Origin of the sequence: Comamonas testosteroni (assembly GCF_030505195.1) — a bacterium.
Taxonomy (GTDB): domain Bacteria; phylum Pseudomonadota; class Gammaproteobacteria; order Burkholderiales; family Burkholderiaceae_C; genus Comamonas; species Comamonas testosteroni_G.
Genome location: NZ_CP129672.1, coordinates 515,109 through 571,191, shown reverse-complemented (window position 1 = coordinate 571,191; position 56,083 = coordinate 515,109). Strand labels below are relative to the sequence as shown.

Below are 56,083 nucleotides of genomic sequence, written 5' to 3'. Positions count from 1 at the left end.
ATAGGGCATGGACTGGGGGGCGACGACGGCCTCTATGCCGTAGACCTCCATTTCGCCCAGTTTGACGCTGTCGAGCTTGATGCGCCAGCCCTGGGCAGTGCCGTTGGCCGTGCGCATCAGGACGGGGACGCCCTGCTCGTAGGGCAGGCCCATGCGATCAGCATCGGCTCGGCCTATGGCAATGGTGCTGGCGCCGGTGTCCACCATGTACTGCATGGTTTTGCCATTGATATAGCCACGATCGACGAAATGGCCGCGCGAGTCGGCGATCAGGACCAGCCGGCCCGAGCGCGCGGCACCACCGATGCCGCCCCGGCTGCCTACGCTGACCGGAGCTGCTCCCAGGTGCACAGTCTGGCGCTGGCCCTTGATATCCACCACGGCGGAGTCGCCGCTGACTTGCAGCAGGCGCACGTTCTTGTGGCTTTCGTTGACGGCCAGCGCCTTGGGGGCGCTGCCATCAATGACCAGCAAGGCCTTGCTGCCCAGCACGCCGGTCAGGGCAACGGACTGTCCAAAGGCGCCGCTGCAGGCCACAGCGACTGAAAGCATGAGCCCCATGCGACGCAGGCCAGAGGCGCCGGGCAAGAGCCTGCACTGGCCGCGTCGCCCTGCGGCAACGGCCTCGTCTCCATCCCGCAAGGCGAGAGAAGGGGAAGCAGCGGAGCTGCGCAGGGGGGGCTTCATTCAATCGCGGAAGTTGTTGAACGACAGAGGGTGGTCGGCCAGATCCTTGCGGATCAATGCCATGGCCGCCTGCAGATCGTCACGCTTGGCTCCGGTGATGCGGACCTTTTCTTCCTGAATGGCGGCCTGCACCTTGAGTTTGCTTTCCTTCATCAGCTTCTGGATCTTCTTGGCCAGCTCGGACTCGATGCCGTTCTTGACCTTGATGAGCTGCTTGACCTTGTCGCCGCCAATCTTCTGTGCCTTCTGGATGTCCAGGAAGCGCACGTCCACATTGCGCTTGGTCAGCTTGTTGCGCAGCAGGTCTTCGACTTGCTGCAGCTGGAACTCGGCATCGCCGTACATGGTGATTTCCTTGTCCTTGAGTTCAACGGCGGCCGATGTGCCCTTGAAGTCGAAACGGGTGCCAATTTCCTTGGTGGCGTTGTCAACGGCGTTCTTCACTTCGACGAAATCGGCTTCGCAAACAGTGTCAAAAGAAGGCATGTGTAATTCCTATCAGTATCAGAGCGGTAAACAGCCACAGTGCGCCGGGCCGTGATGTGCTGCTTGCCAGCAGCAGAGCAGGCGCAGTGCGACAATTGGATGGATGTTAGTCGAGAAAAATGTTCCCCTGCAGCATTGCAACACCTTTGGCATTGCCGCGCGCGCCGAAACGTTGGTGCGCATTCGTAGCCAGGACGATATCCGCCAGTTTCTCGCCGACCCGCTATGGGGACGGCAGCCTGTGTTCGTCCTTGGCGGTGGCAGCAATGTGGTGCTCACGGGCGATGTGGCCCCCGTGGTGCTCAAGATGGAAATCATGGGCATGCGGCTGCTGCGCGAAACCGACAAGCACTGGATTGTCGAGGTAGGGGCGGGCGAGCGCTGGCATGACATGGTGGCATGGACGCTGGCCCAGGGCTATACAGGCCTTGAAAATATGGCCTTGATTCCAGGCACGGTCGGCGCGGCCCCGGTGCAGAACATCGGCGCTTACGGGCTGGAGCTGCAGGATCGCTTCGACTCTCTGGACGCGATCGATCTGGTCGCCGGCGAGCAGTTCAGCCTCAATGCTGCGCAATGCGCCTTCGGTTACCGTGACTCGGTGTTCAAGCATGCACCTGCTCAGCCCAAGTACTGGCCCGTGACGGGCTCGACGGCTGTCCCTCGCGGCCTGGGCCTCAAGGGGCGGGCGGTGATCACCCGGGTGCGACTGGCGCTACCCAAGAGCTGGCAACCGGATCTGGGCTATCTCGATCTGCAGCGCAAGCAGGCGGAGAAAGGCATAGAGCAGCCGAGCGCGCAGCAGATCTTTGAATGGGTCTGCGAGATTCGCCGTGCCAAGCTGCCGGACCCCGAAGTCATTGGCAATGCGGGCAGCTTTTTCAAGAACCCCACGGTGACGACCGAGCAATGCGCGGACATCATCGCGCGCGAGCCCAAGATTGTTCATTACCCCATGGATGACGGCTCCATCAAGCTGGCGGCCGGCTGGCTGATCGATGCCTGCGGCTGGAAAGGCAAGACCATGGGCCGGGCGGGCGTCTACGACAAGCAGGCGCTGGTACTAGTCAATCGAGGAGATCGCCACAGCATCGACGCCAGCGTGACCGGCGGCGAGGTGATGACGCTTGCCGGGGCCATCCAGACCAGCGTCTACGAGCGCTTCGGGATTCGTCTGGAACCCGAGCCGGTGGTGATCTGAGTTTGCGAGAGCCCACAAAAAATGGAGCCGGGAGGCTCCATTTTTTGATGGTGAAAAGCGCTTATTTCCAGAATGCCGGGCGCAGCAAAATGCCAGAAATACGGTAAGGAGCCTTGGGCTCGACCGCCAGTTCCATGGGCACAAAGCCCTTGGTGCAGCTCAGCAGCACGCTGGTGGCCAGAGGTGTGGGGCTCTCCATGCGGCCAACCGTCTGGCAGCTGCCGACGCCGGTGCGCACGGAGTCCAGGGCTTTCTGCACGGTGTCGATGGGGGAGTTCTTGAGGAACTCCTCGTTGAAATTGTTGGCAGCCAGCTTGGACTTGCCGTCCATGGCAGCGACAACTGCCTGCAGGCGCTTGCGCAATGCGGCGTCTGCTGCAGCGGCGTCCACGTTGGCAGGGGCTGCCTGCGCTGCGGGTGCTGCCTGCGGTGCAGCGGCCTTGGCGGCATCGGTCGCAGCCGCATCGGGCTGAGCCTGCGCCGCAGTCATGAAGCCGGCAGCAGCCAGCAGGGCGGTCAGACAAACAGCATTGCGTGTTTTGGTGGTAATCATCCGTTGAGCCTTTCGTCAAACAACGACAGGCACTGTAAACCTTCTGCAAGCTTGATTTCGATACACGGCAAACTGTTTTTTGTGAATAAATGGCAAAGACCTGATGCTGGCTGTGACGGTGGTGCGACTTTGTTGCAGCACGGATAAGCTGGGCTGTCAGGGTTACTGCTTGCCGATGAGGCTTGTGCACTGCCTAAAATCTGTTGCACTGCAATAGCTCAATTGACGACGGGGCCGACCCCAGAACATAAAGGATTTGCGATGCAAGAAAACAAAGAGGGCAAAGAGGGTGATGTCCAGGTGGGGAACCAGAGAATCATCAAGAAGTATCCCAATCGTCGCCTCTACGACACCAATACCTCTTCATACATCACGCTGGCCGAGGTCAAGCAACTGGTCATGGATAGCGAGCCGGTGGTCATCAGGGATGCCAAGACCAATGAAGACCTGACGCGTTCCATCCTGCTGCAGATCATTCTGGAGGAAGAAGCCGGTGGTGCCCCCATGTTCTCCGAGGCCATGCTGGCCAACATCATTCGCTTCTATGGGCATGCCATGCAGGGCTTCATGGGCAGCTACATCGAAAAGAATGTGCAGATGTTCACGGACTTCCAGAGCAAGCTGGCGGGGCAGCCCCAGGGTATGAACCCCGAGGCCTGGAAGCAGTTCATGAGCATGCAGCCTCAAGCCATGCAGGGTTTGATGGGCAGCTATATGGAGCAGTCCCAGAGCATGTTCACCCAGATGCAGGAGCAGATGCAAAAGCAGACAGAACAGATGCTGGGTGTGTTCGGCATCAAGCGCTGAACGAAATCTGCTTTTCCCGAGCGGGCCAATGGCCCGCTTTTTTTTGTCTGTTGCTGGCGTTTGCCTGTGCTAGTCCTAATTGACGATGCTTGCGACTGTCAATGCTCGAACAATGATTACGTTGCTTCGCAATTGCGAGTCGACAAGGAAGAAGAACGAGAAGAGAAATTCAATGACAGGTAGATGCATGGCGGATGCATCCAAGGAGACTAGGCATGAAGTTAGGAGAGGGGCCCCGTTTGCTGGTGGTCTTGGCTGCAGGTGTATTGGTTGTGGGGGCGGCCTGGGCCAAGGCGACGCCCGATGAACTGGCCAGGCTGGGCAAGTCGTTGACCTGCACGGGGGGAGAAAAAGCGGGCACAGCCAGTGGAGTGCCCGAGTTCACAGGGAAATGGCTGGGTACGCCGCCCGGCATTCAATACAACCCGCATGCTGGCCAGCACCCGGTGGACCCCTATGCCAGTGAAAAGCCGCTGCTCACTATCACGGCTGAGAATCTGGCGCAGTATGGCGAGCGCCTGAGCGAGGGGCAGAAGGCCATGTTTGCCAAATACCCCAAGACCTACCGTATCCCGGTCTATCAGGGCCACCGTGACTTCCGCTTCCCGGATGCCGTTTGCGCGGCGGCCAGAAAGAACGCCCAGGATGCCGTAATGAACGCAGACGGTCAGGGCACAACGGGTGCGGTCAAGGGTGCGCTGCCTTTCCCGTTCCCCAGAAACGGACTTGAGCTGGCCTTCAACAATCTGCTGCCCTCGCGTGCTTTCACCGAACACACGCTGCGTGACAACGCTAATGTGTTGGCCGATGGCAGCATCGTCTGGGGTCGGGCCGACAATCGCGCCTTCAGTCAGATCAACGACCCGGCCAATGCAGGTCAGCCACTGAGCAGTCCCATGTCCCAGGGCATGAATGCGGTCAAGTTGCCCGAACGTGAGAAAGGCAGCGTCAGTGTGGTGTCCGAGCCGGTTGAGTTTGGCAAGGAAAAGCGCCTGGGCTGGAGCTATGACCCCGGCACCCGTCGTGTGCGCCAGATTCCCGAGTACGGTTTCGACCAGCCTCTGTCGGGTACCGGTGGCAAGCTGACGATTGACTCCGATCGCCTGTTCAACGGCTCGCCCGAGCGCTACAACTGGAAGTCGCTGGGCAAGAGGGAAATCTATGTGCCGGCCAATGCCTTCAGGATTCACGGCAGCAACGTGAAGTATGCCGACCTGCTCAAACCCGGTCATGAAAACCCCGACTACATGCGCTACGAACTGCGCCGCGTCTGGGTGCTGGAGGCTTCGCTCAAGGACGGCTATCGCCACATGTTCGGCAGGCGCGTGCTGTTCCTCGATGAAGATACCGGCCAGGCGCTGATGAGCGATTACTACGATGCCCGCGGCCAGCTGTGGCTTCAGTCGGTGGTCAATCATTACTACGCCTTCGATGCCCGGATCTGGCATGCGGGCACCAGCTTCTATCACGATCTGAACTCTGGCGGCTATGTGGCCTACAACCTGTTCCAGGAACGCCCTCAGGGCCCTGTCTTGAACAAGGGCGATATGACTGCGGCCATGTTTACGCCCGAAGCGGCGCGTAATGCAGGCAACTAAAAGATGAATCCGGCAAACAGCCTGCGGCGTAACTTGTGCCGCTGTGGGCTTTTGCCATTCAAGCCAGGAGGCGCTTGCGCGTCCTTTTTTATGTGGCAGCAGCAATGCCCTTCCCAGGGCTTTGAAAAAAAGAGGAGACGTAGATGACAAATCGTTTGCAGGGCAAGGTGGCGTTGGTCACTGGTGGCGCCAGCGGTGTGGGTCTGGAGGTAGTGAAGCTGCTTCTTGGTGAAGGCGCCAAGGTCGCATTCAGCGATATCAATGAAGCGGCGGGGCAGCAGCTGGCGGCTGAATTGGGCGAACGCTCCATGTTTTTCCGCCATGACGTGAGCAGCGAGGCGGACTGGACGCATGTGATGGCGGCGGTGCAGCAGCGTCTGGGCACGCTCAATGTGCTTGTCAACAATGCCGGCATCCTGCTGCCTGGTGATATGGAGACGGGGCGTCTGGAGGATTTCAGCCGCCTGCTCAAGGTCAACACCGAGTCAGTCTTCATTGGTTGCCAGCAGGGCATTGCGGCGATGAAGGAGGCGGGAGGCTCGATCATCAATATGGCCTCGGTATCGAGCTGGCTGCCCATAGAGCAATACGCCGGCTATAGCGCCAGCAAGGCCGCCGTGTCGGCACTGACCCGCGCCGCTGCACTGAACTGTCGCAAGCAAGGCTATGCGATCCGCGTCAATTCCATTCATCCCGATGGCATCTATACGCCCATGACGCAGGCTGCGCTGCCAAAGGGCGTGAGCAAGGAAATGATCTTGCATGACCCCAAGCTCAACCGCGCCGGGCGCGCCTATATGCCCGAGCGCATCGCGCAGCTGGTGATGTTCCTGGCCAGCGACGAGTCCAGTGTCATGAGTGGTAGTGAGCTGCATGCCGATAACTCGATTCTGGGCATGGGTCTGTAGATGACGGCCTGATGCCGACAAGCAGCCACCAAGGTCTTGAATCATTTCAAGGCCTTTTTGTTTTGCAAGCTAGGATGACGGCTGCTGAACGACAAACAGGCATGCGTTCAAGGTTCAAATTCGCTCAAGCTTTGAGAAAGTGTTTTCATGAAATTGGGTTACACAATCGTCTACGTCCCGAATGTCCCGGCATCTCTGGAGTTCTTTGACCGGGCATTCGGGCTGCAGCGGCGTTTTCTGCATGAATCCGGAACCTACGGCGAGCTCGAGACAGGGCAGACCACGCTGGCATTTGCCGCCCATGAACTGGGCGCACTGAATTTTCCTGGAGGCCATGTCGAAGCGCACAGCTCGGCCAAGCCATTGGGTTTCGAAATCGCGCTGGTCACGGAGGATGTCGAGCAGGCCCATCGAAATGCACTGAGCGCCGGCGCTGCCGAGATGGCTGCACCGACAGCCAAGCCCTGGGGGCAGGTAGTGTCTTATCTGCGCTGCCCCGATGGCTGCGTGGTGGAGCTTTGTACGCCCATGGCTGGCTGAGCCGCAGAGATGCCTGGCCGCAGAGACGCAAGGTCCAGACCAGGTTTTCCGCACTGTTTGCCGTACCGCGAACATGCCGCGCACATTGCACGCTGGCAGAGCTTGAACGGGAATAGTTTGAGCGGGAATAGTTTGAGCGGGCAGATCTCTTTGCTGCGTGGCCCGAGAGAGCACCGAGCAGCAATGCTGCCCCGAGACGAGAAAAGCTTCACGGGCACATAGCGGCTCTGTGACGACAGTCCAGGGCGAGCCCCATCGGCAGTCCTGTCCGCGCTGAGCCGGGTCAGTATGATTTTGATAGCTGTCTACGCTTTATGGACAGGGTATTGCTTCTTTATACTCACTTTTTTTTGTGTGAACAGGGGAAGCGATGCTTGCGCGATGGTCTGGTGCTTTGGTGTTGTCGGCTTGGCTGTCAGTTTGGGGGTGTGCGCAGGCTCAGCCCAGCGAAATGGTCAATGCCGCGAAGACAGGCGATGTCGCGGCACAGTACGAGTTGGGTAAGGCCTATCTTTACGGCCAGGGCGTGCAAAAGAATGCCGACGATGGCTTGCGCTGGCTGCGTCTGGCCGCTGAGCACCATCATGCGCCGTCCCTGTATCTGCTGGGTCTGATCTATGTACTGGGTGCCGATGGTATGAAAAAGGATCCTGAGGCAGGCCTTGCATACATTCATCAGGCTGCAAACGCTGGAAATCTCGATGCGCAGAACCTGCTTGGAACTATTTATCTAAAAGGCGAAGCGGTTGAAAAGGATGCCGCAACAGGTGTCGCATGGCTGGAGCGCGCCGCGCAACAGGGCTCTGCAGCGGCACAAAATAGCCTGGGCTTCGTCTACCGCAAAGGCGAGCTGCTGGCCCAGGATTTGCAGGCCTCGTTTGGCTGGTATCTGAAGGCGGCCCAACAAGCCGATGTGCTTGCGCAGTTCACGGTGGCCGAGATGTATTACCTTGGTGAAGGCGTGCAAAAGAACCATGCCGAAGCCGCGAAATGGCTGACCCCGCTGGCAGACAAAGGCGTGCAGAAGGCCCAGTTGCTGCTGGGAAAGATTTGCTTCGAAGGCCAGGGTATGGACCCCGACTACGAGCGGGCCGTACTGCTGCTGCACGCTGCTGCCATCCGCGGCTCGGGTGAGGCTTACTATGAATTGGGCCGCCTGTTCGAACAGGGAGAGGGCGAGTATCGCAACGAAAAAGAAGCGATTGCCTATTACACCCAGGCGCTGAAGTACCAGCATGCAGCGGCGGCGCAGCGGCTGGAGCAGCTCTCCGCTTCATCGCCCAAGTCCGCGGAGTTTGCCCAGTCCATGGAATACATGGAGAACCTGAACTCTGCTCTCAAGGGCAATGTTCTGGCCCAGTACAACGTCGGCGTCTTTCAATATCTGGGCAAGGGCTTTGCGCAACCGAACTACACCGAGGCCGCCAAGTGGTTCACCATGGCAGCCAATCAAGGCTATGCCAAGGCCCAGTACAACCTGGGCACCTTGTACGAAAACGGCGAGGGGGTGGGCAAAAGTCTGTCGCAGGCGCTGAAGTGGTACCGTCTGGCCGCCGAGCAGCAGGATGCCCCGGCCCAGTATGCGTTGGGCACCTTGTACCGGGACGGTCAGGGTGTGAAGAAGAACGCCAAGCTGGCGCGTGAATGGTTGCAGCGTGCTGCCGAACAAGGCCATGCACCGGCAAAAAAGGCCCTGGCACAGCTCTGACACAGCTTTGACCTGACAAACGGGGGCCGTTTTCGCGGTCCCCGGCTGGCCCGGGCGAGGGCGAGGGCGGCTAGGCCGGCTCCGAGATCTCGATGAGGTTCAGGTCGGGGTCACGCAAATAGATGGAGCGGATTCGGGATGTGGCTCCCGTGCGCATGACGGGGCCTTCGGCGATGGGAGTCGACAACTGCTGCAGACGGGCGATGACCTCGTCCAGCGGCACGGAGGCCAGAAAGCACAGATCCAGAGCGCCGGGTACCGGCGTATGAGCCTTGGGCTCGAACTCGTTGCCCTTCACATGCAGATTGATTTTCTGCCGGCCGAACACAAAGGCCTTGCGCTCCACGGGCGGGGTGCCGCCGATGAAGGATTCCAGCCGCATGCCGAGGACTTCGGTGTAAAAGCGTATGCATTGCGCTTCATTGGCCGTGGTGAGAACCAGGTGGTCGAGGTGACTGATCATGACAAGGCTACTGTCCGGTTGTGAAAACGAGTGTGAAGGCACGCGCGCTCGGGTTGCAGGGCCGCAGCATGACCAGGGTGCAACTGGAGGCCGGCATCGCCGTTAGGGCTGCAGTCAGGGTCGATTGTGTCAGGCTGTCGCCGTTCCGTCCTGGCGCATGATCCCCTGCAAAAATGCCTGCTCTGCAAGCTGTGCCAGCGGGGCACGAGGGATGCGACCGCGGCGCTCTCCATCGATGAGTGCGATCACGGTTCCCAGCCATAACTCGGTCAGCGTTGCGGCACTGAAATCGATGCGGAACACGCCTTGCTGTTGGCCGCGCAGGAAAAAAGCGTCGACCTTGGGTTCCCAGATCGCATTTTCCTCCATGGGTTTTTCGACTTCGTTCCAGTAGTAGGTCAGGAACAGCGTGAATTCGCGATGTTCAAGATGCTTCGCATTGAGGCGCTTGAGTGCTTCGAGTACCGGGCCTTCCTCGATACGGGCTTCGTCCAGTGCTTCGTCCAGCGTGCGCAGGCTTTGCTCCAGCAGGCGCTTGATCAGCAGATCGCGCGTGGGGCAGAAGCGATAGAGCGTGGCCTTGCTGATGCCTATGGCCTTGGCCAGTTCCTGGAGTGTGGCGCGTGGGTGGTTGACCAGGGCCAGGGCCAAGGGGGGGAGGATTGCTGTGTTGTCGTGGGGGACTGTTGTCATTCGTGGCTCCGGTTGGGGCGGATACGGATGAACCTATTTTGATTCAAGCAGCGAGCCTAAAAGCTTGGGATAGCAACTTTACTTGGTATCAAAATGCCATGAATCAATATAGGTCTTAATGAATCAAATTTGATTCAAAAAATATTTTCATGCATCATGCACTTCTTTCAAGATTTGACAAGACTCAAAAGCCATGAAGAAGAACAGCCAGAATGTGCGTGCCTGGCCGGCCCTGGCCGCATTGGCGGCCGCAATGATGTTGGCCGGCTGCATCCAGTCGGAAGCGGGCAGCCCGCCTCAGGAGTTGCCGCTGGTGGATGTGGTGACCATCAAGCCCAGGGCGCTGAGCCTCAGCGCTGAACTGCCCGGGCGCATCGAGCCTGTGCGTGTGGCGGAGGTGCGTGCGCGGGTGCCGGGTATCGTGCTGAGCCGCAACTTCAAAGAGGGCTCCGATGTGAAGGCCGGCGAGGTGCTGTTCAACATCGATCCGGCACCGCTGCGCGCGGCGCTGTCGCGGGCCCGGGGCGAGCTGGCACGAGCCGAGGCCGCGCTGTCTGAAGCGCAGTCCGTGGTGCGCCGTTACGAGCCGCTGGTGGCGCAGGAAGCCGTCAGCCGCCAGGATTTCGACAGCGCCAAGGCTGCGCTGCACAGTGCCATGGCCACGCGTCAATCGGCTCAGGCCGAAGTAGAGGCGGCACGCCTGAACCTGGACTATGCGACGGTCAGAGCCCCGATTGCGGGCCGCATCGGCCGTGCGCTGGTGACCGAAGGCGCCCTGGTCGGCCAGGGGGAGGCCACACCGATGGCGGTAATACAGCAGCTTGACCCCATTTATGCCGATTTCCGTCAGACCGCAGCGCTGGCCACGCGCTTGCGTTCACAGCAGCAGGGGGCGCAGTCGCAGAGCAGTGCTTCCGTGACGCTGATGGCGGACGGTCTGGACGAGAAGCGCCAGGGTCGCATGCTGTTTTCGGATGTGACGGTGGATCGCGGCACCGGCCAGCTTGCGCTGCGTGGTGAATTTCCCAACAAGGATGGCCTGCTGTTGCCCGGCATGTATGTGCGTGTGACCCTGGGGATGGGTGAGGATCCCGCAGCCATTCTCGTGCCTCAGCGTGCGGTGCAGCGCGGCAGCGATGGAATGGCCCATGTGCTGGTGCTCGACGAGCACAACGTTGTGCAGTCCCAGAAGGTGAGCGCTGGCGCCATGTACGGATCCGAGTGGCATATCACCGAGGGCCTGAAGGAAAACGCCAGGGTGTTGGTCGGAGGCCTGGCTGCAGCCGTGCCCGGCACCAAGGTGCAGATCAGGGCTGCCGCTGCAAATGTCGCCGACGCCGTCAAAGACGCGGAAGCCACTGTAAAAAAATGAGCAATATGCGTCGCTCCTGCAAGCGCTGAATGCCAAAACGACAAGCCTTATTCAAGGATAGATAATGTCCCGGTTTTTTATTGATCGCCCCAAGCTGGCCTGGGTGGTCGCGATCTTCATCCTGCTTGCCGGCCTGCTGGCGATCCCGGTTTTGCCAGTGGCGCAGTTTCCCAACGTGGCTCCGCCGCAGATCTCCATCTCTGCAACCTATCCGGGGGCATCGGCCACCACGGTAATGGAGTCGGTGACCAGCGTCATCGAGGAGGAGCTCAATGGCACCAAGGGTCTGCTGTACTTCGACTCGTCCAGCGGCGCCACGGGTCTGGCCGAAATCACTGCCACCTTCGCGCCTGGTACCGATCCCGCGCTGGCCCAGGTCGAAGTGCAGAACCGCATCAAGAAGGCCGAGGCCAGACTGCCCGCATCGGTGATGCAGATGGGGCTGCAGGTAGAGCAGGCCAGCGCCAATTTCCTGCTGATCTATTCGCTGACCTACAAGGGCGACGACAGCGGCAAGAACGAGGTCCGCCTCTCCGACTATGCGGTGCGCAACATCAATAACGAGATCCGCCGCGTGCCCGGGGTGGGCAAGGTGCAGTACTTCGGCGCTGATGTCGCCATGCGGGTCTGGGTCGATCCGCAGAAGCTGCTGGGCTACGGCCTGTCGGTGGCGGATGTGAATGCGGCCATTGCCGCGCAGAACGCCCAGGTGCCGGCGGGCAGCTTCGGCAGCCAGCCCGGATCGTCCGAGCAGGAGCTCAGTGCCACGATTGCCGTCAAGGGAACGCTGAGTTCGCCCGAGGAGTTCGGCCAGATCGTGTTGCAGGCCAGGGCCGATGGCTCGGCCGTGCATCTGGCCGATGTGGCGCGTCTGGAAGTCGGCCAGCTCGATTACAGCTTCGCCTCGCGTGAGGACGGCCACAAAGGAGTGGCGGCCGCCGTGCAACTGGCTCCGGGTGCCAATGCCATGCAGACAGCCAAGGCGGTCAAGGCGAGGCTAGCCGAGCTGTCGCAGAACTTCCCGGACGATATTCAGTACGCCGTGCCCTACGACACCTCGCGTTTTGTGGAAGTCGCCATCGGCAAGGTGATCCAGACCCTGGTCGAGGCCGTGGTGCTGGTGTTTCTGGTGATGTGGCTGTTTCTGCAGAACCTGCGCTATACGCTGATCCCCACCATCGTGGTTCCGGTGTGTCTGGCCGGCACCCTGGCCGTGATGTATGCGCTGGGCTTCTCGGTCAATATGATGACCATGTTCGGCATGGTGCTGGCCATCGGCATTCTGGTCGACGATGCCATCGTGGTGGTGGAGAACGTGGAGCGTCTCATGGCCGAAGAGGGCCTCTCGCCGCTGGCCGCCACGGTGAAGGCCATGCAGCAGGTCTCGGGGGCCATCGTCGGCATCACGCTGGTGCTGGTGGCCGTGTTCCTGCCTCTGGCCTTCATGAGTGGCTCGGTGGGCGTGATCTACCGTCAGTTCTCGCTGTCGCTGGCGGTCTCCATCCTGTTCTCGGGCCTGCTGGCGCTGACTTTCACGCCGGCGCTGTGCGCCACGCTGCTCAAGCCTGTTGCCAAGGATCACCACGAGGAGAAGAAAGGCCTCTTTGGCTGGTTCAACCGCCACTTTGCCAAGCTGACCGAGCGCTTTTCGCTGCTCAACCAGCGTCTGGTCAGGCGCACGGGCCGCTATATGCTGATCTATGCGGCCATCGTGGGCGGGCTGGGCTTTGCCTATATGCGCATGCCCGAGTCCTTTGTGCCTTATGAAGACATGGGCTACTACATCGTCAGCGTGCAACTGCCGCCTGGTGCGACCGAAGCACGTACCGAGGCTGTGGTGCGCGACATGGAAGCCTATGTGCAAAGCCGCCCCGCCACGGCCCAGGCCGAGTTCCTCATGGGCTACAGCTTCTCGGGCATGGGGCAGAACGCGGCCATGGCCTTCGTCACGCTCAAGGACTGGTCCTTGCGCGGCAAGGGGCAGGCGTCGTGGGACGAGGTCCAGGCCTTCAACGAGCGCTTCGGCAGCTTGTCCGATGGTGCGGCCATGGCGGTGGACCCGCCCCCCATCGATGGCCTGGGCAATTCCGGCGGCTTTGCGCTGCGTCTGCAGGATCGCGCCAATCTGGGCCGGGAGGCCCTGGTTGCCGCGCGTGACGAGCTGCTGAAGAAGGCCAATGCCTCGCCGGTGATCGCTTACGCGATGATGGAAAATCTCGAGGACGCGCCGCAGCTGCGCCTGGACATAGACCGTCGCCAGGCCCAGGCCCAGGGCGTGAGCTTTGCCAGCATCAGCGCCGTGCTGTCCACGGCCTACGGCTCGGCCGTGATCAACGAGTTTCCAAATGCCGGGCGCCTGCAGCGTGTGGTGGTGCAGGCCGACAAGGCCGCGCGCATGACGCCCGAGGCCCTGCTGCGCCTGTATGTGCCCAATGCCCAGGGCGAGCAGGTGCCGCTGGCCTCGTTTGCCAGCGTGAAATGGGAGCAGGGGCCGGTGCAGATCTCGCGCTACAACGGATACCCGGCCTTCCGCATCGCGGGCGATGCCAAGCCCGGCCACACCACGGGTGAGGCCATGGCCGAGCTCGAACGCATCCTGGGCGAGATGCCGCGCGGCATAGGCTACGAGTGGACGGCGCTGTCCTATCAGGAAAAGGCCGCTGGCGCACAGGCTCCCAAGCTGTTTGCGCTGGCCATCGTGGTGGTGTTTCTGCTGCTCGTGGCCCTGTACGAAAGCTGGAGCATTCCAGCCGCCGTGATGCTGATCGTGCCCATCGGCGCGCTGGGATCGGTGCTGGCCACTTCGGGGCTGGGTCTCTCGAACGACGTGTATTTCAAGGTCGGCCTGATCACCATCATCGGCCTGGCTGCCAAGAACGCCATCCTGATCGTGGAGTTCGCCAAGGACCTGCACGAGCGCGGCCATTCGCTGGCGGAGGCGGCATTGCAGGCAGCCCGTTTGCGCTTCCGTCCCATCGTGATGACTTCGCTGGCCTTCATCCTCGGGGTGGTGCCGCTGGCACTGGCCACCGGGGCGGGAGCCTCCAGCCAGGCCGCCATCGGCGTCGGCGTGATCGGCGGCATGCTCAGCGCCACCTTGCTGGGCGTGCTGTTCGTGCCCATCTTCTTTGTCTTCGTGCTCTCTTTGCGGCGCAAGCGCCGCGCAGTGCCGGAGGAAAAAAACACAGACTCCGAAGGAGAACCCGCATGAACGGACGAAACCCCATGCGTGCCGCAGCGCTGACGCTGATTGCTGCGGTGCTCTCCGGCTGCTCTTTTGCGCCGACCTATGACAGGCCTGCTGCGCCCATTCCCGGCACCTGGAGCGCGGCATCATCGGCCTCGACGGCATCGGTGCAGAGCTTGCACTGGAAGGAGTTCGTGATCGATGAGCGCCTGCGCTCGCGTATCGAAACGGCGCTGGCCAACAACCGCGATCTGCGTCAGACACTGCTCAATGTACAGACTGCTCGCGCGGCCTATCGCGTGCAGCGTGCAGACCAGCTGCCCGGTCTGGAGGCGCAGGCTGGCGGCACCCGCCAGCGCATGCCCGCCGACCTGAGCGGCACAGGAGCGGCCAGGGTGCAGAGCAACTATCAGGCGGGCGCCGGGCTGATGGCTTTCGAGCTCGATCTCTTCGGCCGTGTGCGCTCGCTGTCCGAGGCTGCGCTCATGGAGTATCTGGCCACCGAGGAGGCTGCGCGCAGCGTGCAGATCAGTCTGATCGCAGAAGTGATCCAGGCCTCGCTGGCCCAGGACAGCGCACGGCAGCGCCATACCCTGGCGCTGCGCACCTTGCAGGCGCGCGAGAAGGAATGGCAGCTGATGAGCGAGCGCAGAAAGGTCGGCACGGCAAGCCGTCTGGACGAGCAGGAGGCGCAAGGGCTGCTTGAGCTGGCGCGCGCCGAAGTCGAGCGCTTCGAGCGCGAGCTGCGCCAGGCTTCAAACGCACTGGACTGGCTGGTGGGCGATGGCTCGGTGCAGGCAGTCGTGGAGTTGAATGCCAGACCCATGGTGCAGGAGATTGGAGCCGGTCTGCCGTCCGAGCTGCTGGTGCTGCGCCCCGATATCCGAGCTGCCGAATATCAGCTGCGCTCACGCAATGCAAGCATTGGCGCGGCGCGGGCAGCGTTCTTTCCGCGCATCTCGCTCACGGGCTCCTATGGCTCGGCCAGTGCCGAGCTCTCCGATCTGTTTGCCGGCGGCCAGCGCTCCTGGTCCTTCATGCCGCAGCTGAGCCTGCCGATTTTTGATGGAGGCCGCAACCGCGCCAATCTGGAAATCGCGCAGCTGCGCAAGGACATGGCGGTAGCCAGCTACGAGCGCAGCATCCAGACGGCGTTTCGTGAAGTCAGCGATGCACTGGCCTCCGTGGAGACGCTGAGGCGCGAGGAGCTGGCTCGCCAGCGTCTGGTGCAGACCAGCGCGAATACGCTCAAGCTTGCCGAGCTGCGCTATCGCGCGGGGGTGGACAGTCATTTGCGCTATCTGGATGCGCAGCGCACCGATTTTGCGCAACAGATGGCTCTGATCGAGGTCAGCGCGCAGCGGCAGATGGCGCTGGCCACGCTGTTCAAGGCCTTGGGTGGCGGCTGGGGGCGAGCAGCGGGTTGAGTGTGGCCGGGCTTGTCGCCCGGCAACCCGCTTCACGCGAGCTCGCCAGGCGGGCCCGGCCGCCCGGAGCCATCCGGCGGTGCAGGCGAGAGAGCCAAGGACGCAGTCCTGGCTCTTTTTTTTGCGCGTGGGCGGCGGCAAGAGCAGCCTGTTGGCTCGCAAGACCATGCAGTCCCTCGCACTCGCCGTCGCCAGGCTGGATGCGCGTGGTGCCCATGCTGCGCCGTGAATTCAATTCGCATCACGCTCGAATGCGGTAAAAAGAAAAAAGGCCTTGAATTGCTTCAAGGCCTTTTATCATTTGGCGGAGCAGGCGGGATTCGAACCCGCGGTGGGCTATTAACCCACACACGCTTTCCAGGCGTGCGACTTAAACCACTCATCCACCGCTCCACAGCGATCCCAAAATACTTCATTTCTGAAGTAAAAAACCAAGTGTGGTCGACTTGATTTTTAAATCTGGCGGAGCAGGCGGGATTCGAACCCGCGGTGGGCTATTAACCCACACACGCTTTCCAGGCGTGCGACTTAAACCACTCATCCACCGCTCCGTGTGATGAAGCCGCTATTCTAACCAGAAATTTCGACCTCAAAATGAAAGTGCAGAAAGTTCTTTTCTGCACGGTGCCTGAAGCGAGCAGGCTCAGGCGCTCTTGCCCACCTGGACCATCTTCATGGCGGAAGCAATCAGGCCGGAGACCTCGGTCATGTTCGCAGGAATGACCAAAGTGGTGTTGGCGTCCGCAGCCACCTTGCTGTAGGCCTCCACGGCACTTTCAGCCACCTTGAGCTGAACGGCCTGCTCGCCACCGGGCTGGCGGATGGCCGTGGCCACGCGCTCCAGCGCCTGTCCGGTCGCTTCGGCCACGGTGGTGATGGCGGAAGCCTCACCCTGGGCCTTGTTGATGGCGGCTTGCTTCTCGCCCTCGGAGCGGGCGATGAAAGCTTCGCGCTCGCCGGTGGCGATGTTGATCTGTTCCTGGCGTCGACCTTCGGAAGCGGCGATCAAGGCGCGCTTTTCGCGCTCGGCCGTGATCTGGGCCTGCATGGCGCGCAGAATTTCAGCGGGCGGTGTCAGGTCCTTGATTTCATAGCGCAGCACCTTCACGCCCCAGTTCAGCGCAGCCTCGTCGATGGCATTGACGACCTGGGCATTGATCATGTCGCGTTCCTCGAAGGTCTTGTCCAGCTCCAGCTTGCCGATCACGCTGCGCAGCGAGGTCTGGGCGAGCTGGGTCACGGCCATGATGTAGTTGGACGAACCATAGCTGGCGCGCATGGGGTCGGTGACCTGGAAGTAGAGAATGCCGTCCACGGTCAGTTGCGTGTTGTCACGCGTGATGCAGACCTGGCTGGGCACGTCCAGGGGAATTTCCTTGAGGCTGTGCTTGTAGGCGATGCGGTCCACGAACGGGATCAGAAAATTCAGGCCGGGTGTGAGCGTGCCTGCATATTTGCCCAGACGCTCCTTGACCCATGCATGCTGCTGGGGGACCACCTTGATCGAGCGGACGATGAAGATGACGGCAATGATGGCGATGGCGAGAGGGACTGCGTAATCCATATTGTCTCCAGCCCTTGTGGGGCGTTGGTGTAAAGAAAGAGTGCGAGGCGTTCCAGCGCCCAGCATAACCATGCCGGGGCTGGCCGCTGATCAGACCTTGTCAACCAGCAGGCGGTTGCCGATGACTTCGGCCACGCGGTGCGTGCCGGGAATGGACAGGGTGCCCTGGCGCCCCACGACGGTCCAGGTGGCGCCGCGATAGCGGACCTGGGCCGTGCCGTCAGTGTTCCACTGCTCCACGACCACGGTTTCGCCCACATCCATGTTGACATCGCGATTGCTGGAGGCGGGCTGTCTGCGCGGGCTGCGCTTGCGCAGCAGATAGCAGACGAGGACGGCGCCCGAACCCAGCAGCGCCGCGGCGACGATCTGGCTGCTGGTGCTCATGCCGAAATGAGCGCACAGTGCACCGGCAATGGCACCCAGAGCCAGCATGAGGAGATAGAAAGTGCCAGTCAACAGCTCCGCAATGACCAGCAAACCGACAAGCAACCACCATGCGGTGGAGTGATCCATATCTGAACTCCTGTTAGGGGCTGTATTTAGTGCACCACATTCTGGGTTAAAAACAGCCTGTTTCAAAGCCGCAATAAGGATATTCCTTACACTTCGCGGCTGTTTCGTTTTTTAGGCCTGTTTGGTACGGAGGCTGTTCATGAAGTTTCGCTTTCCCATCGTCATCATCGACGAGGACTATCGTTCCGAGAACACCTCGGGACTGGGTATCCGCGCCCTGGCTCAAGCCATTGAAGAAGAGGGCTTTGAAGTCCTGGGCGTGACCAGTTATGGCGATCTGTCGCAGTTCGCCCAGCAGCAAAGCCGGGCCAGTGCCTTTATCTTGTCGATCGACGACGAGGAATTCCAGCTCGGCGGCGACAAGGACCCCATCATTCACAGCCTGCGCGACTTCATCGGTGAAGTGCGCCGCAAGAATGAAGAGGTGCCCATCTACATTTACGGCGAGACCAAGACCAGCCGTCACCTGCCCAACGACATTCTGCGTGAGCTGCATGGCTTCATTCACATGTTCGAGGATACACCCGAGTTCGTGGCCAAGCACATCATCCGCGAAGCCAAGAGCTATCTGGAGAGCGTGCAGCCTCCGTTCTTCAAGGCGCTGCTGGACTACGCCGAGGACGGCTCCTACAGCTGGCACTGCCCCGGTCACTCGGGCGGCGTGGCCTTTCTCAAGAGCCCCGTGGGCCAGATGTATCACCAGTTCTACGGTGAGAACATGCTGCGCGCCGACGTCTGCAATGCCGTGGAGGAGCTGGGCCAGCTGCTGGATCACAATGGCGCCATCGGCGAGTCCGAGCGCAATGCCGCGCGCATCTTCAATGCCGATCACTGCTACTTTGTGACCAATGGCACATCGACCTCCAACAAGATCGTCTGGCACCACACCGTGGCACCCGGCGATGTGGTGGTGGTGGACCGCAACTGCCACAAGTCCATCCTGCACTCCATCATCATGACGGGTGCGATTCCGGTGTTCCTCAAGCCCACGCGCAATCACTTCGGCATCATCGGCCCGATTCCGCAAAGCGAGTTCAGCGTGGAGTCGATTCAGGCCAAGATTGCCGCCAACCCGCTGCTCAAGGGCGTGGACGCCAAGGCCGTCAAGCCCCGCGTGCTGACGCTGACGCAGTCCACCTACGACGGCGTGCTCTACAACACCGAGACCATCAAGGGCATGCTGGACGGCTATGTGGCCAATCTGCACTTCGATGAAGCCTGGCTGCCCCACGCTGCCTTCCATCCCTTCTACGGCAGCTATCACGCCATGGGCAAGAAGCGCAAGCGCCCGATGCACTCGGTGGTCTATGCCACGCAGTCCATCCACAAGCTGCTTGCCGGCATCAGCCAGGCCTCGCATGTGCTGGTGCAGGACAGCCAGACCGAGAAGCTGGATCACCCGCTGTTCAACGAGGCGTATCTGATGCACACCTCGACCAGCCCCCAGTACAGCATCATTGCCAGCTGCGACGTGGCTGCTGCCATGATGGAGCCGCCCGGCGGCACGGCGCTGGTGGAAGAGTCCATCGTCGAGGCGCTGGACTTCCGCCGTGCCATGCGCAAGGTGGAAGACGAGTTCGGCGACGACGACTGGTGGTTCGAGGTCTGGGGCCCTGAAGCCCTGGCCGAGGAAGGCGTGGGCACGGCCCAGGACTGGATCATCCGCGGTACGGACGCATCGACCAAGACCCGCTCCAAGAAGAACGGCAAGGAGTTCGACAACTGGCACGGCTTTGGCGATCTGGCCGACGGCTTCAATATGCTGGACCCCATCAAGTCCACCATTGTCACGCCCGGCCTGGACCTGGACGGCGACTTTGCCGACACCGGCATTCCGGCCTCCATCGTCACCAAGTACCTGGCCGAGCATGGCGTGGTGGTCGAGAAGACCGGCCTGTATTCCTTCTTCATCATGTTCACCATCGGCATCACCAAGGGCCGCTGGAACACCATGCTGACGGCGCTGCAGCAGTTCAAGGACGACTACGACCGCAACCAGCCGCTGGCGCGCATCCTGCCCGAGTTCTGCCAGCAGCACCGCCGCTACGAGCGCATGGGCCTCAAGGACCTGTGCCAGCACGTGCACGAGCTGTATGCCAAGTACGATATTGCACGCCTGACGACCGAGATGTATCTGTCGGATCTCAAGCCCACGATGAAGCCCTCGGATGCCTATGCGCATATCGCGCAGCGCAGGACCGAGCGTGTGGAAATCGACCATCTGGTCGGCCGCACCACCGTGGGTCTGGTCACGCCTTACCCACCCGGAATTCCGCTCCTGATTCCCGGTGAAGTCTTCAACAAGAAGATCGTGGACTACCTGGTGTTCGCGCGCGAATTCGCCAAGGAGTGCCCGGGCTTCGAGACCGATATCCACGGTCTGGTGGAGCTGGAAGACGAAAACGGCGAAATCCGCTACTACGCGGACTGCGTGGCCGAGCAAAGCGTCAAGGCTGTGGCTGTGAAGAAGGCGGCTGCGGTGAAGAAGCCCGCGGCCAAGAAGGCGGCAGCCAAGAAGACGGCTGCGGCGCCCGAAGCCACGACAGTTGCCAAGACGCCTGCCCAAAAGCGGGTAACAAAGCCGGCAACAAAGGCAGCAGCCAAGTCCACCGCGAAGCCTGCAGTGAAGGCTGCGGCCAAAACGGCAAGGAAGGCTGCATAAGCCTTGGCTTTTGCAAGGTCGGGGCGATCCCGGCCTTTTGCACATCAGCCCGCAGTGCCTGCACTTCGGGCTTTTTCATATCCCTGCCATGCATTCATTCCTGCAACCGGCTGGCCCCGTGGCTCTGTGGAAGCTGTTGGCGGCAGCCAGCCTGGGCTGGGCCTTGTTCATGCTCTGGGGCTGCCTCAATGAGACAGGCAGCAGCGGTGGGCTGATTCTCATGCTGTTCCCGTTTCTGCGTGGCTTCGAGCACACGGACAAGCTGGTGCATGCCGGCCTGCATGCGGTGCTTGCGGGTTGGCTCTGCTGCGCGGGGCTGGCGCGTGCGCATGCTGCGCACTTGCGCTGGACAGCCGGGCAAGCATTGGCCGTGGTGCTGATCTGTGCCGGCTACGGCGGCGTGATCGAGCTGCTGCAGGCCGGCTTGTCCACCACGCGGTCAGCCGAGTGGCTTGATGCACTGGCCAATGCTGTGGGCGCGAGCCTGGCCGTGCTGTTCATTGAGGGGCTGCGCTGCATGAATCAAAAATAGTAGCTGCTTGCGCTTTACCTGTATTGTTTATAGGCATAAAACTATCTGAAACATAGGTATTGATTGCGCAAGCAGCTCCTGATTTTGATGACTATTCCAGAGTGATCTTCGCGTCGCGGATCAGTGCGGCCCAACTGGCTTGCTCCTTTTGCAGATAGGCCTGGGCATCCTGAAGGCTGCCGCCCAGGGGGGTGCTGCCTTCGGACTGCAACTGTTTGAGCACTGCCGGGTCCTGCAAGCCGGTGTTCACGGCGGCGTTGATCTTCTGCGCCAGCGCGGCGGGCGTATTCCTGGGGGCCACGATCAGTTTCCAGTCCACGGCTTCAAAGCCGGGAAAGCCGGACTCGGCCACGGTGGGGACCTGGGGCAGGATGGCAAGACGCTTGGCCGAGGTCACGGCCAGTGCGCGCAGGCGCTGGCCCTTGATCATGGGGTAGACCGCCTGAGGCGTGCCGAACATATAGTGGGTCTGCTTGCCCAGCAGATCGGTCACGGCCGGCGCGGCACCCTTGTAGGGCACGTTGAGCACATCGATCTTGGCCTTGAAGGACAGCATTTCTCCCGCCAGATGGCCCACGGTGCCCGTGGAGGCCAGGCCTTGCTTGATGGCTCCGGGCTGGGCCTTGGCCGCAGCGATCAGATCCTGCAGCGATTTCCAGGGCGAATCGGTGGGCACGACCAGCACCACGGGCTGCGAGGCCACCAGCGCCACGGGGAGCAGGTCGGTCCTGGCGTTGAACGGCATGCTGGGCAGCAGCGAGGGATTGATGGCCAGATTGGCGGTCTGCCCCATGCCGAAGGTGTAGCCGTCAGCCGGTGCCTTGGCGACGGCATCGAGGCCGATATTGCCGCCCGCACCGGGCTTGTTGTCCACCACGATGACCCAGCGATTGGCGGTCGCCATGCGCTCGCTGATCTGGCGCGTCACTGTGTCGGTGCCGCCGCCAGGGGTGAAGGGCACGACCATGCGGATCGACTTGGCGGGCCATTCGCCAGGCTGGGCCGCTGCGCTGGCTGCGGCAAGCGTCATGGCCATCAGCGTGCATGCTGCCATCGCCAGGCGGCGACTCGGGTGTCGGGAAGAAGGGCTGTGTGGCATGGTTTTGTCTCCTGAAATCTGGAAATTGGGGTAAAGAATCCCCGCAGGGCGCGCGTGGGCGCCCTGTTCTGGGGTGGGTGAAGTGGTGCGGGGCGGTGGCCCCGCAGGGCCGCTCAGTCGCTCAGTCGGGCTGGCCCTGTGCCAGCGCCTGGGCCTGGGCCTGGCTGTAGCCCAGCGCCGTCAGAATCTCCAGGCTGTGCTCGCCGAGCCTGGGGGGCGAGAGGCGCACCTGCAGATGCTTGCCGTCCAGGGTCAGCGGCAGCAGCACGGTCTTGCTGTCGCGGCCGTCGGGCAGGGTGATGGGGGCCAGCGCGCCGGTGGCGTTCAGGTGCGGGTCTTCAAGCAGGTCGTGCGGGCGGGCGATGGGCGCAAACGGCAGGCCCTTGTCCTCGAAGACGCTGGCGATATGCGCGGCGCTGTAGCCGGCCATGGTTTCGCGCAGCAGCGGCATCAGCCAGCTGCGGGCCTGCACGCGGTCGTTGTTGCTGCCAAGGCGCGGATCGTCACGCAGCTGATCCAGGCCGAAGGCGTTGCAGAACTCGCGCCAGGCGCCGTCGCTGACCACGGCCAGAAAGATCTGCTCGCCGCCCTGGACTTCGAACACGTCGTAGATCGCCCAGGCCGAAATGCGTGCGGGCATGGGGGCTGCGGGCTTGCCCGTCACCGCGTACTGCATCATGTGCTGGGCGATCAGAAACACATTGTTCTCGAACAGTGCGCTTTGCACTTCCTGGCCCTTGCCGGTCTTCTCGCGCTGGGCCAGGGCCGCCATGGCTCCCATGGCGCCGAACATGCCGCCCATGATGTCGTTGACGCTGGTGCCCGCGCGCAGCGGGTCGCCGGGGCGGCCCGTCATATAGGCAAGGCCGCCCATCATCTGCACCACCTCGTCCAGGGCCGTGCGGTGCTCGTAGGGGCCGGGCAGAAAGCCCTTGTGGCTGACATAGATGAGGCGCGGAAACTGCTGCTTGAGGCTGTCGTAGTCGAGCCCCAGCTTGGTCATGGTGCCGGGCTTGAAGTTCTCGGTCACCACATCGGCCGTGGCGATCAGCCGCAGTGCGGCTTCCTTGCCCTCGGGGGTCTGCAGATCCAGCGTCAGGCTTTTCTTGTTGCGGTTGAACAGCGGGAAAAAGCCCGAGCCCGAGCCCAGCAGCTTGCGCGTGGCATCGCCGTTGCGGCCGTGGCCCACGGGCTCGACCTTGATGACTTCGGCGCCCAGGTCGGCCAGCATCAGGCCGCAGCTGGGGCCCATGACCATGTGGGTGAATTCCACCACGCGGATGCCGGCATAGGGCAGGGGTGCAGCGCCGGTGCCGGCGGATTCGGTTGAGGAGTGCATATTCATCTCTTCTTGTTCTTGGCCCGGTTGCGAGCCGTTTCGTGATCAGTAACGGTGAGGCACAAAGCCCTTGGGCAGGCCTGCAGGTGGCAGCATGCCGTACAGCGCCTCGCCCGGCAGGCCGGCGGCCAGCGTTTCTCGCGCTGCAAGCAATCGCTCAATATCAATGCCGGTGCGCAGTCCCATGGCTTCGAACATGAAGACCAGATCTTCGGTCACCACATTGCCGGAGGCGCCGGGGGCATAGGGGCAGCCGCCCAGTCCGGCCTGGGAGGCGTCGAAAGTGCGCACGCCTGCCTCATAGGCGGCCAGGCAGTTGGCCAGTCCCAGGCCTCTGGTGTTGTGCATATGCGCGGCGCCGGCCCTGTCGCCGAGTTCGCTGCGCAGGCGCGTGAACAGGCGCTTGACCTGCGCCGGGTTGGCCATGCCTGTGGTGTCCGACAGCCCCGATTCATCGGCTCCGGCGGCCACGCAGGCCGCTGCCAGCGCAATCACCTCGTCCTCGGGCACCAGGCCCTGCAAGGTGCAGCCGAAAGCGGTGGAGATGCCGGCTTCGATATGCACGCCGGGGGCCATCTCGTCGCGCAGTCTGGCGATGGCGCGCACCTCCTCCACCATCTGTGCAGGTGTCTTGCGCACATTGGCCATGGAGTGCGCGGGGCTGGCCGATACGGGCAGCGTGATCTTGTGCGCGCCGGCGCGCATGGCGGCTTCGGCTCCCTTGAGATTGGGCACCAGGGCCATGATGGTGACGCCGGGTTGGGCGACGGCGTGGCGCACGACTTCGGCGGCATCGGCCATCTGCGGCAGCAGCTTGGGCGAGACAAAGGAGCCGACCTCGATCTCCTGCACGCCCGCAGCGACCAGGGCATCGATCCATGCGCATTTATGGGCCGTGCTCATGGTGGCCGAGAGGGACTGCAGGCCGTCGCGGGGGCCGACTTCGCTGATCAGGAGATCGAAACGGTGGGGGGATGACATGTTGCCTCACTGTGGTTTCATGCTTGCATTGCAGCCAGCACAATGTTGTAATGATGTTCTATCTGATAGAACTAAATTCTTTCTATTGAAATATTGCCTTGCGTCCTGATGCCCTGTCAAGCTGAGGGGCAGGAGTTTTTATGCCGCGTAAATCCCTGAATGAATCCGTAGCCGACGAGAATGCCGCGCCTGGCGGTGTGGCCGCTGTGGACCGGGCCCTGAGCGTGCTGGGCGCATTCCAGGATGGCGATGCCGCGCTGAGCCTGGCCGAGCTGGCCGAGCGCACGCGCCTTTACAAGAGCACGGTGCTGCGATTGCTGGCTTCCCTGGAGCATGGCGGCTGGGTTCAGCGCCAGGATGACGGGCGCTACGAGGTGGGCCCGGCCGTGGCCAGGCTGCATGCGGTCTACGAGCAGAGCTTTTCGCTGGACAAGCTGGTCATGCCGGTGCTGCGCGCACTGGTTCAGGCCACGGGCGAGAGCGCTGCCTACCATGTGCGCCAGGGGCGCGAACGTCTGTGTCTGTACCGCGTGGATTCGCCGCATCCGGTGCGCGACCATGCGCGTGCCGGAGATCTGCTGCCCCTGGATAAGGGGGCCGGCGGGCGCGTGCTGGTCGCTTTCGATCCTGAGCTGGGCGACTGGGTGAAGAAGCAGCGCAGCCACTATGCGCGTGTACGGGCCGATGGCTACGAAGCCCTGGTGGGCGACAGGCATAGCGAGATCGCCGGCATCTCGGCCCCGGTTTTTCGCCGCAACGGGGAGCTGGCCGCAGCCCTGACGCTGACCATGCCTGCGCATCGCTATGACGAACGCTATGTCAAAAACGTGTTGCAGGCCGCCCGCGACCTGGGGGCGCAGCTGCCGTAGATTGGGGCGCTGTGGGCGTGAGGCGTATGGTCGGCAGTCGCAGGCAGCGATGAAGCCCGGGTCACGGGCCTGCCGGCTCGGGTTGAAAGCCCGGCTCGCTGCGCACGCGCAAAAAGCGGGCAAAGCGCGGCAGGCCGCTTTTTTCGTGCAGGCCCTGATAGCGGTAGGTGACCCAGCTGCCGAGCACAGGCGGGCTTTTGCGCAACTGCGCCGTCAGCCCGGAGCCTAGTGAAAACTGCTTGCCGTCCGGGGTCTGAACCAGTAGCGCCCCCGTCATGCCCTGCCATTGCCCGCGTCCGCTTTTGTAGCCTATGACCCGGGCTTCGGCATCATCGAAAGGCTTGAGCTTGAGCAGATCGTCGCTGCGGCCCGGGCGATAGGGCGCGCTGCCCTTGTGCAGCATCAAGCCCTCGCCGCCGCCTTTGACGACGGTGTGCAGCCATTGCTGCAACTCGGCTTCCGAGCCGAGCTTGCGCTGCTCCACCATCTGCACCCAGTCCTGGGCAATGGCACCGACGGTGCGCTGCAGCAGCGGCAGGCGCTGGTCAAAGCTGCCCGCAGCGGCGGGCAGATCAAACACCATGAATCTCATCTGGCGCCAGGCTTGGTCGTCAGGGATGGCCTGTGCCGTGGTGGACTGGGCATGGCCAAACCGGCCGCGTCCGGCCCAGAGCTCGCCATCCATGGGGGTGGCCGGCCAGTCCCGGACAAACCACTCTGGCGTCGCGATCCGCAGCCCGCCACGGCTGATGAGCTGGTGGCCGTTCCAGTAGCCGCGTACGCCGTCCAGTTTTTCGCTGACCCAATAGTCCTGCAGCGGCAGGCCGCTGCGCCAGACCTGGGCCAGCATCAGCGAAGGCGGCTGGGCCGTGGTCTGGGCCCGCACGGCAACAAAGCCCAGGCAGAGGCAGGCGCAGACCAGCCAGTGAATGCATTCCCGAAGGGATCGGTGCCGTGGCTCAGGCATGGCTATCTCCCGGTAATGAGGCAGCTCATGCTAGAGCGCGAAGCCCAGGCCGTCGATGCGGGTATGAGCCCATTTCAAAAAACATGGCTATCAGCGGCTTATCGCTATAGGGATTGTGGTGACTTCAATGAAAAAGCCGCTGCAGCCAGGCAGCGGCTTTTGTCAGGGGGCAAGGCCTTCAGTCGCGGCTGATGACGGCGCAGGCGATGCGCGCGCCGGCATTGCCCGTGGGCTGGGTGGTGTAGTCGTCGGGCTGGACATGGACGATGACCGCGCGGCCTATGACATTGCCAGGGCCGGCCAGCAAGGTGATGTCTGCCGACTGTACGTTGACGGTGGCCACGCCGTTGGAGTCGGCCTTCAGGCTTGGCAGGTCGCCCATATGGTGCTGGGTCGAGTCATATTTGCCATGCGGATTGCCCAGCGGGTTGAAGTGGCCGGCAGCGGCATTGCCGTTGTCGCCGCAGTCGCCCTTGTCGTGGATGTGAAAGCCGTGCTCGGAATTGGGCTTGAGGCCGTGAACCACGGCATTGATCACGACCTGCTGGCCGGTCTTCTGGGTGAATTTCGCATCGCCGCTGACCTTGCTGCCCGAAGTGGCCTGCAATCTGGCAATGGCCTGGGCGGGCTGGGGCTCGGGGGTGCTGCAGGCCGTCAGGGCCGCAGCGAATGCGGTCAGGATGAGAAAACGATATGGCATGTAAGCTCCTCTTGAATATTCGCAAGAACCATAGAGAAAACACTGTGAACCATAGCGTCAGTGCTCTGCCGCGCTTGTAGGGCAAGGGCCAAGATGTCGGGAGCGGTCCCAAAAACAAAGCCCCGCAGGCCTCAGAAGCCTGCGGGGCTGGTGTCGTCAAAAGCCTGGGGCTCAGACCTGATCGGCCGACAGGCCTGCTGTCTGGCTGAAGCCGCCGTCCACATAGGTGATTTCGGCGGTCACGCCGGAGGCCAGGTCGGACAGCAGGAAGGCGGCGACATTGCCCACGTCTTCAATCGTCACGTTGCGGCGCAGGGGGGCAGCATCGGCCACACGGCCCAGCAGCTTGCCGAAGTCCTTGATGCCCGAGGCCGCCAGGGTCTTGATGGGGCCGGCGGAGATGCCGTTGGCGCGGATGGCGCGGCCGTCGGCAGTGCGGCCCACGGCTTCGGCCAGGTAGCGCACGGATGCTTCCAGCGATGCCTTGGCCAGACCCATGGTGTTGTAGTTGGGGATGGAGCGCAGAGCGCCCAGGTACGACAGGGTCAGCAGCGAGGACTTGTCGTTCAGGTAAGGCAGGGCAGCCTTGGCCATGGCGGGGAAGCTGTAGGCGCTGATATCGTGGGCGATCTTGAAGGATTCGCGGCTCAGGCCGTCCAGGAAGTTGCCGGCAATGGCTTCACGGGGGGCAAAACCGATGGAATGCACAAAACCGTCGAACTTGCCCCAGGCTTCGCCCAGGCCCTTGAACATGGCTTCGATTTGCTCGTCGCTGCCGACGTCGCAGTCAAACACCAGCGTGGAGTTGAAGTCGGCCGCAAATTCGGTAATGCGATCCTTGAAGCGTTCGCCCACATAGCTGAAAGCCAGCTCTGCGCCTTGCTCGTGGCAGGCCTTGGCAATGCCGTAGGCAATGGAGCGGTTGGACAGAACGCCCGTGATCAGCAGCTTTTTACCGGCGAGAAAACCCATTGTTGTTCTCCAAAGAAAATTGAAAGAGACGATGGCCGCATCTGTGGCAGACGCGCCATCTTTGAAAACGTATCCGCTCGAACTGGGTGCGAATCAGTCGGGGTAGGGCAGAATTGTCGCATGCGCCATTGGATGATTTGCTCAGCCCTGATTGTCAGCAGCCAAGTTGCCACACCTGCCCTGGCAGCACATGGCTATGCGCTCTGGGGTCAGCCCAAGTACGCGGCTGACTTCAAGCACTTTGACTATGTGAACCCTCAAGCGCCCAAGGGCGGCGAGCTGCGCATGGTCAGCAATTTGCGCTATTCGACCTTCGACAAGTACAACCCCTTCACGATCAAGGGCTCGCCGCCTGCCTATCTGGCGGACATGCTGTTCGAGAGCCTGCTGACCCCCAGCCTCGATGAAACCGCTACGGGCTATGGCCTGCTGGCCGAGGATGTGGAGGTGGCGGCCGACGGTCTGTCTGCGACCTTCAAGCTGCGCAAGCAGGCGCGCTTTCACAACGGCAAGCCGGTACTGGCCCAGGATGTGAAGCACAGCTATGAGACGCTGCTGAGCAAATATGTCTCGCCCGGCTACAAGACGCTGTTTGCCGAGGTGGCCGGCTGTGACGTGATCGATGAGCGCACGGTGCGCTTTCGCTTCAAAAAGCCCAATCGTGACCTGCCGCTGACCGTGGGCACCCTGCTGCCGGTGTTCAGCCGCGATTGGGGGCTGGGAGCGGATGGCAAGCCCAAGGCCTTTGACCAGGTGGTGATGGACACGCCGATCGGCAGCGGGCCTTACAAGATCGGTCCGGTCAAGTTCGGCAAGGACATCAGCTATGTGCGCGACGCCAGCTACTGGGGGGCCGCCTTGCCGGTGCGTGTCGGGCTGGCCAACTTCGAGCGCATCACGATCAAGATCTACAAGGATGGAACGGCGCGGCTGGAGGCGCTCAAGGCCGGCGAGTTCGATCTCATGCGCATCAATAGCGCAGGGGACTGGGCAAGACGCCTGACGGGCAAGCGCTTTGCATCGGGCGAGCTGGTCAAGGGCGCGTTCGAGAACAAGCTGCCTTCGGGCTTTCAGAGCTTCTTCCTGAACCTGCGCCGCGAGCAGCTCAAGGATGTGCGCGTGCGCGAGGCGCTGGGTCTGGCCTATGACTACGAGTGGATGAACCGCCAGATGTTCTACGGCGCCTACCAGCGTGTGCACGGCTTGTTCGGCAACACGGCGTGCGAGACCCGGGGCGAACCCACCGAGGCGGAGCTGGCCCTGCTCACCCCTTTCAAGACCAGCCTGCCACCGGCCACGCTGGGGCCCATGGCCCAGCCGCCACGCACCGATACGGGCGACGGCCTGCGCGGCAATCTGCGCCGCGCGCAGAAGCTGCTGGCCGATGCCGGCTGGACGGTCAGGGACGGAGCCTTGCGCAACGCCAGCGGCGAGCCCATGGTGCTGGAGTATCTGGACAGCAGCGAGAGCGGCGTCAAGATTGTCAGCAGCTGGATGCGCAACCTGGAAAAGCTGGGCATCACGCTCAAGGTGCGCAATGTGGACTACGCGCTCTATCAGCAGCGCATGGACAAATACGATTTCGACATCGTGACGCTGAACGTGCCCGGCACGCACAACCCGGGTCAGGAATATGCCGAGCTGTTTGGCAGCGCCGCTGCCGATGTGGAAGGGGGCGCCAACTATGTCGGGCTCAAGAGCCGGGCCGTGGATGCCATCATCGCCCAGATGGCGGCTGCCAAGTCCGAGCAGCAGATGCTGCCCGCCTGCCATGCGCTGGAGCGCATCATCGTGCACGGCCATTACCTGATTCCCCAGTATTACTCGGGCACGCACCGGATGGTCTATGACGCCTGGAGGCTGGCGCTGCCGGGGCAGATTCCGGCTTATTCGCCGGGCGAGCTATGGGCGGTCTATGCCTGGTGGGCTAAGTAAAGTGGCCCCCACGCTCCACCGTTGCACGGGTCGCTGCCCCCCAAGGGGGCCGACCTTGCTTGGGGCGGCCCGGCGCTGCGGCCCCGGTAAAGTGGCCCCCGCGCTCCACCGTTGCACGGGGCGCTGCCCCCAAGGGGCCCCGGCCTTGCTTGGGGCGGCCCGGCGCTGCGGCCCCGGTAAGGTGGCCCCCACGCTCCACCGTTGCACGGGTGGCTGCCCCCAAGGGGGCTGGCCTTGCTTGGGGCGGCCCGGCGCTGCGGCCCCGGTAAGGTGGCCCCCACGCTCCACCGTTGCACGGGTCGCTGCCCCCCAAGGGGGGCCGGCCTTGCTTGGGGCGGCCCGGCGCTGCGGCCCCGGTAAGGTGGCCCCCACGCTCCACCGTTGCACGGGTCGCAGCCCCCCAAGGGGGCTGGCCTTGCTTGGGGCGGCCCGGCGCTGCGGCCATCGCCGCCGTGGCTGAAAACAAGGGTTGATCGAAGATGTTTGCCTATATTTTCAAACGCATTTTGCTGATGATCCCCACGCTGCTGGGCGTGCTGCTGCTGACCTTTGTGGTCATCCAGTTCGTGCCAGGCGGCCCGGTGGAACAGTATCTGGCCGAGGCCAAGGCCGGCGCCGGACATGGAGCCGAAGGCGCTTCCATGAGCTATCGGGGCGGCCAGGGCGTGGATCCCAAACGCCTGGAGGAGATCAAGGCGCTGTACGGCTTTGACAAGCCGCCGCTCGAGCGATTCGTGCAGATGCTGGGCCAGTTTGCGCGTTTTGATCTGGGCACCAGCTTTTTCCAGAACAAAAGCGTCTGGGCGCTGGTCAAGGAAAAGCTGCCGGTCTCCATCAGCCTGGGGCTGTGGACGTTTTTCATCAGCTATCTGGTGGCTGTGCCGCTGGGTGTGGCCAAGGCTGTGCGAGCGGGCTCGCGCTTCGATCTGGCAACCACCATTTTGATTCTCATCGGCTATGCCATCCCGGGCTTTGTGCTGGGCGTGGCGCTGCTGGTCATCTTTGGTGGGCAGCTGCAGTGGTTTCCGCTGCGCGGGCTGACATCGGCCAATTTCGACGAGCTCGGCGCCATGGGCAAGGTGGCGGACTATCTCTGGCATATCGCGCTGCCTGTGACGGCCATGGTGGCGGGCAGCTTTGCCGTGACGGCCATGCTGACCAAGAACTCTTTTCTTGAGGAGATCCGCAAGCAATATGTGCTGACGGCCCGCGCCAAGGGCTTGTCCGAGCGCCAGGTGCTCTACAAGCATGTGTTTCGCAATGCGCTGATTCCCATCGTCACGGGCTTTCCCTCGGCTTTCATCGGCGCCTTCTTTGCCGGCGCGCTGCTGATCGAGACCCTGTTCTCGCTCGACGGCCTGGGTCTGCTCAGCTATGAAAGCGTGATTCGCCGCGACTTTCCCGTGGTGCTGGGCACGCTGTATCTTTTCACGCTGATCGGTCTGGTGACCAAGCTCATCAGCGATCTTTGCTATGTCTGGGTGGACCCCCGGGTCAAGTTTGACTGATTTATGCAAGATAAGCCTCAAACCAATGCCCTGCCAATGCAAGATGCTATGAATGCAGGAGCAAAAAGTGCACCGGCAGCGCCTGCTGCCCAATCCGAATCCCCTGGGCGCCGGGCCTGGAGGCGTTTCAAATCCAACCGACTGGGCTTTGTCAGCCTGCTGATCTTCTCGGTGCTGGTGGTGCTCAGCCTGTTTGCCGAGTTGCTGTCCAACGACAAGCCGCTCATCGTGCGCTATGAGGGGCAGATCTATCTGCCGCTGCTGCACGATTACCCGGAAACCACGTTTGGGGGCGATTTCCATACGCCAACCGATTACCTCGACCCCTTCATCCGGCAAAGGCTTGGTGAGGGCGATAACTGGGCGATCTTCCCCTTCAACCGCTATGGCAAGTCCACCATCAACTACTTTGCCAAGTCGCCCAACCCTTCTGCACCGTCGGCCGACAACTGGCTGGGCACCGATGACCGGGGGCGCGATCTGCTGGCGCAGCTCATCTACGGTTTTCGCGTCAGCGTGCTGTTCGGCCTGGCGCTGACGGCCGTGGGCGTGCTGCTGGGTGTGCTGGCGGGGGCTGTGCAGGGCTTTTTCGGCGGCAGGACGGATCTGGCCTTTCAGCGCCTGACGGAAATCTGGGGCTCCATGCCTGAGCTCTACCTGCTCATCATCTTCAGTGCGCTGTTTGCGCCCAGCGTCTCGCTGCTGCTGATCTTGCTGAGCCTGTTTGGCTGGATGGGGCTGGCCGACTATGTGCGCGCCGAGTTTCTGCGCAACCGCCAGCTCGACTATGTGAAATCCGCCCAGGCGCTGGGTGCCAGCAATCGCTCCGTCATCTTTCGCCACATCCTGCCCAACAGCATGACACCGGTGATCACCTTTTTGCCGTTTCGCATGAGCGGGGCCATCCTGGCGCTGACCTCGCTCGATTTTCTGGGCCTGGGCGTTCCCCCGGGCACACCCAGCCTGGGCGAGCTGCTGAGCCAGGGCAAGAACAATATCGATGCCTGGTGGATTTCCCTGTCCACCTTTGGCGTGCTGGTCATCACGCTGCTGTTGCTGACCTTCATGGGGGACGCCCTGCGCGATGCGCTGGACCCGCGCAAGCAGGCGCGCACGCATGCAGCAAAGCGCACGGGAGGCAAGCCATGAGCGAGGAGAAATACGGGATGGAGAGCCGCAGCCAGCTGCTGAGCGTGCACGATCTGAGCGTGTCTTTTGCGGGCAAGCCCGTGGTGCAGGAGGTGAGCTTCGAGCTGGCGGCCGGTGAAAAGCTGGCGCTGGTGGGGGAGTCCGGCTCGGGCAAGTCGGTCACGGCGCTGTCGCTGCTGCGCCTGGTGGGCGATGCGCAACTGGGTGGTCGGGCCCTGCTGGACGGGCGCGACCTGCTGGGGCTTTCGGAGCGCGAGATGCAGGGCATACGCGGCGGTGATATCGCCATGATCTTTCAGGAGCCGATGACGGCGCTGAACCCGCTGATGACCGTGGGCGCGCAGGTGGCAGAGGTGCTGCAACTCAAGCAGGCATTGAGCCGGGCCCAGGCCTTGAAGCAGGCGGTGGAGCTGCTGGCCACTACCGGTATCCCCGAGCCCGGGCGCCGCGCGCAGAGCTTTCCGCACCAGCTCAGCGGTGGCCAGCGTCAGCGCGCCATGATTGCCATGGCCCTGGCCAGTCGTCCCCGGCTGCTGCTGGCCGATGAGCCGACAACGGCGCTGGATGTGACGCTGCGCGGCCAGATCCTGGATCTGCTGGCCGATCTGCAGCGACAGACCGGCATGGCCGTGCTGATGATCACGCATGACCTGAACCTGGTGCGCCGCTTCGCCGACCGCGTGGCGGTCATGGAAAAAGGCCGTCTCGTGGAGCAGGGCGCTGTGGTCGATCTCATGCAGAACCCGCAGCACCCCTATACCCGCAAGCTGCTGGCCAGTCGGCCGGTGCGCAATGTGGTGGAGGGGGCCGAGCCGGGCGGCGAGGCGGCCGTGGTGCAGACCCGGGCCCTGCAGGTGAGCTATGCCACGCCTTTGCCCGGGATTCGCGGCTGGTTCAAGAAAGGGGCATTCGTGGCGGTCAAGGGCGCAGATATGCTGCTGCGGCCTGGCCGTACCCTGGGGGTGATCGGTGAATCGGGCTCGGGCAAATCCACGCTGGCCCAGGCCGTGCTGGGGCTGTTGCCTGCGGCCGGGGAGCTGCAGGTGGCCGGCAGGCCATGGCAGCAGCCGGCAATCCGCAACAGCGCCGCCAATCTGGCGCTGCGGCGCAAGATCCAGGTGGTGTTTCAGGATCCGTTTTCCTCGCTCTCTCCACGCATGACGGTGGAGGAGATCGTCGGCGAAGGCCTGCAGATCCATGCCCCTGAGCTCGCTGCCGCGCTGCGGCGCGAGCGCGTGCTCAAGATGCTGGAGGAGGTGGGGTTGACCGAGGCCCAGTTTCCCGGCCTGCTGCAGCGCTATCCGCATGAATTCTCGGGCGGGCAGCGGCAGCGCCTGGCGATTTCACGCGCGCTCATCATGGAGCCCGAGGTGTTGGTGCTGGACGAGCCCACGAGTGCACTTGATGTCACCATTCAGCAGCAGGTGCTGGCCCTGCTGCAGCGGCTGCAGAAGGAGCGTGGTCTGGCCTATCTGCTCATCACCCACGATGTGGATGTGATTCGCGCCATGGCCCATGAGGTGCTGGTCATGAAGGACGGACAGATCGTGGAGCAGGGCGGGGTGCAGGCGGTGTTGACTGCGCCGCAGCAGGCCTATACGCGCCAGCTGGTCGAGGTCGCTGCCGTCGTTGCCGAGTTGCCGGCGGCCTGAAGGTGATGGCGAGCAGCGCTTTCACTTCAATGGTTTGAGGCTTTGAACACCTGCAATTGCCGTCGATTCACTGATTCGCGAGGCAGGCATTCGCTGAAAAACACTGAATCCGCACGCGAAAGTCTGTATTTATTTGGCGCGAATTCTCTGGCTGTGGCCTAATTGATCCTTTTCAACCTCCCAATTGAGAATTCGACATGGGCAATAAGATCGTTACCGAAGCAGACCGCAAGGCCACTCCCCGTCCCCAGGCACCCAATGGCGTGACCCTGCCCACTCCCGGGCGCGGCCAGCGCGTGAGCCTGGAGCGTGGTTCGCACACTCGCAGCAAGAAGCAGGCCGGCAAGCGCCACGGCTAATTCCTGCAGCAGGCTGCGCCCTGGTGTGCGGCCCGCCAAAAAGCCCTCGTCACTTCGGTGCGAGGGCTTTTTGCTTTGCACGGCTTCAGAAAAGGGGTTTGCTCATCCCTGCAGATTCTTCAGCTTGCGGCGCAACTGCTGCACTTCCTCGATGAGATCGGTGGTCAGCGCGGCGAGCTGAGGGTCGGCGTCGAAGCTGTGTTCCAGCTGGGCGATGCGGCGCGCACGCACCAGCGTCTGGCTGCTGAAGCGCCATTGCTCATGGCTGATCTCGCGGACCTGGCCGTCGTTGTCGTAGCTGATGACGCCTGTATGCACATGCTCGATCACCCATTGAGGGCTGGTGCGGCAATGGCGGGCCAGTTCGTGCAGATCGAGCACAGCCTGCTCCAGCAGTTCGGCGGGCTCGTAGAAAGGGTAGTGGGAGGTGCTCATGGGAAAACCTTTCAACTCAGGCTGCGGGCATCGAACTGCGGGAAGGCCTTGGCAAAGTCGGCATAAGCCTGCTTTTGCGCGGCTGTCGCAGCGGGCGGGAAGACCACATCCAGCACCAGATACAAATCACCCGGCGTGGCGGCGGGCAGGCCCTTGCCCTTGAGGCGCAGCTTGCGACCCGAGCGATAGCCGGCGGGCACTGTGACTTCCAGTTCCCCGGCCAGCGTCTTGAAGGGAACGGGGCCGCCCAGCTCGGCCTCCCAGGGCGCGAGTGGCACTCGCTGGTACACATCCTTGCCCTCGGACCACCAGCGTGGGTCGCTGCGAAAGTGCACCTCCAGCAGTAGATCTCCTGGGGCACCCTTGCCCAGGCCCGGGTTGCCCTGACCGGCAAGGCGAATCATCTGGCCTTCGCGCACGCCCTTTGGAATGGTGACCTGCAGCTCCTTGTTCTTATGGGTGGGGATGCCCTGGTCGTCGAGCACGGTGCTGCGCAGATGCAGCGAGCGCACGGCTCCGCTGTAGCTGTCCTGCAAATCCAGCTCTATGCTGGCATGCCGGTCCTGGCCGCGCATATCGGGTGTGCTGTGCGCGCCTTGCTGGCCTTGATGGCGTCGCGCACGAGCGGCCTGGCCGAACATCTGCGAGAAGAAGTCGCTGAAATCGGCGTCGCTGCCGGCATCGCCCTGGCTGCTGAAGTGAAAGTCCTGCTGATCCCAGTCGGGCGGCGGGCGAAAGCCTCCGCCGCCCTGGGCTCTGGCATTTTGCGCAAACTGCATCTCGTCGCCCATGGCGTCGTAGGCGGCGCGCTTTTCGGGGTCGGAGAGTACGGTGTTGGCTTCGTTGACCTCGGCCATGCGAGCGTCCGCATCTTTTTCCTTGCTGATGTCAGGGTGGTATTTGCGGGCGAGCTTGCGATAGGCCTTTTTGATGTCCTCGGTGGAGGCCTTTTTGTCCACGCCAAGTATCTTGTAATAGTCCTTGTAATCCATGGAGTCACCAATCTTCTTGTCGAAAGAAGGGCGCAAGCCAGCAGCTATGGCTGCTGCCATTGCCGCGCCCGGGTTCAGGAAAATAATAGGGATAGAGTGCTGCGGCTTCAAGGGTCTCAATGCGCGTTGGTAGGTTGATGGCCGGGGTTTGAGTCCTTGGGGGCATCTGGCGCTACCATTGCGGGGATCAATGCAGGGGCGTGTGCGAAGGCCTGCCCAGAGTTTGTGAAATGAAACAAGAAATTACAAAAGCAGACGCATGGCTGGTTGTCTGCCTCTGTGCTGACTGGTGCGGTACCTGTAAACAGTACCGGCAGCCCTTCGAGGCTCTTGCTGCCCAGTTTCCACAGATGCGTTTTGTCTGGCTCGATGTGGAAGACCGTGAGGATGTAGCTGGCGATCTGGACATAGAGACCTTTCCGTCCATTTTGGTGGCGCAGGGCGAGCAGGCCAAATTCCTGGGGCCTGTGCTTCCGCAGGCGGGGGTGCTGGCGCGGATGCTGCAATCCCTGCCCACAGATGCCGCGGCGAGGCCTGCCGATGTGCTGGAGGCTCAGGATTTGCTGCAGCGATTGTTGCGCGCTGATGACCTGCAGGATGTCTTGCGTTGATCGCAGTTTTATGAGAGACACTTTTTGCGAAAACAATGGTTTGCGGCTACAATCACGGCTTCACGACCAAACGGGCGGGTACATACCGCCCGTTTTTTTTGGGCAATTCATGGCGAAACCTGTTTGTGACAGAGCTAAGTCCATGATTTGACAGATTTTTCGGGATTGAACTGAATACACGTGGCACTACAGCAAATCGTTGAACAAACCGTGACAGGTCTGGGCTATGACCTGGTTGAAATCGAGCGCTCGGCCGGCGGCCTGCTGCGCATCACGATTGATTTGCCTTGGCAGGCGCCGGAGGAAGGTGCGCCTGAGCTGCCCGAGCAGTTCGTGACAGTGGAAGACTGCGAAAAGGTCACGCGCCAGCTTCAGTTTGCGCTGGAAGTCGATGGTGCTGACTACGCCCGCCTGGAGGTCTCTTCTCCAGGCATTGATCGTTTGCTGCGCCATGAGCAGGACTTCATCCGCTTTGAAGGCTCGGAGGTGGATCTGACGCTCAAGGCTCCCATCGGGGCTGCTGGCGGCGACAAGGTCAATGCAAACCGCAAGAAATTTCGTGGCACGCTGGAGCGGACTGAAGAGGGTGGCTGGCAACTCGTCTGGAGCGATGAGCCGCCTCCCAAGCCGGGCGTGCGCGTCAGCAAGAAGCGTGAGCCGGCGCCGTTGAACGCCATGGGCTTTACGCTTGACGAGTTGCGCGAAGCTCGTCTGGCACCGATTGTGAATTTCAAAGGACGCGCAGCCAAGCTCGATTGAGGCAGCTGAAGCGTTGGAATCTTTTGGGGCAAAGAGGTCGCATGCAAATCCTCTTTGTGTGATTGAAATAGGAGAGTCGTCGCATGAATCGCGAACTGTTGATGTTGGTTGAAGCCATTTCGCGTGAAAAGAACGTGGAACGCGATGTGGTTTTTGGTGCCGTGGAATCCGCACTGGCACAGGCCACCAAGAAGCTGTACCAAGGTGAAGTAGACATCCGCGTGTCCATCGATCGCGAAAGCGGCGACTACGACACCTTCCGCCGCTGGGTGGTGGTGTCTGACGATGCCGGTCTGCAGAACCCCGAGGCCGAAGAAATGCTGATGGATGCGGAAGACCGCATGCCCGGCATTCAAATTGGCGAGTTCATTGAAGAGCAGATCGAGTCGCTGCCCATTGGCCGTATCGGTGCCATGGCTGCCAAGCAGGTCATCCTGCAGAAGATTCGCGACGCGGAGCGCGAAATGCTGCTCAACGAATTCCTGGCCCGTGGCGATAAGATCTTTACCGGTACCGTCAAGCGCATGGACAAGGGCGACATCATTGTCGAATCCGGCCGTGTGGAAGGTCGACTCAAGCGCGGCGAGATGATCCCCAAGGAAAATCTGCGCAATGGCGACCGCGTGCGCGCCATGATCATGGAAGTCGACGCCACTTTGCGCGGCGCTCCCATCCTGCTGTCGCGCTCGGCCCCCGAATTCATGGTGGAATTGTTCCGCAATGAAGTGCCCGAGATCGAGCAAGGCCTGCTGGAGATCAAGAGCTGCGCCCGTGACGCCGGCTCTCGTGCCAAGATCGCCGTACTGAGCCATGACAAGCGTGTGGACCCCATCGGCACCTGCGTCGGCGTGCGCGGCACCCGTGTGAACGCCGTGACCAACGAGTTGGCCGGCGAGCGTGTGGATATCGTGCTGTGGTCCGAAGACCCTGCTCAGTTCGTGATCGGTGCTCTGGCTCCTGCCAATGTCTCTTCCATCGTCGTGGACGAGGAAAAGCACGCCATGGACGTGGTGGTGGACGAGGAAAATCTGGCTATCGCCATCGGTCGCGGCGGTCAGAACGTACGTCTGGCCTCCGAGCTGACAGGCTGGAAGATCAACATCATGGACGCTGCAGAGTCTGCTCAGAAGCAGGCCGACGAGTCGGCTGTCTCGCGCAAGCTGTTCATGGAAAAGCTGGATGTGGACGAGGAAATCGCCAACATCCTGATCGAAGAAGGTTTCGAGACCCTGGAAGAAGTGGCCTATGTGCCGCTGCAGGAAATGCTCGAAATCGAATCCTTCGACGAAGAGACGGTAAACGAGCTGCGTAGCCGCGCCAAGGATGCACTGCTGAGTCAGGAAATTGCTCGCGAAGAAAATGTGAGCAAGGCATCCGATGATCTGGTGTCTCTGGACAGCATGACTGCCGAGCTGCTGGACAAGCTGGCGCAAGCTGATGTGCACACCCGTGATGATCTGGCCGACCTGGCAATCGATGAGCTGACCGAAATCACCGGTCAGACTGCCGAAGAAGCCAAGGCCTTGATCATGAAGGCGCGTGAGCACTGGTTTACCGATGGGCAAGAGTAAGGTCAGGGAGGTACAGAGCATTTATGTCGAGTAATACGGTTGCAGAATTTGCGAAAGAGCGCAACACGACCCCTGATACCTTGCTGCAGCAGCTCAAGGCCGCCGGGGTTGACAAGGTCAATGCTGCTGATGCGCTGACCGAAGGTGACAAGCAGCGCTTGCTGTCTCACCTGCAGGCAAGCCATGGCAGCGGCGCCAAGAAGATCACGCTGACCAAGAAATCCACCAGCGAAATCAAGCAGGCGGATTCATCGGGCCGTGCTCGTACGATTCAGGTGGAAGTGCGCAAAAAGCGCACTTTCGTGAAGCGGGAAGACACTCCCGCCGAGGCTCAGGCCAATGCGCAAAGCATGGCTAAGGCTGTGCAGGAGCGTGCCGCTACTCAAGAGCTGGCACGCCGTGAAGAAGATGCTCGCCGAGAGGTTGAGCTGTTGAGCCATCAGGAAGAACAATTGGCCAAGGAACGTCAAGAGCGCGAAGAGCGCGAGCGCCGCGAGCGCGAAGCCGAAGAGCGTGCTGCAGCCTATGCAGCCGCAGAAGTCGCCAAGGTGGCTGAAGCCAAGGCGGCTAAGGAAGAGGAAAAGCGCGGTCACGCCGCTGGCGCTGCTGCACGTGCAGCAGCCCAGGCAGAGGCACGCGCCAAGGCGGAAGCCGAATCCCAGGCCAAGGCTGCTGAAGAAGCCAGCCGCGCCAAGGATTTGGATGAACGCCGCCGCAAGGCCCTGGCCGAGGCGGAAGCCATCCGCGCCATGATGGCTGCGCCCAAGAAGGTGCTGGTCGCCAAGAAGCCCGAGGAGCCCAAAAAGGCTGCTCCGGTCGCTGCGGATGCCAAGAAGCCTGTTGCCGCCAAGGATGGCAACAAGCCCGCAGGCAGCCCTGGCGCGGCCAATGCCGGCGGCGGTGCCCGTCCCGGCAAGGAGGTCAAGTCCGCCAAGCTGTCTTCGAGCTGGTCCAACGATGCGGCCAAGAAGAAGGAAATCAAGACCCGTGGCGACAGCTCCGGTGGCGTGGCTGGCCGCTCCAACTGGCGCGGTGGCCCCAGGGGCCGTCGTGGCAATGACCGTCACGAGCAGCAACAGCAGCAGGCTCCCGAGTTCCGTCAGCTGGAGATCTCGGTGCCCGAGACCATCACCGTGGCCGAACTGGCTCACAAGATGGCCATCAAGGCATCCGAGCTGATCAAGGTGCTGATGAAGATGGGCCAGATGGTCACCATCAACCAGCCGCTGGACCAGGACACCGCCATGATCGTGGTGGAAGAAATGGGCCATACCGCCAAGGTGGCTGCGCTGGACGATCTGGAAGCCTTCACCGCCGAGGAAGTCTCCAACGCCGAAGCCGAGAAACTGCCGCGCGCTCCCGTGGTGACCGTCATGGGTCACGTGGACCACGGCAAGACCTCGCTGCTGGACTACATCCGTCGCACCAGGGTGGCGTCGGGCGAAGCCGGCGGCATCACGCAGCACATCGGTGCATACCATGTGAAGACGCCTCGCGGCATCATCACTTTCCTGGACACTCCCGGTCACGAGGCCTTCACGGCCATGCGTGCTCGCGGTGCCAAGTCCACCGACATCGTGATTCTGGTGGCCGCTGCCGACGACGGCGTGATGCCCCAGACCAAGGAAGCCATCAAGCACGCCAAGGCGGCTGGTGTTCCCATCGTGGTGGCCATCACCAAGGCCGACAAGCCCGAAGCCAACCCCGACCGCGTCAAGCAGGAGCTGGTTGTGGAAGAGGTGCTGCCCGAAGAGTACGGCGGTGACTCTCCCTTTGTGGCCGTGTCCTCCAAGACTGGCCAGGGCATCGACGAGCTGCTGGAGCAAGTGCTGCTGCAGGCCGAAGTGCTGGAACTCAATGCGCCGGTGGATGCCGCTGCCAAGGGTATCGTGATCGAAGCCCAGCTGGACAAGGGCCGTGGTACCGTGGCTACGGTGCTGGTGCAGTCCGGTACGCTGAAGGTCGGCGATGTGGTGCTGGCGGGTCAGACCTATGGCCGCGTGCGAGCCATGCTCGACGAAGACGGCAAGCAGACCAAGGAAGCCGGTCCTTCCATCCCTGTCGAGATTCAGGGTCTGAACGAAGTGCCCCAGGCCGGTGACGACTTCATGGTGCTGAGCGACGAACGCCGTGCCCGTGAAATCGCGACCTACCGCGCTGGCAAGTTCCGCAACACCAAGCTGGCCAAGCAGCAGGCTGCGAAGCTGGAAAACATGTTCGCCGAAATGTCCGCTGGCGATGTGCAGACTCTGCCCATCATCATCAAGGCCGACATGCAAGGCTCGCAGGAAGCTCTGGCAACCTCGCTGCTCAAGCTGTCGACCGACGAGATCAAGGTTCAGCTGGTGTACTCCGGCGTGGGCGGTATTTCCGAGTCCGACGTCAACCTGGCACTGGCTTCCAAGGCCATCATCATCGGCTTCAACGTGCGTGCGGATGCTCAGGCCCGCAAGACGGCCGAAGGCAACGGTGTCGACGTTCGCTACTACAACATCATCTACGACGCCGTGGATGAGGTGAAGGCTGCGATGTCCGGCATGCTGGCTCCCGAGAAGCGCGAAGAGATCATCGGTATGGCCGAGATCCGTACCGTGTTCGTGGCGACGAAGATCGGCACCATTGCCGGCTCGTACATCACGCAAGGTCACGTCACCCGCAACGCACACTTCCGTCTGCTGCGCGACAACGTGGTCATCTACACGGGCGAGATCGAGTCGCTGCGCCGCCTCAAGGACGATGTCAAGGAAGTCAAGGAAGGCTTCGAGTGCGGTATCAAGCTGCGCAACTACAACGACATAAAGGAAGGCGACGTGCTGGAAGTCTTCGAGATCAAGGAAATCGCTCGTACGCTGTAAAAGCAATAGCTGCTAGCGCCTGCTCTGCAAGGATTTGAGGCTGAAAACGCCTTGAACTCCTTGTGCAGCAAGCGCAAATAGCTCCTTTTTTATTCATGGCAACCAAACGCAAATCTGCTGCTCCCAATCGCAGCTTCAAAGTTTCCGACCAGATCCAGCGTGATCTGTCGGAGCTGATCGCCCGCGAGTTGAAGGACCCGCGCGTCGGCATGGTCACGCTGCAAGGCGTGGAGGTGACTCCTGACTATGCCCACGCCAAGGTGTTCTTCAGCGTGCTTGTCGGCGATCCCGAAGTGACGCTGGCTGCACTCAATCAGGCTGCAGGCTTTCTGCGCAACGGCCTGTTCAAGCGTCTGCACATTCATACCGTGCCCACGCTGCATTTCGTCTACGACCGCACTACAGAGCGCGCTGCCGACATGAACGCCTTGATCGCCAAGGCTGTGGCGTCGCGCGGACCCGAACAGGAATAAGCACATGAACGCCCCTCGCACCCGGGTGCAGCGGCGCCCTGTGCATGGGGTGTTGCTGCTCGATAAACCGCTGGGCTGGTCCAGCAACGATATCTTGCAGAAGGTCAAGTGGCTGCTGCGCGCCGAAAAGGCCGGGCATACAGGCACGCTTGATCCGCTGGCCAGTGGCGTGCTGCCGCTGTGTTTCGGCGCTGCCACCAAATTCAGTCAGCTTCAGCTCGAAGCCGAGAAAACCTACGAAGCCATTGCCCGCCTGGGCCAGACCACGACCACGGCCGATGCCGAGGGCGATGTGGTGCTGGAGCGTGCCGTCGATCTGGCCGCCATCACCCCCGAGCGCCTGGCGCAGGTGCAGGCGCAGTTCACGGGCGACATCAAGCAGGTGCCGCCCATGCACAGTGCGCTGAAAAAGGACGGCAAGGCACTCTATGAATACGCCCGTGCGGGCGTGGAAGTGGAGCGCCCCGCACGCGATGTCACGATTCATGCATTGGATCTGACGCTGGTGCAGGACGATCAGGGGTATCCAGCCGTCAAGATGAGAGTGACCTGCAGCAAGGGCACTTACATCCGCACATTGGGCGAAGACGTGGGCGAGGCCTTGGGCTGTGGCGCCCACTTGCGTTTTCTGCGCCGTGTGGAAACCGGCGGTCTTGAGGTGTCGCGCTGCGTGACGCTGCAGGCGCTGGAAGCCATGAACGATGAAGAGCGCATCGCGCAGGTACAGCCTGTCGATACCCTGCTGCATCGTCATGTCGTCGTCACCTTGGGTGAACAGGATGCAGGTCGCTTTCTATCAGGCTTGCGCCGTCGAGGGTCTTGGGCGGATGCCCCGGCCGTGGCGGTGTATGGTGAGCGCCCGCATGCCCTTTTAGGGGTAGGCCGTGTGGCGAGCGGGGAGTTGATCCCCGAGCGCCTGCTCAGTCCGCTAGAAATTCAACAAATTTTGGAAGGAACGCCGCGTCCACAAGCAAGCGGCATTTTGGAAACATTATGAGCAAACAAATCCGCAACATTGCGATCATCGCGCACGTTGACCACGGTAAGACCACCATGGTGGACCAGCTGCTGCGCCAGTCCGGCACTTTTGCCGAGCACGAAAAAGTCGTCGACACCGTGATGGACAACCATGCCATCGAACGTGAGCGCGGCATCACCATTCTGGCCAAGAACTGCGCCGTGTCCTGGAAGGACACCCACATCAACATTCTCGACACGCCCGGTCACGCGGACTTCGGCGGTGAAGTGGAACGCGCCCTGTCCATGGTCGACGGCGTGGTGCTGCTGATCGACGCGCAAGAGGGCCCCATGCCCCAGACGCGCTTCGTGACCAAGAAGGCTCTGGCCCTGGGTCTGCGCCCCATCGTGGTGGTGAACAAGGTGGACAAGCCCGGTGCCAACCCCGACAAGGTGATCAACGCCGCTTTCGACCTGTTCGACAAGCTGGGCGCCACCGACGAGCAACTGGACTTCCCCGTGGTCTATGCCTCCGGCATCAACGGCTGGTCGTCCAAGGAAGAGGGCGAGCCCGGTGCCAAGTGGGGCGAGGACATGTCCGCCCTGTTCGACACCATCCTGGCTCACGTGCCTGCCGTGCAAGGCGATGCCAGCGCTCCTTTGCAGCTGCAGATCTCCGCTCTGGACTACTCCACCTTCGTGGGTCGTATCGGCGTGGGCCGCATCACCCAGGGCACGCTCAAGCCCGGTCAGCAAGTGGCTGTGATGGCCGGTCCTGACGGCAAGAGCTACAGCGGCAAGATCAACCAGGTGCATACCTTCCAGGGTATCGATCGCGTGCAGGCCACCGAAGCCGGTCCTTCCGAGATCGTGCTGATCAGCGGTATCGAAAACATCGGCATCGGCGAAACCGTCACCGACCCGGTCAATCCCCAGCCTCTGCCCATGCTGAAGATTGACGAGCCCACCCTGACCATGAACTTCTGCGTGAACACCTCGCCCCTGGCAGGTCGTGAAGGCAAGTTCGTGACCAGCCGCCAGATCTGGGACCGTCTGCAAAAGGAACTGCGTTCCAACGTGGCTCTGCGCGTCAAGGAAACCGACGAAGACGGTATCTTTGAAGTCTCCGGCCGTGGTGAACTGCACCTGACCATCCTGCTGGAAGAAATGCGCCGCGAAGGCTACGAGCTGGCCGTGTCCAAGCCCCGCGTCGTGATGCAGACGATCGACGGCGAAAAGCACGAGCCTATCGAGCTGGTGACGGCCGACATCGAAGAAGGCCACCAGGGCGGCGTGATGCAGGCACTGGGCGAGCGCAAGGGCGAGCTGGTGAACATGGAGCCCGATGGCCGCGGTCGCGTCCGTCTGGAATACCGTATCCCTGCCCGTGGCCTGATCGGTTTCACCAACGAATTCCTGAACCTGACACGTGGTTCCGGTCTGATCGCCAACATCTTCGACAGCTACGAACCCCATAAGGGCGAGATCGGCGGCCGCAAGAACGGCGTGCTGATCTCCATGGACGACGGTGAAATCTTCACCTACGCCCTGGGCAAGCTGGACGACCGCGGTCGCATGTTCGTGAAGGCCGGCGACCCCGTGTACGAAGGCATGATCATCGGCATCCACAGCCGAGACAACGACCTGGTGGTGAACGCCACGCGTACCAAGCAGCTGACCAACTTCCGCGTCAGCGGCAAGGAAGATGCGATCAAGATCACGCCTCCCATCGACCTGTCGCTGGAATACGGTGTGGAATTCATCGAAGACGACGAGCTGCTGGAAATCACCCCCACCAGCCTGCGCGTGCGCAAGCGTCATCTGAAGGAGCATGATCGCAAGCGTGCTTCGCGTGATGCGTAATTCACTGGCTTAGGCTGTGAATCCCCAAAAAGGCCCTTCGGGGCCTTTTTTATTGCACGCTGCTGCCTGACAGGGCGCTCATCTGTATGGCCCATACATCGCAGCCGCTGCGGTATCGATTCGTCTCTATGCGAGCCATGGGTCGAGTTGGTGCCGGGCTACTGCCGGGCTACTACCGAGTTTCAGCCGGGCTGCGGCAGTCAAGTGCTGCAGATGCTGACCTTACGGGTCCGGAGCGAAGTCTGGACGCCTTGCGCCGCAGCGCTGATGCCAGAGCCGGGGCAAGCTACAGCGACGCTGAGACGCGGCGGCGCCAGAAACAAAAAACCGCATGGCAGCCATGCGGTTTTTGATAACGGCCTTGTCTTGCGCCGTTGTGAAGTGCTCGATTTACTTCTGCGCCAGAATCCAGGCCACCAGCTTCTTGGCATCGGCGTCGTTCACCTGGGGATTGGCGGGCATGGGCACGGGGCCCCACACGCCGGAGCCGCCCTTCATGACTTTGGCAGCCAGCTTGTCTGCAGCATCCTTTTGGCCTGCATACTTGACGGCCACATCCTTGAATGCGGGACCAACCAGCTTCTTGTCAACAGCGTGGCAGGCCATGCAGTTCTTGGACTGCGCCAGGGCCTGATCGGCCATGGCAGGGGCCACGGCAGCGGCGGAAAGGGCGAAGGCGATCAGAAATTGCTTCATCATGAGTTCCCAGGGTGCGGGGTTAAAGTTGATCTTTTAGCGCATTGTAGTGCTTGGGTTGTGTACTCTCCAGTGCACTCTGTGTTTTGGAAAATCAACCAAAAAGGGGATGTATGTATCTGTTAGGTTTGGCGATCGTGTTGTCTGTGCTCAAGCTCGTAGAGATCGGGCCTGTCGCAGGCTGGGGCTGGTGGCCGATTCTGGCCGTTTATGGCGCGGCTGCCGCCTGGTGGGCCTGGGCCGATGCTTCCGGCTATACCAAGCGCAAGGCCGTGCAGAAGATGGATCAGCGCAAGAAAGAGCGTATCGAACGTCACAAGCAAGCCATGGCACCGGGTCAGCGACGTCGTTGAGCAGCGAATCAGGCATCGTGATTGACGATGTCTTGCGATTGTTTTGCCTGACAGCCCGCCATGGGCTAGGCATCGCTGCCTTGCAGTGCTGGGCCATAATCCAAAGAATCATTTCCCGATAACGTCTTATAGCGAATCCCATGCCCGCATACCGTTCCAAAACCTCCACTGGCGGCCGCAACATGGCCGGTGCGCGCGCCCTGTGGCGTGCCACCGGCATGAAAGATGGCGATTTTGACAAGCCCATCATTGCGATTGCCAACTCCTTCACCCAGTTCGTGCCCGGCCATGTGCACCTGAAGGATCTGGGGCAACTGGTCGCGCGCGAGATCGAGGCGGCCGGCGGTGTGGCCAAGGAGTTCAACACCATCGCCGTGGACGATGGCATCGCCATGGGCCATGACGGCATGCTGTATTCGCTGCCCAGTCGCGACCTGATCGCGGACTCGGTCGAGTACATGGTCAATGCTCACTGCGCCGATGCGCTGGTGTGCATCTCCAACTGCGACAAGATCACCCCCGGCATGTTGATGGCCGCGATGCGCCTGAACATTCCGGTGATCTTTGTTTCCGGCGGCCCCATGGAAGCCGGCAAGACCCGGCTGGCCAACCCCGAAACCAAGACCATCGAGTTCAAGAAGCTGGACCTGGTGGATGCCATGGTGATCGCGGCCGATCAGCGCTATTCCGACGCCGAAGTGGCCGAGGTGGAACGCTCCGCCTGTCCGACCTGCGGTTCCTGCTCGGGCATGTTCACCGCCAATTCGATGAACTGCCTGACCGAAGCGCTGGGACTGTCCCTGCCCGGCAACGGCACCGTGGTGGCCACGCATGCCGACCGCGAAGAGCTGTTCCTGCGCGCAGGCCGCCGCATCGTCGAGCTGGCCCGCGACTATTACGAGAACGACAACGACAGCGTGCTGCCGCGCTCCGTGGGCTTCAAGGCGTTCGAGAACTGCATCACGCTGGACATCGCCATGGGCGGCTCCACCAATACCATCCTGCACTTGCTGGCCATCGCCCAGGAAGCGGGTATCGATTTCACCATGGCCGACATCGACCGCCTCTCGCGCGTCGTGCCTCAGCTGTGCAAGGTGGCGCCCAACACGCCCAAGTACCACATCGAAGATGTGCACCGCGCCGGCGGCATCATGGCCATCCTGGGCGAGCTGGACCGCGCCGGCAAGCTGCACACCGATGTGCCCACGGTGCACGCCAAGACCATGAAGGATGCGCTGGAGCAGTGGGACATCATGCGCACGCAGGATGAGGCCGTGCGCCACTTCTATATGGCCGGCCCGGCCGGCATTCCCACGCAGGTGGCGTTCAGCCAGAACACCCGCTGGCCCAGCCTGGATGTGGACCGTGCCGAAGGCTGCATCCGCAGCTACGAGCACGCTTTCAGCAAGGAAGGCGGCCTGGCCGTACTGCGCGGCAACATTGCGCTGGACGGCTGCGTGGTGAAGTCCGCGGGCGTGGACGAGTCGATCCTGGTGTTCGAAGGCCCGGCCCATGTGGTCGAGTCGCAGGACGAGGCCGTGGCCAACATCCTGGCCGACAAGGTCAAGGCCGGCGATGTGGTCATCGTGCGCTACGAAGGCCCCAAGGGCGGCCCCGGCATGCAGGAAATGCTCTACCCCACCAGCTACATCAAGTCCAAGGGTCTGGGCAAGGCGTGCGCGCTGCTGACGGACGGCCGCTTCTCGGGCGGTACCTCCGGCCTGTCCATCGGTCACTGCTCTCCAGAGGCGGCAGCCGGCGGCGCGATCGGTCTGGTGCAGAACGGCGACATCATCCGCATCGACATTCCCAACCGCAGCATCAACATGCTGGTCAGCGACGAAGAGCTGGCCCGCCGCCGTGAAGCGCAGAATGCCAAGGGCTGGAAGCCTGCCCAGGCGCGTCCCCGCAAGATTTCGGCTGCCCTCAAGGCCTACGCCAAGCTGGTGACCAGCGCCGACACCGGCGCCGTGCGCGACCTGTCGCTGCTCGACGACTAAGTTACGTTTGTTTCGTCATTTCGTCAGTGCGGACTCCCGTGCTGACGGACAATCGCACAGCCGCTCGATGCAAGTCGCGCGGCTGTTTTTATGGTCTTGCCGGAAAGTGATCTCCATGTCTTTCGCTGTTCGCCCCTCCTTCTTGTTCAAGACCGCAGGGCTGCTGGCCTTGCTGGGGGCATTGACGGCGCAGGCTGCAGAAGGGCGTTATCCGCAGCGTCCCGTGCGTCTGGTGGTTCCTTTCACGCCCGGAGGCTCTACCGATATCGTGGCGCGCCTGGTTGCCGATGCCATGCACACGACTCTGGGCCAGCCCGTGGTGGTCGACAACCGCTCCGGCGCCAGCGGCTTCATCGGGGCCGAGGCCGTGGCCAATGCGGCTCCTGACGGCTACACGATCGGCCTGGGCACCATCAGCACGCTGGTGGTCAATCCCATCATGCTGCCCCAGTCGGCACGCATAGATCCTGCCAAGGCCTTTGTACCGGTGGTTGCACTGGCGTCCATTCCGTCGGTGTTCTCTGTGCATCCGAATATGGGTGTACAGAACTACGCCCAGTTCCTCACCGTTGCGCGCAGCAAGCCGGGTCAGTTCAATATCGGATCGGCCGGAGTGGGCTCCATCGGGCATCTGATTGCCGAACGCCTCAATGCCGATCTCAAGCTCAAGTTGCACCACATTCCCTACAAGGGGCAGGGGCCGGTGATCAGCGGCGCACTGTCGGGCGAGACCCAGGTGCTCAGCGATCAATACCCTTCGTCGGCAGCGCATGTGGCTGCGGGCCGCCTGATGGCGTTCGCCGTGGCCGCGCAGGAGCGCCTGCCGGCCCTGCCGCAGGTGCCTACGTTCAGGGAGCTGGGTCACCCTGTGCTCAACGATCTGGCCATCACCTGGTTCGGTATCGTTGCGCCGGCAGGAACGCCTCAGGCCGTCGTGACCAGGCTCAACGGCGCAGCCAACGCGGCCCTGCAGGAGCCTGCAGTGCAGGAGCGGTTGCAGGCCATGGGCGTGCATGTATTGGGCGGCGCACCGCAGCGCTTGAGCACCATGATGGATGAGGCCGCCAGGGTCGTGCGCCAGACCGTGCGCGAGCAGGGTCTGGCGGCGGACAAGCCGCATTGACGCTTCACATGGGACTGCCGGTGCCCGATGCCGCAGTCATCCAGGCCGTGGTTGGGCGTCTCTGAGGTCTTTGGATCGACGAATGAGGCCTTGCAGCGTTCTTGGTGCATGCAGTTTTGCAGAAACGTCATCGGCCTGCGGCACAATGCCTGACATGCTGATGTATCCGCACATTGATCCTGTAGCCGTGCAGATTGGCCCGCTGGCCGTGCACTGGTATGGCATAACCTATCTGGTGGCCTTTGGTCTGTTCCTGTTTCTGGGCACGCGCCGACTGCACCATCCTCCATTCAAATACATGACGGGCGAGCGTGCCTGGTCGCGCAAGGATGTGGAGGACATTCTCTTCCTCGGCGTGCTGGGCGTGGTCGTGGGCGGGCGCATCGGCTACTGCCTGTTCTACAAGCCTGGCTACTACCTCTCGCATCCGCTGGAGATTCTTGCCGTCTGGCAGGGCGGCATGAGCTTTCACGGCGGCCTGCTGGGCGTCATCGGCTCCATGATCTGGTTTGCGCGCTCGCGCAAGCGCAACTGGCTGGAAGTCGCAGATTTTGTGGCGCCTTGTGTGCCCACAGGGCTGGCTGCGGGTCGGATCGGCAACTTCATCAACGGCGAACTCTGGGGACGTTTTGCGAGTGCCGATCTGCCCTGGGCCATGGTGTTCCCGCAAAGCGGCTCCATGCTGCCGCGTCATCCCTCGCAGATCTATCAATTTCTGATGGAAGGGCTGCTGCTGTTTTTCATCCTGTGGCTGTACGCGCGCAAGGAGCACAAGCCCGGCCAGGTCTCGGCGGTATTTCTGATCGGCTATGGGGCCTTCCGCTTCATTGCAGAGTACTTCCGCGAGCCCGACGACTTCCTGGGCATTCTGTCTTTGGGCATGAGCATGGGGCAGTGGCTGTGCATTCCCATGATCGTGGCGGGTGTCCTCATGTGGGTGTGGTGCGGCAAGCGCCAGGCCTACGAGGTTCAGCGAACCATGGCTTGAAGGCCAGATCCTCGAAAAACGCAGACTTCGGTCTGCGTTTTTCATGGTGCGGTGTGCGAGGTGGAAAAACTACACATAATGGCTGAAAGCGTTACTGCAATTGCGGTATCTGCTTCTTCAATGAGAGCATGATGGTGCTGGAACAAGGAGATGCATATGGGTTGGGCAGCCGAGTGGATTGAGCAAACCAAGCTGTGGGTGCGTGGTGCTGAGGGCGAGAAGGGCGACGGCCGGCATCGCCCGCTGGCGCAACGCCTGGAGGCCACCTTGCGTCGTGGGGAGGAGGCGCTGTCGCCGCGCGAGCTGCGTCGCTTGCTGCAGGACATGCAGCAGGTGGCCGATACCGCGCTCAGCGACGTGGAAGGCGGCCGTCACGCGCAGGTGCTGATGGAGTGGTATGGCAATGCCGATCTGGCCGCACGCAAGGACTTCTGGCTGCTGGCGATCGAAAAGTTCGGCCCCGATGCCAAGGCCTTGCAGGCGGCACGCGAGCGCTACGACAAGGCGGGCAGCGATGTGGAGCGCGGCGAGGCCGAGATGAGCCTGCGCCGCGCCCTGGTTTCATCGCGCACGCGGCTGCTGCAGCGTTTTGCCCAGCCCAGGGGCGGCATGGGCTTTTTGGTCGATATGCGTGCCGAACTGCTGGCTTTGCCCAAGGCCGAGCAGCACTATGTGGCGCTGGACGCCGAGCTGGAGCATCTGTTTTCCAGCTGGTTCGATGTGGCCTTGCTGGAGCTCAAGAGCCTGAACTGGGATTCGCCCGCATCGCTGCTCGAAAAGCTGATCAAGTACGAGGCTGTGCACGATATCCGCAGCTGGGCCGATCTGAAAAATCGCCTCGACAGCGACCGCCGCTGCTATGGGTTCTTTCACCCGCGCATGCCCAATGTGCCGCTGATCTTTGTGGAGGTGGCACTGCTGGACAAGATGGCGGGCAGCATGGCTCCGCTGCTGGACGAAGCCGCAGCGGCTGCCGATCTGGCCAAGGCCAATACCGCCATCTTCTACTCCATCAGCAACACCCAGACCGGACTCAAGGGCGTGAGCTTCGGCGATTCGCTCATCAAGCATGTGGTGGAGACGCTCACGCAGGAGTTCCCCAGGCTCAAGCAGTTCGCCACGCTGTCGCCCATTCCGGGACTGCGCAGCTGGTTGAGCAAGAACGGCGATGCGGCGCTGGCGGAGCTGGACGACAAGCAAAAGGCGGCTCTGGAAAAAGTGGCCGGCGGAGTGAGTGCCGCGCAATTGCTGGCTGCGCTGGACGACCCCGGCTCGCTGCCGGAAAAATCGGTGGTGCGTCAGGCCGCCATGTTTTGCGCCGCGCGCTATCTGGGTCGGGAAACTGCCAAGGGTCGTCCGCTGGATGCCGTGGCACGCTTTCACCTTGGCAACGGTGCGCGCGTGGAGCGCCTGAACTGGGCGGCAGACCTGTCGTCCAAGGGGCTCAAGCAATCCATGGGGCTGATGGTCAACTATCTGTATGACCTCAAGCGCCTGGACAAGCACCGCAGCCTGTTGGCGCAGAGCAAGATTCCCGTTTCCTCGGAGATCGAATCGCTGTGCAAGGGTTGAGTGCATCGCGACTCGCGCTGCACCCGGCCTGAGCCGGCTTTTGCTGCTGCGTCTTCCAACCACAAGCCCGGCGGCAGCGATGCCGCTGACCGGGCGCGCAGAGGAGACATGCATGCAGGATTCTTGGGCAAAGAGCGTGGGTTTGCAGCGGCGCACGCTGCTTAGGTCGACGGGGGTGTTTTTGGCGGCAGGGGCATCGGGCTGGGCGGGCCTGGCCCAGGCATCGGAATGGCCGAGCAGGCCGGTCAACCTGATCGTGCCTTTTCCTGCCGGCGGCGGCACCGACACCTTTGCCAGACCGTTCTCTGCCCAGTTCGCCAAGACCTCGGGCAAGACCCTGGTGATAGACAACCGCGGTGGTGCGGGCGGCACGCTGGGCGCCAGCATTGCGGCCAAGTCCGCGCCAGACGGCTACAACTTCTTCATGGGTGGGACCCACCATGTGATTGCGCCATCAGTCTATCCCAAGCTCGATTACGACCTGGAGCGTGACTTCATCCCGCTGGCGCTGCTGGCCAGCGTGCCACAAGTCGTGGTGGTCAATCCCAAGAAGGTGACGCATGCCAGCTTGCAGGCCCTTGTGCAGGACCTGCGCGCCAACCCCGGCAAGTACAACTATGCCTCGGCAGGGCCGGGTTCCTCGCACCATCTGGCGGGCGAGCTGTTCAAGCTGCAGACCAAGACCCAGATCACCCATATTCCCTACAAAGGTGCAGGCCCTGCACTGCAGGACCTGATAGCGGGCAATGTGGACATGCTGTTCGACGGCCTGGGCTCATCGGCCCAGCATATCAAGGGTGGCCGCATCAAGGCCTTGATGGTGGCGGGTGCCAAGCGCAACCCTGCCTTCCCCGATGTGCCCAGCGCTGCCGAGTGCGGTCTGCCGGACTTCACCGTCACCACCTGGTATGGACTATGGGCGCCCAAGGGGACGCCAACTGCCGTGCAGCAGCAGATGCTGGACGAGGTGCGCAGGATCGGAGCAGCCGAGGACATCAAGGCTGCCTGGGCCAAGAACGGCGCCGACTATGGGCAGCTGAGCCAGCCGCAGTTTGCAGCCATGGTGCAAAGCGAGATCCAGCGCTGGGCCCATGTGGTCAAGGCGGCGAATGTGAAGATTGACTCCTGAGCCCGCTGGCTGCTTTGCGGGGCGGCCTTTGCGGGCGCCCCATTTGAAGAAGTGCGTTTTTTCAGTGCCTGCTGCCATCAGTCAGGCCAGGGCCGGGCCTATGATGGCCATGGACCTTTTGCTTTCACCGTTGTCGAGTTCGACAGCATCACGATGACCGACATGCCTCAAGCCAATCTTTTCAGCGCGCTGCGCGCTGCGTTTCCTGCGGATCTGACGAAAAATGCCGTGGAGGCCATCGAGCCCGATGGCTCCAGTCTCTACTACACCTGGGCCGATCTGGAGCAGGGCAGTGCACGCATGGCCAATCTGCTGGCCTCTCTGGATCTGCCCGATGGCAGCCGCATTGCGGTGCAGGTGGAAAAATCGGTCGAAGCCATGATGCTGTACCTGGCCACGCTGCGCAGCGGCCATGTGTTCCTGCCGCTGAACACGGCCTATCAGAGCGCAGAGATGGAGTACTTCATCACCAATGCCGAGCCGGCCGTGGTGGTCTGCGCACCCGGCTGTTTTGGCTGGGTGTCCAAGATTGCGTTCAACCACGGCGTGGGCCATGTCTACACCCTGGGCACCGATCGCACGGGCAGCTTGCTGGAGCGTGCGGTCCACCACAGCGACGAGCACCAGGTCGTTGCGCGCCGCGCCGACGATCTGGCGGCGATTCTCTACACCAGCGGCACCACGGGGCGCAGCAAGGGTGCCATGCTCAGTCACGGCAATCTGCTGAGCAATGCGGCGATGCTCAAGGTCTACTGGGGCTGGAAGGACGGCGATGTGCTGATTCACGCGCTGCCCATCTTCCATGTGCATGGCCTGTTTGTGGCCATTCACGGGGCGCTGCTCAACGGCAGTCCCATGATCTGGTTTGCCCGCTTCGAGCCCGAAGCCGTCATGGCGCGCTTCAAGGACGCGACCGTCTTCATGGGCGTGCCGACCCTTTATGTGCGCATGCTGGCCGATGCCAGGCTGGACCGCGACATGGCCGCGCACATGCGGCTCTTCATCTCGGGCTCGGCCCCCATGCTGATCGAGACCTTCCGCGCCTGGAAGACGCGTACCGGCCACACCATCCTCGAGCGCTACGGCATGAGCGAGACCATCATGCTGACCTCCAACCCCTATCAGGCCGATGCGCGCTACGGCAACGAGGCCGAGCGTCGCGGTGCCACCGTGGGCTTTCCGCTGCCGGGCGTGGGCGTGCGCATTCATGGCGACGACGGCAAACCCCTGCCCGCAGGCGAGATCGGCAATATCGAGGTCCAGGGGCCCAATGTCTTCAAGGGCTACTGGCGCATGCCGGAGAAGACGGCCGAGGAGTTCACGGCCGACGGCTGGTTCAAGACCGGCGATGTGGGCATGCAGGATGCGCGCGGCTACTTCAGCATCGTGGGGCGCAGCAAGGACTTGATCATCTCGGGCGGCTACAACGTCTATCCAGCCGAAGTGGAGGGTTTCATCAACGATTTGCCTGGCGTGGACGAAAGCGCCCTGGTGGGCGTGCCGCACCCGGACTTTGGCGAGGTCGGCGTTGCCGTCATCGTGCCGCGCAAGGGCGCGCAGCTGGATGGGCTGAAGATTCTGGAGTTGCTCAAGGCCAGGCTGGCCAACTTCAAGGTGCCCAAGCGCTGCTATGTGGTGGACAGCCTGCCGCGCAACACCATGGGCAAGGTCCAGAAGAAGCTGCTGCGCGATCGGTATCAGCAGGAGTTCTCCTGAACCTGCTGCCGAGCGTCTCCAGCCGGACGCCAGGCGTTGGTTTTTGGCTGCACTATTGGCTGCGTTTCAGGCGCTTGTCTTTTGACTTGACTCCTGAAAAGTGAGCTGTTTACGCAGTCTAGAAGCCGAATTCAGCATCGAATCGGCCTAAAAATAAAGCAGCTTGTACGCAAGCTGCTTTTAATTTGTGAGTGGCAAACGGCGGCCTCCGAGCGGCATGCGCACTGGATATCAGGGCGAGCCCCGCAAGGGGTGCTCGGCGAGGGTCATCCCCCCGTGCAGATGCCATCCCCTTCCGTGGAAGCCGCGAAGCGGCTCAGGGGGAGTCAATCAGCGCAGCACCAGCACCGGCACGTGTGAGTGCGTCAGCACATGCTGGGTTTCGCTGCCCAGCAGCAGGCGCTGCAGACCCTTGCGACCGTGCGAAGCCATGACTATCAGGTCGCAGTCATGCTTTTTGGCCATCTCCACAATCGACTCGGCCACCAGGTCGGAGTGGGCGATTTCGGTGGTGACATTGACCTTGCGCTCATGGCCAAAGGCTTTGACGCCGTTCAGCAGGGTCTGGGCCTGAGTGGTCCATTGCTCTTCAATGCGCTTGGCTTCCTTGATGTCCAGCAAGTCGCTGCCTTCCAGGTAGCTGCGCGGATAGTGCGAGACAACCTTGAGCGCAATCACGCTGGCGCCGCACAAGGCGGCCAGATCCAGGCCTGCATGCACAGCCTTGTCCGAGAGTTCGGTGCCGTCGGTAGCAATCAAAATGCGGTTGTACATAGCTTTCTCCTTAGGTTGCAGGCGTTGTGAATACAAGCATATGTCGATTGGGCAGTTAACGGTTGATTAATGTCAAGGTGGGTATCATCTGGCGTAGTTACGCTTGAAACATGTCCCAACACACTACTGTCCAGCCTTCCGCGGCAGAGCCTGCTGTTGCTGACACCGGTTTCCTGAACTTGTCCCAGATGCACAGTCATCTGCTGGACGATCCGCAAGAATGGAGCTCGTTTGGTCGCCCCGCCGGCCAGAGCCCCAAGGCTCCAATCTCCGAGAACGCAACCGAGTCCCCGGTGTGGGATTCCTTCGTGGTTCTGGAGGGCATGCACTGTGCTGCGTGCGCGCTGACCATCGAGGAGGCGCTTCGGGCTGTCCCCGGAGTGCAGGCCGCCGAAGTCAGTGCCGCAACGCGCCGAGCCCGTGTCGAGTGGCGTCCCGCCCTGGTGCTTCCATCGCAATGGATGGAGGCCATATCGCGTGCCGGCTACCGGGCCTTGCCCGCGCGCGACGCGTTTGCGCGTGAGCTGCGCCAGGCCGAGACGCGCCGCGCCCTGTGGCGCTGGCTGGTGGCCGGCCTGTGCATGATGCAGGTGATGATGTACGCATGGCCTGCCTATACGGCGCGCCCCGGTGATCTGTCGCTGGAGATGGAGACCTTGCTGCGCTGGGCATCCTGGGTGATTTCTCTGCCTGTGGTGCTGTTTTGCTGCGGCCCTTTCTTCAAGAGCGCGCTCAAGGACATCACCCAGCGCCGCGTGAGCATGGACCTGCCTGTGGCCCTG

General features: G+C 62.1%; 49 protein-coding genes and 2 tRNA genes (2 of these 51 only partly in view). 32 read left to right on the top strand and 19 right to left on the bottom strand.

What is annotated here, in order from left to right; all coding sequences use genetic code 11:
- Together QYQ99_RS02510 and QYQ99_RS02505 are read right to left on the bottom strand one after the other, a co-directional pair.
- On the bottom strand, positions 1 to 552 hold the 5' portion of the coding sequence (locus QYQ99_RS02510; RefSeq protein WP_302091279.1) for a retropepsin-like aspartic protease family protein. Its footprint begins 78 nt before the window's first position; only the first 552 of its 630 coding nucleotides appear in the window; its start codon is at positions 550 to 552; its stop codon lies beyond the left edge, outside the window.
- A 135-nt stretch (positions 553 to 687) separates the two neighbouring features.
- Positions 688 to 1,173, bottom strand: coding sequence for a YajQ family cyclic di-GMP-binding protein (locus QYQ99_RS02505; RefSeq protein WP_302091278.1), 486 nt, complete (start codon positions 1,171 to 1,173; stop codon positions 688 to 690).
- Between the two features lie 103 nt (positions 1,174 to 1,276).
- On the opposite strand from QYQ99_RS02505, the gene murB reads away from it, so the two are divergent.
- Positions 1,277 to 2,374 (top strand): UDP-N-acetylmuramate dehydrogenase, encoded by a 1,098-nt coding sequence (gene murB / locus QYQ99_RS02500; RefSeq protein ID WP_302091277.1) that lies wholly within the window; start codon positions 1,277 to 1,279, stop codon positions 2,372 to 2,374.
- 61 nt (positions 2,375 to 2,435) lie between these two features.
- Here murB and QYQ99_RS02495 read toward each other — a convergent pair whose 3' ends face one another.
- A complete protein-coding gene (locus QYQ99_RS02495; protein WP_302091276.1) occupies positions 2,436 to 2,927 on the bottom strand; it encodes a hypothetical protein in 492 nt (163 codons plus the stop codon).
- Between the two features lie 261 nt (positions 2,928 to 3,188).
- Here QYQ99_RS02495 and phaR point away from each other — a divergent pair, with 261 nt between their 5' ends.
- The 5 genes from phaR (at position 3,189) to QYQ99_RS02470 (ending at position 8,488) form a co-directional block, all read left to right on the top strand.
- Positions 3,189 to 3,734 (top strand): polyhydroxyalkanoate synthesis repressor PhaR, encoded by a 546-nt coding sequence (gene phaR, locus QYQ99_RS02490; protein ID WP_302091275.1) that lies wholly within the window; start codon positions 3,189 to 3,191, stop codon positions 3,732 to 3,734.
- Between the two features lie 215 nt (positions 3,735 to 3,949).
- Positions 3,950 to 5,332 carry a DUF1329 domain-containing protein gene (locus QYQ99_RS02485; protein WP_302091274.1) on the top strand — a complete coding sequence of 461 codons (1,383 nt, stop codon included), beginning with the start codon at positions 3,950 to 3,952 and terminating at the stop codon, positions 5,330 to 5,332.
- A gap of 143 nt (positions 5,333 to 5,475) precedes the next feature.
- Complete coding sequence (locus QYQ99_RS02480) at positions 5,476 to 6,240, top strand: SDR family oxidoreductase (protein ID WP_302091273.1); 765 nt, start codon at positions 5,476 to 5,478, stop codon at positions 6,238 to 6,240.
- A gap of 147 nt (positions 6,241 to 6,387) precedes the next feature.
- Positions 6,388 to 6,780 (top strand): VOC family protein, encoded by a 393-nt coding sequence (locus QYQ99_RS02475; protein ID WP_302091272.1) that lies wholly within the window; start codon positions 6,388 to 6,390, stop codon positions 6,778 to 6,780.
- A gap of 451 nt (positions 6,781 to 7,231) precedes the next feature.
- Positions 7,232 to 8,488, top strand: coding sequence for a tetratricopeptide repeat protein (locus QYQ99_RS02470; RefSeq protein WP_302091271.1), 1,257 nt, complete (start codon positions 7,232 to 7,234; stop codon positions 8,486 to 8,488).
- Positions 8,489 to 8,558: 70 nt separating this feature from the next.
- Here the strand turns inward: QYQ99_RS02470 and QYQ99_RS02465 are convergent, their stop codons facing one another.
- Positions 8,559 to 8,951, bottom strand: coding sequence for a VOC family protein (locus tag QYQ99_RS02465; protein ID WP_302091270.1), 393 nt, complete (start codon positions 8,949 to 8,951; stop codon positions 8,559 to 8,561).
- 129 nt (positions 8,952 to 9,080) lie between these two features.
- Positions 9,081 to 9,644, bottom strand: coding sequence for a TetR/AcrR family transcriptional regulator (locus QYQ99_RS02460; RefSeq protein WP_302091269.1), 564 nt, complete (start codon positions 9,642 to 9,644; stop codon positions 9,081 to 9,083).
- Positions 9,645 to 9,837: 193 nt separating this feature from the next.
- Here QYQ99_RS02460 and QYQ99_RS02455 point away from each other — a divergent pair, with 193 nt between their 5' ends.
- From QYQ99_RS02455 to QYQ99_RS02445, 3 genes are all read left to right on the top strand, one after another.
- The gene (locus QYQ99_RS02455) at positions 9,838 to 11,016 is read left to right on the top strand and encodes an efflux RND transporter periplasmic adaptor subunit (RefSeq protein WP_302091268.1); all 1,179 of its coding nucleotides are present in this window, start codon (positions 9,838 to 9,840) and stop codon (positions 11,014 to 11,016) included.
- Between the two features lie 64 nt (positions 11,017 to 11,080).
- On the top strand, positions 11,081 to 14,227 hold the full coding sequence (locus tag QYQ99_RS02450) for an efflux RND transporter permease subunit (protein ID WP_302091267.1): 3,147 nt from the start codon (positions 11,081 to 11,083) through the stop codon (positions 14,225 to 14,227).
- Positions 14,224 to 15,630, top strand: coding sequence for an efflux transporter outer membrane subunit (locus tag QYQ99_RS02445; protein ID WP_302091266.1), 1,407 nt, complete (start codon positions 14,224 to 14,226; stop codon positions 15,628 to 15,630). The genes QYQ99_RS02450 and QYQ99_RS02445 overlap by 4 nt, the downstream gene beginning before the upstream one ends.
- A gap of 302 nt (positions 15,631 to 15,932) precedes the next feature.
- Here the strand turns inward: QYQ99_RS02445 and QYQ99_RS02440 are convergent.
- The 4 genes from QYQ99_RS02440 to QYQ99_RS02425 all read right to left on the bottom strand — a co-directional run bounded on the left by QYQ99_RS02440 (position 15,933) and on the right by QYQ99_RS02425 (position 17,710).
- Positions 15,933 to 16,023 (bottom strand) — tRNA-Ser (locus tag QYQ99_RS02440).
- A gap of 67 nt (positions 16,024 to 16,090) precedes the next feature.
- A tRNA-Ser gene (locus tag QYQ99_RS02435) sits at positions 16,091 to 16,181 on the bottom strand.
- 92 nt (positions 16,182 to 16,273) lie between these two features.
- Positions 16,274 to 17,194 (bottom strand): SPFH domain-containing protein, encoded by a 921-nt coding sequence (locus tag QYQ99_RS02430; protein WP_302091265.1) that lies wholly within the window; start codon positions 17,192 to 17,194, stop codon positions 16,274 to 16,276.
- A gap of 90 nt (positions 17,195 to 17,284) precedes the next feature.
- Positions 17,285 to 17,710, bottom strand: a complete 426-nt coding sequence (locus QYQ99_RS02425; protein WP_302091264.1) for an NfeD family protein — start codon at positions 17,708 to 17,710, stop codon at positions 17,285 to 17,287.
- 139 nt (positions 17,711 to 17,849) lie between these two features.
- On the opposite strand from QYQ99_RS02425, the gene QYQ99_RS02420 reads away from it, so the two are divergent.
- Positions 17,850 to 20,372, top strand: a complete 2,523-nt coding sequence (locus QYQ99_RS02420) for an arginine/lysine/ornithine decarboxylase (protein WP_302091263.1) — start codon at positions 17,850 to 17,852, stop codon at positions 20,370 to 20,372.
- An 88-nt stretch (positions 20,373 to 20,460) separates the two neighbouring features.
- Complete coding sequence (locus QYQ99_RS02415; protein WP_302091262.1) at positions 20,461 to 20,904, top strand: hypothetical protein; 444 nt, start codon at positions 20,461 to 20,463, stop codon at positions 20,902 to 20,904.
- A gap of 91 nt (positions 20,905 to 20,995) precedes the next feature.
- Here QYQ99_RS02415 and QYQ99_RS02410 read toward each other — a convergent pair whose 3' ends face one another.
- The 3 genes from QYQ99_RS02410 to QYQ99_RS02400 all read right to left on the bottom strand — a co-directional run bounded on the left by QYQ99_RS02410 (position 20,996) and on the right by QYQ99_RS02400 (position 24,323).
- Entirely contained in the window at positions 20,996 to 21,940 is a 945-nt protein-coding gene (locus tag QYQ99_RS02410; RefSeq protein WP_302093098.1) for a Bug family tripartite tricarboxylate transporter substrate binding protein, read from the bottom strand.
- 184 nt (positions 21,941 to 22,124) lie between these two features.
- A complete protein-coding gene (locus QYQ99_RS02405) occupies positions 22,125 to 23,342 on the bottom strand; it encodes a CaiB/BaiF CoA transferase family protein (protein WP_302091261.1) in 1,218 nt (405 codons plus the stop codon).
- A gap of 45 nt (positions 23,343 to 23,387) precedes the next feature.
- Entirely contained in the window at positions 23,388 to 24,323 is a 936-nt protein-coding gene (locus tag QYQ99_RS02400) for a hydroxymethylglutaryl-CoA lyase (protein WP_302091260.1), read from the bottom strand.
- 140 nt (positions 24,324 to 24,463) lie between these two features.
- Between QYQ99_RS02400 and QYQ99_RS02395 the strand changes: the two genes are divergently transcribed.
- Entirely contained in the window at positions 24,464 to 25,192 is a 729-nt protein-coding gene (locus QYQ99_RS02395) for an IclR family transcriptional regulator (protein ID WP_302091259.1), read from the top strand.
- A gap of 61 nt (positions 25,193 to 25,253) precedes the next feature.
- On the opposite strand, the gene QYQ99_RS02390 is transcribed toward QYQ99_RS02395, so the two are convergent.
- The 3 genes from QYQ99_RS02390 to fabI form a co-directional block, all read right to left on the bottom strand.
- On the bottom strand, positions 25,254 to 26,093 hold the full coding sequence (locus QYQ99_RS02390; RefSeq protein ID WP_302093097.1) for a DNA ligase: 840 nt from the start codon (positions 26,091 to 26,093) through the stop codon (positions 25,254 to 25,256).
- 244 nt (positions 26,094 to 26,337) lie between these two features.
- On the bottom strand, positions 26,338 to 26,859 hold the full coding sequence (locus tag QYQ99_RS02385) for a superoxide dismutase family protein (RefSeq protein ID WP_302091258.1): 522 nt from the start codon (positions 26,857 to 26,859) through the stop codon (positions 26,338 to 26,340).
- A gap of 171 nt (positions 26,860 to 27,030) precedes the next feature.
- A complete protein-coding gene (gene fabI / locus QYQ99_RS02380; RefSeq protein WP_302091257.1) occupies positions 27,031 to 27,831 on the bottom strand; it encodes an enoyl-ACP reductase FabI in 801 nt (266 codons plus the stop codon).
- 120 nt (positions 27,832 to 27,951) lie between these two features.
- Between fabI and QYQ99_RS02375 the strand changes: the two genes are divergently transcribed.
- The 5 genes from QYQ99_RS02375 to QYQ99_RS02355 all read left to right on the top strand — a co-directional run bounded on the left by QYQ99_RS02375 (position 27,952) and on the right by QYQ99_RS02355 (position 34,434).
- Positions 27,952 to 29,766 (top strand): extracellular solute-binding protein, encoded by a 1,815-nt coding sequence (locus QYQ99_RS02375; protein ID WP_302091256.1) that lies wholly within the window; start codon positions 27,952 to 27,954, stop codon positions 29,764 to 29,766.
- Between the two features lie 479 nt (positions 29,767 to 30,245).
- Positions 30,246 to 31,274, top strand: coding sequence for a microcin C ABC transporter permease YejB (locus QYQ99_RS02370; protein ID WP_302091255.1), 1,029 nt, complete (start codon positions 30,246 to 30,248; stop codon positions 31,272 to 31,274).
- Positions 31,275 to 31,322: 48 nt separating this feature from the next.
- The gene (locus tag QYQ99_RS02365; protein ID WP_302091254.1) at positions 31,323 to 32,423 is read left to right on the top strand and encodes an ABC transporter permease; all 1,101 of its coding nucleotides are present in this window, start codon (positions 31,323 to 31,325) and stop codon (positions 32,421 to 32,423) included.
- Entirely contained in the window at positions 32,420 to 34,075 is a 1,656-nt protein-coding gene (locus QYQ99_RS02360) for an ABC transporter ATP-binding protein (RefSeq protein ID WP_302091253.1), read from the top strand. The genes QYQ99_RS02365 and QYQ99_RS02360 overlap by 4 nt, the downstream gene beginning before the upstream one ends.
- Positions 34,076 to 34,272: 197 nt before the next feature.
- The gene (locus tag QYQ99_RS02355) at positions 34,273 to 34,434 is read left to right on the top strand and encodes a hypothetical protein (RefSeq protein ID WP_196354051.1); all 162 of its coding nucleotides are present in this window, start codon (positions 34,273 to 34,275) and stop codon (positions 34,432 to 34,434) included.
- A 102-nt stretch (positions 34,435 to 34,536) separates the two neighbouring features.
- Here QYQ99_RS02355 and QYQ99_RS02350 read toward each other — a convergent pair whose 3' ends face one another.
- Positions 34,537 to 34,869, bottom strand: a complete 333-nt coding sequence (locus QYQ99_RS02350; RefSeq protein WP_302091252.1) for a chaperone modulator CbpM — start codon at positions 34,867 to 34,869, stop codon at positions 34,537 to 34,539.
- Between the two features lie 11 nt (positions 34,870 to 34,880).
- Positions 34,881 to 35,861 (bottom strand): J domain-containing protein, encoded by a 981-nt coding sequence (locus QYQ99_RS02345; RefSeq protein WP_302093096.1) that lies wholly within the window; start codon positions 35,859 to 35,861, stop codon positions 34,881 to 34,883.
- 230 nt (positions 35,862 to 36,091) lie between these two features.
- Here QYQ99_RS02345 and QYQ99_RS02340 point away from each other — a divergent pair, with 230 nt between their 5' ends.
- The 7 genes from QYQ99_RS02340 to typA all read left to right on the top strand — a co-directional run bounded on the left by QYQ99_RS02340 (position 36,092) and on the right by typA (position 44,950).
- A complete protein-coding gene (locus QYQ99_RS02340; protein ID WP_302093095.1) occupies positions 36,092 to 36,472 on the top strand; it encodes a thioredoxin family protein in 381 nt (126 codons plus the stop codon).
- 180 nt (positions 36,473 to 36,652) lie between these two features.
- Complete coding sequence (rimP, locus tag QYQ99_RS02335) at positions 36,653 to 37,231, top strand: ribosome maturation factor RimP (RefSeq protein ID WP_302091251.1); 579 nt, start codon at positions 36,653 to 36,655, stop codon at positions 37,229 to 37,231.
- A gap of 83 nt (positions 37,232 to 37,314) precedes the next feature.
- Entirely contained in the window at positions 37,315 to 38,802 is a 1,488-nt protein-coding gene (gene nusA / locus QYQ99_RS02330) for a transcription termination factor NusA (RefSeq protein ID WP_302091250.1), read from the top strand.
- A gap of 23 nt (positions 38,803 to 38,825) precedes the next feature.
- Entirely contained in the window at positions 38,826 to 41,657 is a 2,832-nt protein-coding gene (infB, locus tag QYQ99_RS02325) for a translation initiation factor IF-2 (RefSeq protein ID WP_302091249.1), read from the top strand.
- Between the two features lie 95 nt (positions 41,658 to 41,752).
- The gene (rbfA, locus tag QYQ99_RS02320; RefSeq protein ID WP_003056352.1) at positions 41,753 to 42,130 is read left to right on the top strand and encodes a 30S ribosome-binding factor RbfA; all 378 of its coding nucleotides are present in this window, start codon (positions 41,753 to 41,755) and stop codon (positions 42,128 to 42,130) included.
- A gap of 4 nt (positions 42,131 to 42,134) precedes the next feature.
- A complete protein-coding gene (gene truB / locus QYQ99_RS02315) occupies positions 42,135 to 43,127 on the top strand; it encodes a tRNA pseudouridine(55) synthase TruB (protein ID WP_302091248.1) in 993 nt (330 codons plus the stop codon).
- Entirely contained in the window at positions 43,124 to 44,950 is a 1,827-nt protein-coding gene (typA, locus tag QYQ99_RS02310) for a translational GTPase TypA (RefSeq protein ID WP_302091247.1), read from the top strand. Before truB ends, typA begins: the two co-directional genes overlap by 4 nt.
- A gap of 390 nt (positions 44,951 to 45,340) precedes the next feature.
- On the opposite strand, the gene QYQ99_RS02305 is transcribed toward typA, so the two are convergent.
- Positions 45,341 to 45,646, bottom strand: a complete 306-nt coding sequence (locus tag QYQ99_RS02305; protein ID WP_302093094.1) for a c-type cytochrome — start codon at positions 45,644 to 45,646, stop codon at positions 45,341 to 45,343.
- Positions 45,647 to 45,759: 113 nt separating this feature from the next.
- On the opposite strand from QYQ99_RS02305, the gene QYQ99_RS02300 reads away from it, so the two are divergent.
- The 7 genes from QYQ99_RS02300 to QYQ99_RS02270 all read left to right on the top strand — a co-directional run bounded on the left by QYQ99_RS02300 (position 45,760) and on the right by QYQ99_RS02270 (position 54,527).
- On the top strand, positions 45,760 to 45,999 hold the full coding sequence (locus tag QYQ99_RS02300; protein ID WP_302091246.1) for a TIGR04438 family Trp-rich protein: 240 nt from the start codon (positions 45,760 to 45,762) through the stop codon (positions 45,997 to 45,999).
- Positions 46,000 to 46,139: 140 nt separating this feature from the next.
- On the top strand, positions 46,140 to 47,999 hold the full coding sequence (gene ilvD / locus QYQ99_RS02295) for a dihydroxy-acid dehydratase (protein WP_302091245.1): 1,860 nt from the start codon (positions 46,140 to 46,142) through the stop codon (positions 47,997 to 47,999).
- 115 nt (positions 48,000 to 48,114) lie between these two features.
- On the top strand, positions 48,115 to 49,122 hold the full coding sequence (locus QYQ99_RS02290; protein ID WP_302091244.1) for a Bug family tripartite tricarboxylate transporter substrate binding protein: 1,008 nt from the start codon (positions 48,115 to 48,117) through the stop codon (positions 49,120 to 49,122).
- A 145-nt stretch (positions 49,123 to 49,267) separates the two neighbouring features.
- Entirely contained in the window at positions 49,268 to 50,110 is an 843-nt protein-coding gene (gene lgt / locus QYQ99_RS02285; RefSeq protein WP_302091243.1) for a prolipoprotein diacylglyceryl transferase, read from the top strand.
- A gap of 156 nt (positions 50,111 to 50,266) precedes the next feature.
- Entirely contained in the window at positions 50,267 to 51,682 is a 1,416-nt protein-coding gene (locus tag QYQ99_RS02280) for a malonyl-CoA decarboxylase (RefSeq protein WP_302091242.1), read from the top strand.
- Between the two features lie 112 nt (positions 51,683 to 51,794).
- Positions 51,795 to 52,811 (top strand): Bug family tripartite tricarboxylate transporter substrate binding protein, encoded by a 1,017-nt coding sequence (locus QYQ99_RS02275; RefSeq protein ID WP_302091241.1) that lies wholly within the window; start codon positions 51,795 to 51,797, stop codon positions 52,809 to 52,811.
- Between the two features lie 162 nt (positions 52,812 to 52,973).
- Complete coding sequence (locus tag QYQ99_RS02270) at positions 52,974 to 54,527, top strand: malonate--CoA ligase (RefSeq protein ID WP_302091240.1); 1,554 nt, start codon at positions 52,974 to 52,976, stop codon at positions 54,525 to 54,527.
- Between the two features lie 330 nt (positions 54,528 to 54,857).
- Here QYQ99_RS02270 and QYQ99_RS02265 read toward each other — a convergent pair whose 3' ends face one another.
- Positions 54,858 to 55,301 carry a universal stress protein gene (locus QYQ99_RS02265; protein WP_302091239.1) on the bottom strand — a complete coding sequence of 148 codons (444 nt, stop codon included), beginning with the start codon at positions 55,299 to 55,301 and terminating at the stop codon, positions 54,858 to 54,860.
- A 188-nt stretch (positions 55,302 to 55,489) separates the two neighbouring features.
- Between QYQ99_RS02265 and QYQ99_RS02260 the strand changes: the two genes are divergently transcribed.
- A protein-coding gene (locus QYQ99_RS02260; protein WP_302093093.1) for a heavy metal translocating P-type ATPase crosses the window boundary here: on the top strand, positions 55,490 to 56,083 show its 5' portion. It continues 1,788 nt past the right edge of the window; the window shows 594 of its 2,382 coding nt (coding positions 1–594); the start codon lies at positions 55,490 to 55,492; its stop codon lies off the right edge, out of view.

What these genes read in the sequence shown, in the direction of transcription:
- QYQ99_RS02465 (WP_302091270.1), bottom strand. Translation starts at nt 8,951, where the DNA reads ATGATCAGTCACCTCGACCACCTGGTTCTCACCACGGCCAATGAAGCG.
- QYQ99_RS02430 (WP_302091265.1), bottom strand. Translation starts at nt 17,194, where the DNA reads ATGGATTACGCAGTCCCTCTCGCCATCGCCATCATTGCCGTCATCTTC.
- infB (WP_302091249.1), top strand. Translation starts at nt 38,826, where the DNA reads ATGTCGAGTAATACGGTTGCAGAATTTGCGAAAGAGCGCAACACGACC.
- QYQ99_RS02360 (WP_302091253.1), top strand. Translation starts at nt 32,420, where the DNA reads ATGAGCGAGGAGAAATACGGGATGGAGAGCCGCAGCCAGCTGCTGAGC.
- QYQ99_RS02405 (WP_302091261.1), bottom strand. Translation starts at nt 23,342, where the DNA reads ATGCACTCCTCAACCGAATCCGCCGGCACCGGCGCTGCACCCCTGCCC.
- QYQ99_RS02365 (WP_302091254.1), top strand. Translation starts at nt 31,323, where the DNA reads ATGAATGCAGGAGCAAAAAGTGCACCGGCAGCGCCTGCTGCCCAATCC.
- QYQ99_RS02305 (WP_302093094.1), bottom strand. Translation starts at nt 45,646, where the DNA reads ATGAAGCAATTTCTGATCGCCTTCGCCCTTTCCGCCGCTGCCGTGGCC.
- phaR (WP_302091275.1), top strand. Translation starts at nt 3,189, where the DNA reads ATGCAAGAAAACAAAGAGGGCAAAGAGGGTGATGTCCAGGTGGGGAAC.
- QYQ99_RS02475 (WP_302091272.1), top strand. Translation starts at nt 6,388, where the DNA reads ATGAAATTGGGTTACACAATCGTCTACGTCCCGAATGTCCCGGCATCT.
- QYQ99_RS02415 (WP_302091262.1), top strand. Translation starts at nt 20,461, where the DNA reads ATGCATTCATTCCTGCAACCGGCTGGCCCCGTGGCTCTGTGGAAGCTG.
- QYQ99_RS02275 (WP_302091241.1), top strand. Translation starts at nt 51,795, where the DNA reads ATGCAGGATTCTTGGGCAAAGAGCGTGGGTTTGCAGCGGCGCACGCTG.
- QYQ99_RS02470 (WP_302091271.1), top strand. Translation starts at nt 7,232, where the DNA reads ATGGTCAATGCCGCGAAGACAGGCGATGTCGCGGCACAGTACGAGTTG.
- truB (WP_302091248.1), top strand. Translation starts at nt 42,135, where the DNA reads ATGAACGCCCCTCGCACCCGGGTGCAGCGGCGCCCTGTGCATGGGGTG.
- QYQ99_RS02505 (WP_302091278.1), bottom strand. Translation starts at nt 1,173, where the DNA reads ATGCCTTCTTTTGACACTGTTTGCGAAGCCGATTTCGTCGAAGTGAAG.
- QYQ99_RS02395 (WP_302091259.1), top strand. Translation starts at nt 24,464, where the DNA reads ATGCCGCGTAAATCCCTGAATGAATCCGTAGCCGACGAGAATGCCGCG.
- QYQ99_RS02455 (WP_302091268.1), top strand. Translation starts at nt 9,838, where the DNA reads ATGAAGAAGAACAGCCAGAATGTGCGTGCCTGGCCGGCCCTGGCCGCA.
- QYQ99_RS02485 (WP_302091274.1), top strand. Translation starts at nt 3,950, where the DNA reads ATGAAGTTAGGAGAGGGGCCCCGTTTGCTGGTGGTCTTGGCTGCAGGT.
- nusA (WP_302091250.1), top strand. Translation starts at nt 37,315, where the DNA reads ATGAATCGCGAACTGTTGATGTTGGTTGAAGCCATTTCGCGTGAAAAG.
- QYQ99_RS02480 (WP_302091273.1), top strand. Translation starts at nt 5,476, where the DNA reads ATGACAAATCGTTTGCAGGGCAAGGTGGCGTTGGTCACTGGTGGCGCC.
- QYQ99_RS02265 (WP_302091239.1), bottom strand. Translation starts at nt 55,301, where the DNA reads ATGTACAACCGCATTTTGATTGCTACCGACGGCACCGAACTCTCGGAC.
- lgt (WP_302091243.1), top strand. Translation starts at nt 49,268, where the DNA reads ATGCCTGACATGCTGATGTATCCGCACATTGATCCTGTAGCCGTGCAG.
- ilvD (WP_302091245.1), top strand. Translation starts at nt 46,140, where the DNA reads ATGCCCGCATACCGTTCCAAAACCTCCACTGGCGGCCGCAACATGGCC.
- QYQ99_RS02370 (WP_302091255.1), top strand. Translation starts at nt 30,246, where the DNA reads ATGTTTGCCTATATTTTCAAACGCATTTTGCTGATGATCCCCACGCTG.
- rbfA (WP_003056352.1), top strand. Translation starts at nt 41,753, where the DNA reads ATGGCAACCAAACGCAAATCTGCTGCTCCCAATCGCAGCTTCAAAGTT.
- QYQ99_RS02385 (WP_302091258.1), bottom strand. Translation starts at nt 26,859, where the DNA reads ATGCCATATCGTTTTCTCATCCTGACCGCATTCGCTGCGGCCCTGACG.
- QYQ99_RS02495 (WP_302091276.1), bottom strand. Translation starts at nt 2,927, where the DNA reads ATGATTACCACCAAAACACGCAATGCTGTTTGTCTGACCGCCCTGCTG.
- QYQ99_RS02345 (WP_302093096.1), bottom strand. Translation starts at nt 35,861, where the DNA reads ATGGATTACAAGGACTATTACAAGATACTTGGCGTGGACAAAAAGGCC.
- QYQ99_RS02270 (WP_302091240.1), top strand. Translation starts at nt 52,974, where the DNA reads ATGCCTCAAGCCAATCTTTTCAGCGCGCTGCGCGCTGCGTTTCCTGCG.
- QYQ99_RS02410 (WP_302093098.1), bottom strand. Translation starts at nt 21,940, where the DNA reads ATGGCCATGACGCTTGCCGCAGCCAGCGCAGCGGCCCAGCCTGGCGAA.
- QYQ99_RS02445 (WP_302091266.1), top strand. Translation starts at nt 14,224, where the DNA reads ATGAACGGACGAAACCCCATGCGTGCCGCAGCGCTGACGCTGATTGCT.
- QYQ99_RS02340 (WP_302093095.1), top strand. Translation starts at nt 36,092, where the DNA reads ATGAAACAAGAAATTACAAAAGCAGACGCATGGCTGGTTGTCTGCCTC.
- QYQ99_RS02350 (WP_302091252.1), bottom strand. Translation starts at nt 34,869, where the DNA reads ATGAGCACCTCCCACTACCCTTTCTACGAGCCCGCCGAACTGCTGGAG.
- QYQ99_RS02355 (WP_196354051.1), top strand. Translation starts at nt 34,273, where the DNA reads ATGGGCAATAAGATCGTTACCGAAGCAGACCGCAAGGCCACTCCCCGT.
- QYQ99_RS02375 (WP_302091256.1), top strand. Translation starts at nt 27,952, where the DNA reads ATGCGCCATTGGATGATTTGCTCAGCCCTGATTGTCAGCAGCCAAGTT.
- fabI (WP_302091257.1), bottom strand. Translation starts at nt 27,831, where the DNA reads ATGGGTTTTCTCGCCGGTAAAAAGCTGCTGATCACGGGCGTTCTGTCC.
- QYQ99_RS02425 (WP_302091264.1), bottom strand. Translation starts at nt 17,710, where the DNA reads ATGGATCACTCCACCGCATGGTGGTTGCTTGTCGGTTTGCTGGTCATT.
- QYQ99_RS02280 (WP_302091242.1), top strand. Translation starts at nt 50,267, where the DNA reads ATGGGTTGGGCAGCCGAGTGGATTGAGCAAACCAAGCTGTGGGTGCGT.
- typA (WP_302091247.1), top strand. Translation starts at nt 43,124, where the DNA reads ATGAGCAAACAAATCCGCAACATTGCGATCATCGCGCACGTTGACCAC.
- QYQ99_RS02450 (WP_302091267.1), top strand. Translation starts at nt 11,081, where the DNA reads ATGTCCCGGTTTTTTATTGATCGCCCCAAGCTGGCCTGGGTGGTCGCG.
- QYQ99_RS02300 (WP_302091246.1), top strand. Translation starts at nt 45,760, where the DNA reads ATGTATCTGTTAGGTTTGGCGATCGTGTTGTCTGTGCTCAAGCTCGTA.
- murB (WP_302091277.1), top strand. Translation starts at nt 1,277, where the DNA reads ATGTTAGTCGAGAAAAATGTTCCCCTGCAGCATTGCAACACCTTTGGC.
- QYQ99_RS02460 (WP_302091269.1), bottom strand. Translation starts at nt 9,644, where the DNA reads ATGACAACAGTCCCCCACGACAACACAGCAATCCTCCCCCCCTTGGCC.
- QYQ99_RS02400 (WP_302091260.1), bottom strand. Translation starts at nt 24,323, where the DNA reads ATGTCATCCCCCCACCGTTTCGATCTCCTGATCAGCGAAGTCGGCCCC.
- QYQ99_RS02290 (WP_302091244.1), top strand. Translation starts at nt 48,115, where the DNA reads ATGTCTTTCGCTGTTCGCCCCTCCTTCTTGTTCAAGACCGCAGGGCTG.
- QYQ99_RS02420 (WP_302091263.1), top strand. Translation starts at nt 17,850, where the DNA reads ATGAAGTTTCGCTTTCCCATCGTCATCATCGACGAGGACTATCGTTCC.